Annotated in this window: 49 protein-coding genes (2 of these 49 only partly in view); 11 read left to right on the plus strand and 38 right to left on the minus strand. The window is 49.5% G+C overall.

Annotation, left to right across the window (positions count from 1 at the left end):
* Together actP and AC0IXI_RS21845 are read left to right on the plus strand one after the other, a co-directional pair.
* Window positions 1-107, plus strand: the 3' end of a protein-coding gene (actP, locus tag AC0IXI_RS21840; protein WP_064515422.1) for a cation/acetate symporter ActP. It extends 1,552 nt beyond the left edge of the window; 107 of the gene's 1,659 nt are visible here — the last part of the coding sequence; its start codon lies off the left edge, out of view; the stop codon is at window positions 105-107.
* 134 nt (window positions 108-241) lie between these two features.
* A complete protein-coding gene (locus tag AC0IXI_RS21845; protein ID WP_471683102.1) occupies window positions 242-1,537 on the plus strand; it encodes a Gfo/Idh/MocA family protein in 1,296 nt (431 codons plus the stop codon).
* Between the two features lie 30 nt (window positions 1,538-1,567).
* On the opposite strand, the gene AC0IXI_RS21850 is transcribed toward AC0IXI_RS21845, so the two are convergent.
* Window positions 1,568-2,257, minus strand: coding sequence for an LrgB family protein (locus tag AC0IXI_RS21850; RefSeq protein WP_064515418.1), 690 nt, complete (start codon window positions 2,255-2,257; stop codon window positions 1,568-1,570).
* Entirely contained in the window at window positions 2,250-2,675 is a 426-nt protein-coding gene (locus AC0IXI_RS21855; RefSeq protein ID WP_064515416.1) for a CidA/LrgA family protein, read from the minus strand. Before AC0IXI_RS21855 ends, AC0IXI_RS21850 begins: the two co-directional genes overlap by 8 nt.
* Before the next feature lie 102 nt (window positions 2,676-2,777).
* Between AC0IXI_RS21855 and AC0IXI_RS21860 the strand changes: the two genes are divergently transcribed.
* On the plus strand, window positions 2,778-3,668 hold the full coding sequence (locus AC0IXI_RS21860; protein WP_064515414.1) for a LysR family transcriptional regulator: 891 nt from the start codon (window positions 2,778-2,780) through the stop codon (window positions 3,666-3,668).
* A 36-nt stretch (window positions 3,669-3,704) separates the two neighbouring features.
* Here the strand turns inward: AC0IXI_RS21860 and AC0IXI_RS21865 are convergent, their stop codons facing one another.
* From AC0IXI_RS21865 to soxR, 4 genes are all read right to left on the minus strand, one after another.
* Complete coding sequence (locus AC0IXI_RS21865; protein WP_064515412.1) at window positions 3,705-5,351, minus strand: Na+/H+ antiporter; 1,647 nt, start codon at window positions 5,349-5,351, stop codon at window positions 3,705-3,707.
* Between the two features lie 259 nt (window positions 5,352-5,610).
* A complete protein-coding gene (locus tag AC0IXI_RS21870; RefSeq protein WP_064515410.1) occupies window positions 5,611-6,960 on the minus strand; it encodes an NCS2 family permease in 1,350 nt (449 codons plus the stop codon).
* Between the two features lie 411 nt (window positions 6,961-7,371).
* Window positions 7,372-8,034: a glutathione S-transferase family protein gene (locus AC0IXI_RS21875; RefSeq protein WP_134186120.1), complete on the minus strand. Its 663-nt coding sequence runs from the start codon at window positions 8,032-8,034 to the stop codon at window positions 7,372-7,374.
* A 283-nt stretch (window positions 8,035-8,317) separates the two neighbouring features.
* Window positions 8,318-8,776 carry a redox-sensitive transcriptional activator SoxR gene (soxR, locus tag AC0IXI_RS21880; RefSeq protein ID WP_064515406.1) on the minus strand — a complete coding sequence of 153 codons (459 nt, stop codon included), beginning with the start codon at window positions 8,774-8,776 and terminating at the stop codon, window positions 8,318-8,320.
* Between the two features lie 78 nt (window positions 8,777-8,854).
* Between soxR and soxS the strand changes: the two genes are divergently transcribed.
* Window positions 8,855-9,178, plus strand: a complete 324-nt coding sequence (gene soxS, locus AC0IXI_RS21885) for a superoxide response transcriptional regulator SoxS (protein WP_064515404.1) — start codon at window positions 8,855-8,857, stop codon at window positions 9,176-9,178.
* 236 nt (window positions 9,179-9,414) lie between these two features.
* Entirely contained in the window at window positions 9,415-9,696 is a 282-nt protein-coding gene (locus AC0IXI_RS21890) for a YjcB family protein (protein ID WP_064515401.1), read from the plus strand.
* 57 nt (window positions 9,697-9,753) lie between these two features.
* On the opposite strand, the gene AC0IXI_RS21895 is transcribed toward AC0IXI_RS21890, so the two are convergent.
* The 11 genes from AC0IXI_RS21895 to AC0IXI_RS21945 all read right to left on the minus strand — a co-directional run bounded on the left by AC0IXI_RS21895 (window position 9,754) and on the right by AC0IXI_RS21945 (window position 22,043).
* Window positions 9,754-10,779, minus strand: coding sequence for a LacI family DNA-binding transcriptional regulator (locus tag AC0IXI_RS21895; RefSeq protein WP_471683103.1), 1,026 nt, complete (start codon window positions 10,777-10,779; stop codon window positions 9,754-9,756).
* 12 nt (window positions 10,780-10,791) lie between these two features.
* Entirely contained in the window at window positions 10,792-12,306 is a 1,515-nt protein-coding gene (locus AC0IXI_RS21900) for a tripartite tricarboxylate transporter permease (protein ID WP_471683104.1), read from the minus strand.
* A gap of 12 nt (window positions 12,307-12,318) precedes the next feature.
* Window positions 12,319-12,780, minus strand: coding sequence for a tripartite tricarboxylate transporter TctB family protein (locus AC0IXI_RS21905; RefSeq protein WP_471683105.1), 462 nt, complete (start codon window positions 12,778-12,780; stop codon window positions 12,319-12,321).
* Window positions 12,781-12,831: 51 nt separating this feature from the next.
* Entirely contained in the window at window positions 12,832-13,800 is a 969-nt protein-coding gene (locus AC0IXI_RS21910) for a tripartite tricarboxylate transporter substrate binding protein (RefSeq protein WP_471683106.1), read from the minus strand.
* Between the two features lie 17 nt (window positions 13,801-13,817).
* A complete protein-coding gene (locus tag AC0IXI_RS21915) occupies window positions 13,818-14,867 on the minus strand; it encodes a sialidase family protein (RefSeq protein ID WP_471683107.1) in 1,050 nt (349 codons plus the stop codon).
* Window positions 14,868-14,878: 11 nt separating this feature from the next.
* Window positions 14,879-15,805 (minus strand): dihydrodipicolinate synthase family protein, encoded by a 927-nt coding sequence (locus AC0IXI_RS21920; RefSeq protein WP_424221032.1) that lies wholly within the window; start codon window positions 15,803-15,805, stop codon window positions 14,879-14,881.
* 12 nt (window positions 15,806-15,817) lie between these two features.
* Window positions 15,818-17,464, minus strand: a complete 1,647-nt coding sequence (locus tag AC0IXI_RS21925) for a signal transduction protein (protein ID WP_471683108.1) — start codon at window positions 17,462-17,464, stop codon at window positions 15,818-15,820.
* 21 nt (window positions 17,465-17,485) lie between these two features.
* On the minus strand, window positions 17,486-19,081 hold the full coding sequence (locus tag AC0IXI_RS21930; protein ID WP_471683109.1) for an FGGY-family carbohydrate kinase: 1,596 nt from the start codon (window positions 19,079-19,081) through the stop codon (window positions 17,486-17,488).
* Window positions 19,082-19,346: 265 nt separating this feature from the next.
* The gene (locus tag AC0IXI_RS21935) at window positions 19,347-20,123 is read right to left on the minus strand and encodes an ABC transporter substrate-binding protein (protein WP_413499436.1); all 777 of its coding nucleotides are present in this window, start codon (window positions 20,121-20,123) and stop codon (window positions 19,347-19,349) included.
* Between the two features lie 14 nt (window positions 20,124-20,137).
* Window positions 20,138-21,316, minus strand: coding sequence for a M20 aminoacylase family protein (locus AC0IXI_RS21940; RefSeq protein WP_471683110.1), 1,179 nt, complete (start codon window positions 21,314-21,316; stop codon window positions 20,138-20,140).
* A gap of 271 nt (window positions 21,317-21,587) precedes the next feature.
* Window positions 21,588-22,043: an SgcJ/EcaC family oxidoreductase gene (locus AC0IXI_RS21945; protein ID WP_410371574.1), complete on the minus strand. Its 456-nt coding sequence runs from the start codon at window positions 22,041-22,043 to the stop codon at window positions 21,588-21,590.
* A 553-nt stretch (window positions 22,044-22,596) separates the two neighbouring features.
* Between AC0IXI_RS21945 and AC0IXI_RS21950 the strand changes: the two genes are divergently transcribed.
* Both AC0IXI_RS21950 and AC0IXI_RS21955 read left to right on the plus strand, forming a co-directional pair.
* The gene (locus tag AC0IXI_RS21950; RefSeq protein ID WP_471683111.1) at window positions 22,597-28,584 is read left to right on the plus strand and encodes an Ig-like domain-containing protein; all 5,988 of its coding nucleotides are present in this window, start codon (window positions 22,597-22,599) and stop codon (window positions 28,582-28,584) included.
* A gap of 910 nt (window positions 28,585-29,494) precedes the next feature.
* The gene (locus AC0IXI_RS21955) at window positions 29,495-29,785 is read left to right on the plus strand and encodes a LuxR C-terminal-related transcriptional regulator (RefSeq protein WP_471683263.1); all 291 of its coding nucleotides are present in this window, start codon (window positions 29,495-29,497) and stop codon (window positions 29,783-29,785) included.
* A 71-nt stretch (window positions 29,786-29,856) separates the two neighbouring features.
* On the opposite strand, the gene AC0IXI_RS21960 is transcribed toward AC0IXI_RS21955, so the two are convergent.
* The 4 genes from AC0IXI_RS21960 to ssb1 all read right to left on the minus strand — a co-directional run bounded on the left by AC0IXI_RS21960 (window position 29,857) and on the right by ssb1 (window position 32,761).
* On the minus strand, window positions 29,857-30,510 hold the full coding sequence (locus AC0IXI_RS21960) for a helix-turn-helix transcriptional regulator (RefSeq protein WP_471683112.1): 654 nt from the start codon (window positions 30,508-30,510) through the stop codon (window positions 29,857-29,859).
* Window positions 30,511-30,724: 214 nt separating this feature from the next.
* Window positions 30,725-31,225: a hypothetical protein gene (locus AC0IXI_RS21965; RefSeq protein WP_424221837.1), complete on the minus strand. Its 501-nt coding sequence runs from the start codon at window positions 31,223-31,225 to the stop codon at window positions 30,725-30,727.
* A 7-nt stretch (window positions 31,226-31,232) separates the two neighbouring features.
* Entirely contained in the window at window positions 31,233-31,967 is a 735-nt protein-coding gene (locus tag AC0IXI_RS21970) for a winged helix-turn-helix domain-containing protein (protein ID WP_424221838.1), read from the minus strand.
* Window positions 31,968-32,221: 254 nt separating this feature from the next.
* Window positions 32,222-32,761, minus strand: a complete 540-nt coding sequence (gene ssb1 / locus AC0IXI_RS21975; RefSeq protein WP_064515395.1) for a single-stranded DNA-binding protein SSB1 — start codon at window positions 32,759-32,761, stop codon at window positions 32,222-32,224.
* Between the two features lie 228 nt (window positions 32,762-32,989).
* Between ssb1 and uvrA the strand changes: the two genes are divergently transcribed.
* Complete coding sequence (uvrA, locus tag AC0IXI_RS21980) at window positions 32,990-35,815, plus strand: excinuclease ABC subunit UvrA (protein ID WP_471683113.1); 2,826 nt, start codon at window positions 32,990-32,992, stop codon at window positions 35,813-35,815.
* 5 nt (window positions 35,816-35,820) lie between these two features.
* On the opposite strand, the gene AC0IXI_RS21985 is transcribed toward uvrA, so the two are convergent.
* From AC0IXI_RS21985 to dnaB, 5 genes are all read right to left on the minus strand, one after another.
* Window positions 35,821-36,174 (minus strand): MmcQ/YjbR family DNA-binding protein, encoded by a 354-nt coding sequence (locus tag AC0IXI_RS21985; RefSeq protein ID WP_064515391.1) that lies wholly within the window; start codon window positions 36,172-36,174, stop codon window positions 35,821-35,823.
* A gap of 354 nt (window positions 36,175-36,528) precedes the next feature.
* Window positions 36,529-37,242 (minus strand): acid phosphatase AphA, encoded by a 714-nt coding sequence (aphA, locus tag AC0IXI_RS21990; protein WP_064515388.1) that lies wholly within the window; start codon window positions 37,240-37,242, stop codon window positions 36,529-36,531.
* 170 nt (window positions 37,243-37,412) lie between these two features.
* Window positions 37,413-38,606: an aromatic amino acid transaminase gene (gene tyrB, locus AC0IXI_RS21995; RefSeq protein ID WP_471683114.1), complete on the minus strand. Its 1,194-nt coding sequence runs from the start codon at window positions 38,604-38,606 to the stop codon at window positions 37,413-37,415.
* Between the two features lie 774 nt (window positions 38,607-39,380).
* Entirely contained in the window at window positions 39,381-40,460 is a 1,080-nt protein-coding gene (gene alr / locus AC0IXI_RS22000) for an alanine racemase (protein ID WP_471683115.1), read from the minus strand.
* Window positions 40,461-40,625: 165 nt separating this feature from the next.
* A complete protein-coding gene (gene dnaB, locus AC0IXI_RS22005; protein WP_034492420.1) occupies window positions 40,626-42,032 on the minus strand; it encodes a replicative DNA helicase in 1,407 nt (468 codons plus the stop codon).
* A gap of 78 nt (window positions 42,033-42,110) precedes the next feature.
* On the opposite strand from dnaB, the gene AC0IXI_RS22010 reads away from it, so the two are divergent.
* Window positions 42,111-43,094, plus strand: a complete 984-nt coding sequence (locus AC0IXI_RS22010) for a quinone oxidoreductase (protein ID WP_134186087.1) — start codon at window positions 42,111-42,113, stop codon at window positions 43,092-43,094.
* Window positions 43,095-43,307: 213 nt separating this feature from the next.
* Here AC0IXI_RS22010 and dusA read toward each other — a convergent pair whose 3' ends face one another.
* The 3 genes from dusA to AC0IXI_RS22025 form a co-directional block, all read right to left on the minus strand.
* Window positions 43,308-44,306, minus strand: a complete 999-nt coding sequence (dusA, locus tag AC0IXI_RS22015; protein ID WP_471683116.1) for a tRNA dihydrouridine(20/20a) synthase DusA — start codon at window positions 44,304-44,306, stop codon at window positions 43,308-43,310.
* Window positions 44,307-44,401: 95 nt separating this feature from the next.
* Window positions 44,402-45,709 (minus strand): conjugal transfer protein TraF, encoded by a 1,308-nt coding sequence (locus AC0IXI_RS22020; RefSeq protein ID WP_064515378.1) that lies wholly within the window; start codon window positions 45,707-45,709, stop codon window positions 44,402-44,404.
* A 171-nt stretch (window positions 45,710-45,880) separates the two neighbouring features.
* Window positions 45,881-46,384: a cupin domain-containing protein gene (locus tag AC0IXI_RS22025; protein ID WP_064515376.1), complete on the minus strand. Its 504-nt coding sequence runs from the start codon at window positions 46,382-46,384 to the stop codon at window positions 45,881-45,883.
* Between the two features lie 105 nt (window positions 46,385-46,489).
* Here AC0IXI_RS22025 and zur point away from each other — a divergent pair, with 105 nt between their 5' ends.
* Complete coding sequence (gene zur / locus AC0IXI_RS22030; RefSeq protein ID WP_064515375.1) at window positions 46,490-47,005, plus strand: zinc uptake transcriptional repressor Zur; 516 nt, start codon at window positions 46,490-46,492, stop codon at window positions 47,003-47,005.
* Window positions 47,006-47,087: 82 nt separating this feature from the next.
* On the opposite strand, the gene AC0IXI_RS22035 is transcribed toward zur, so the two are convergent.
* From AC0IXI_RS22035 to AC0IXI_RS22050, 4 genes are all read right to left on the minus strand, one after another.
* On the minus strand, window positions 47,088-47,297 hold the full coding sequence (locus AC0IXI_RS22035; protein ID WP_034492637.1) for a CsbD family protein: 210 nt from the start codon (window positions 47,295-47,297) through the stop codon (window positions 47,088-47,090).
* 159 nt (window positions 47,298-47,456) lie between these two features.
* Entirely contained in the window at window positions 47,457-48,788 is a 1,332-nt protein-coding gene (gene dinF / locus AC0IXI_RS22040; protein WP_471683117.1) for an MATE family efflux transporter DinF, read from the minus strand.
* Between the two features lie 74 nt (window positions 48,789-48,862).
* Entirely contained in the window at window positions 48,863-49,471 is a 609-nt protein-coding gene (gene lexA, locus AC0IXI_RS22045) for a transcriptional repressor LexA (protein WP_064515371.1), read from the minus strand.
* A 108-nt stretch (window positions 49,472-49,579) separates the two neighbouring features.
* On the minus strand, window positions 49,580-49,948 hold the full coding sequence (locus tag AC0IXI_RS22050; RefSeq protein WP_064515369.1) for a diacylglycerol kinase: 369 nt from the start codon (window positions 49,946-49,948) through the stop codon (window positions 49,580-49,582).
* Between the two features lie 126 nt (window positions 49,949-50,074).
* Between AC0IXI_RS22050 and plsB the strand changes: the two genes are divergently transcribed.
* Window positions 50,075-52,504 carry a glycerol-3-phosphate 1-O-acyltransferase PlsB gene (gene plsB / locus AC0IXI_RS22055; RefSeq protein WP_424221842.1) on the plus strand — a complete coding sequence of 810 codons (2,430 nt, stop codon included), beginning with the start codon at window positions 50,075-50,077 and terminating at the stop codon, window positions 52,502-52,504.
* 31 nt (window positions 52,505-52,535) lie between these two features.
* Here the strand turns inward: plsB and ubiA are convergent, their stop codons facing one another.
* The 5 genes from ubiA to malK all read right to left on the minus strand — a co-directional run.
* The gene (gene ubiA / locus AC0IXI_RS22060) at window positions 52,536-53,408 is read right to left on the minus strand and encodes a 4-hydroxybenzoate octaprenyltransferase (RefSeq protein WP_064515365.1); all 873 of its coding nucleotides are present in this window, start codon (window positions 53,406-53,408) and stop codon (window positions 52,536-52,538) included.
* Window positions 53,408-53,917, minus strand: a complete 510-nt coding sequence (ubiC, locus tag AC0IXI_RS22065) for a chorismate lyase (RefSeq protein ID WP_471683118.1) — start codon at window positions 53,915-53,917, stop codon at window positions 53,408-53,410. Before ubiC ends, ubiA begins: the two co-directional genes overlap by 1 nt.
* Before the next feature lie 412 nt (window positions 53,918-54,329).
* On the minus strand, window positions 54,330-55,286 hold the full coding sequence (gene malM / locus AC0IXI_RS22070) for a maltose operon protein MalM (RefSeq protein WP_471683119.1): 957 nt from the start codon (window positions 55,284-55,286) through the stop codon (window positions 54,330-54,332).
* Between the two features lie 148 nt (window positions 55,287-55,434).
* Complete coding sequence (locus tag AC0IXI_RS22075) at window positions 55,435-56,748, minus strand: maltoporin (protein ID WP_134186421.1); 1,314 nt, start codon at window positions 56,746-56,748, stop codon at window positions 55,435-55,437.
* Between the two features lie 42 nt (window positions 56,749-56,790).
* A protein-coding gene (gene malK / locus AC0IXI_RS22080; protein ID WP_064515357.1) for a maltose/maltodextrin ABC transporter ATP-binding protein MalK crosses the window boundary here: on the minus strand, window positions 56,791-57,671 show its 3' portion. It continues 229 nt past the right edge of the window; the window shows 881 of its 1,110 coding nt (coding positions 230-1,110); its start codon lies off the right edge, out of view; the stop codon is at window positions 56,791-56,793.

The following is a 57,671-nucleotide window of genomic DNA, read 5'->3' on the forward strand; positions in this document are numbered from 1 at the left end:
CAGCCACTGATAACAGCCCGGAAGGTAATCTCGAACGTGAGAAATTCCGTGCTCAGTTCATCCGTTCCCAGACCGGGATTGGCATCGAACAAGGCCGTGCGCACTAATTAGTTTCAACTCTCCCCGGCTCGTTCGAGTCGGGGATCACATTTTCCCCCTTCTGGCATTTTATTCCCTACCCAGAGCGCTACAGTAGCTCATAAATGAAACATTGTTTTATTTCATAAAGGGTGAGGATGGAATGAAAAGATATGCATTAGTAGGAACGGGCGGACGCGCTGGTTTATATATCGAAGCCATCAGCGGTAAATGGAAAGAGAATTCGCAACTGGTGGCATTTTGCGACACCAACCAGACGCGCATGAATTACGCCAATAAACTGTTGAGTAACTCAGGTGCAGCGCAGGTATCAACCTGGAAAGCGGCGGATTTTGAAACCATGATCCGCGAGACGCGCCCGGATATTATTATCGTCACCACGATGGACCGCACGCATGACGATTACATAGTGCGTGCACTACATGCCGGTTGCGATGTGATAACCGAAAAACCGATGACTATCGATGAGCAACGCGCTTTGCGCATTCTCGATGCCATCGAAGAAACGGGCCATCAAGTACGCGTTGCCTTCAATTACCGTTACGCGCCGCATCACAGCAAAATCCGCGAATTGCTGATGGAAGAAACCATCGGCGAGGTGTTTTCAGTCCACTTCGAATGGCTGCTGAACACCGAGCACGGCGCGGATTATTTCCGTCGCTGGCACCGTGAAAAACGCAACAGCGGCGGCCTGCTGGTGCATAAATCCACTCACCATTTTGACCTGATGAACTTCTGGCTGGGCAGTTATCCGGAACGTGTTTATGCGGAAGGTGGGCTGCGTTTTTACGGTAAAGAGAATGCGCAGATGCGAGGCATCTCGCAGTTTTACCCACGCGCACACGGTTTCGACGCCGCAAAAAATGATCCGTTCGCGTTGCATATGGAAGAGAACGAGCAGCTCAAAGCGCTGTATCTGGACGCCGAACACGAAGATAGCTATTACCGCGACCAGAGTGTTTTCAGCGATGGCATCAACATTGAAGATACGTTATCGGTGCTGGTGAAATACCAAAACCAGGTGCAGATGACCTATTCCCTTAACACTTATTTGCCGTGGGAAGGGCTGAATGTAGTGTTCAACGGCAGCCGCGGGCGGCTTGAGATGAAACTGGTGGAAATGTCTTATGTGAATGCCGGTGGCGACCGTGAAAACGAAGGCAGCCTGGAAAGCTGCAATATTACGGTGTTCCCGATGTTCGCCGCTCCTTACAAAGCTGATTTCAGTATTGGCGCGGGCGGCCACGGTGGTGGTGATAATGCAATGTTGGCCGATTTGTTTGGTGAGCCGAGTAACGACCCATTAAAGCGCGCGGCTGATCACCGCGCTGGAGCTATGTCCATTTTGACCGGTATCGCCGGGAATATTTCAATGCAGCAACAGCGCCCGGTTTGGTTTAAAGAGTTTGAGTTGGTTTCACGGCTGAAAAGTAAGTAAGCACTTACCGGGTGGTGAATCCCTCCGGTATTAAAACATCAACCAGCTTACCAACGGCGCGATTAACACCATTACGACGCCGGAAAACATCATTACCAAACTGGCGACCACACCTTCCTGCGGGCCAAGTTCGTAGGAACGTGCGGTGCCAGCGCCGTGAGAAGCGGCACCAAAACCCGCGCCTTTTGCCATTCCTTCACGAATGGCGAGGCGCAAAAACAGCACATCACCCACAGCCATACCAAATACACCCGTCACTACCACAAATAATGCCACCAACTCCGGCTGCCCGCCGAGTGGTTTAGCAGCGGCTAAGGCAAAGGGTGTGGTAATCGAACGGACCGCCAGGCTGCGTTGAATTTCATCGGGCAAAGTAAACAAACGCGCCAGCCAAACCGAACTGGTAACCGCAACAACAGTGGCGGTGATAACCCCCGCCGAAAGTGACATCCAGTGGCGTTTGATAACATTCAGATTGTCATAAACCGGCACTGCAAAGGCGATCGTCGCCGGGCCAAGCAGCCACAGTAACCAGTGCGCTTCGCCCATATAATTTTGATAGGAGATATGACCCAAAACCAACATCACCACCAGCAATACCGGCGTTAAAATCAACGGCATCAGAGGCAATTTTCGAAAGCGGCGATAGAGTTTTTTATTGGCAAAATAGAGCCCAAGGGTAATAACCAGGCACAACAGACTCAACTGAAAGTTACTCACCGCGAGCCTGCCTGCGAGCAATTCGCGCCAGCTCATAACGATAAACTTTATCCACCACCAGCGCAGTAGCAGCCAGCACCAGTGAAGTGCTGATAGCAATCACGATGAATATACGCCAGCCATCTACCATCAGTAATTCTGCATAGTTCACCACCGCGACCACAGCGGGCACAAAGAACAGCAGCATTTCAGCTAATAACCAGCGGGAACCCGCACGAACCCAATTCAGCGGTACCACTCGGCAGACAATCAACGCCAGTAATAGCACCATTCCCACAAGGTTTGCAGGAAGCGGTAAATGCCACCAGTCAACTAACTGTTGGGCGAGAATGAACAATCCGGCGTATAGCGCAACTTGCACCGGCACCTGAATGCGGCGGAAAAGAACAGGCGTAAAACCACGTAACGCCAGGGCCATGAGAGTGGCACTCCAGAAAATGTGATGTGGAGATTATAGTTAGCCAACTTCATTGAAAAAAATGAATTAAAATCATCACAGGTATAGTCAACAGGAATAGTTATGGACATCAGGACGCTACGTTATTTTGTTGAAGTGGTTCGCCAGCAAAGTTTTACCCGCGCGGCCCAAAAGATGTTCGTCACCCAGCCGACCATAAGCAAGATGCTGCGCAACCTCGAAGATGAGTTGGGTTGCACTCTGCTGATTCGTGATGGTCGTAAACTATTACTGACTGATACCGGGGAGGTGGTTTATCAACGAGGATTAGCCATTTTGGCGGAATTTCGCCAACTTGAAGCCGAACTTGGTGATATCAACCATCTCAACAAAGGCGTGTTACGCCTCGGTATTCCACCGATGGTCGGCACCATGATGGCAGGGCCAATTAGCCTGTATCGCCAGCGCTATCCAGGTGTTGAATTAAAGATCTCTGAATTTGGTGGTTTAACGGTGCAGCAGGCTGTTCTTAATGGCGAGCTGGATTTAGCCATGACCGCGTTGCCTTTTGAAGATGAGCACCACACTTTCTGCTCGTTACCTTTGCTGCATAATCCGCTGTGTGTGCTGGTTCCGCGCTCCGGGCAGTGGACAACACGAGAAAGCATCGATCCCATCGAGCTTGCGGTCCATCCTCTGCTTATCTACAACGAAGATTTCGCGTTAAGCCGCCAGTTAATTCAGCTCTTCCAGGAGCATGGGTTTACTCCGCGTATTGCGGTACGTAGCGGTCAGTGGGATTTTCTGGCCGCGATGGTGCAGGCCGGTGTAGGGATTGCGATTCTACCGGAGACTATTTGCCAAAAACTGGATAAAAACACGTTGATGTGGCTGCCGTTAAACAGCGACTTAACGTGGCAACTGGCGATGATCTGGCGCGATGGGGTTTATATTTCGCAAAGTGCGCAGGCATGGATTGCCTGCTGTAAGGAGTTTTGGCCGGTCAGTTCATAGCGCCCTCTCCCCCTGCAGAGGGAGAGGAATAGTCGATTAATGCTGTTCGACCAACAACGCTTCCAGCAAATCCAAATCGTGCAGCAGCTTCATCAACGTCTCATTGCTGATTTTCTGCGTGGCACGTAAATGGTAAAGCTCAGCACGCTCGGAGCGTAGTGCGGCCAGGCGGAATCGGCGCTCAAGGTTCTCTTCAAGCTCACTACTTTCTACATCATTACGCCCGTCAGCCCGGCGGCGTAAGTTCCCGATTACCCGCGAACTGACCTCTTTTAACAGTTGGTCATCGATGTTCTCATTGACGTCAGATTGCAGGCGCTCTTCCATTTTCTGAATTGCGACAATCGCCACTTCAGCCGTTGCCGCACGCGCGGTACGCTCTTCCTGCCGCGCCACTGATTTGTCAGGGACTTCTACATTACGCAGCAAAATCGGCAGCATAATCACCCCGACTAACAGCGAGAATAGAATCACACCCGCCGACAGGAAGATAAGCTCGTATCGTGCCGGGAACGGTGAGCCATTACCCAGAAGCAGCGGAATGGAAAGTACACCCGCAAGCGTAATCGCCCCGCGCACACCGGCAAATGATGCAATACACAATTCGCGGGTTGTGTAGTTACCGAACTCCAACGGACGCTTTTTCATAAAACGCAGGCTGATGCGTTTCATGGTCCACAGCCATAAGAAACGCACACCGATCAGCGCGAAATAGATAAGCCCGACATCAACAAATAACATCCAAAGTTCGACGTTCGGATCGGCATTTGCCGCTGCAATAGAGGTTTTCATGATGCCCGGTAATTGCAGACCCAACAGCAAGAACACCATGCCGTTGAACACGAATTCAAGCATCGCCCAGACACTGTTTGCACGTAAACGCATCGCCAATGGCGCACTGCGCAACACGCCAGAACGGGTAATAGTCATACCCGCAGCAACCGCCGCCAAAATGCCGGAAACGCCGATATGTTCGGCGATCAGGTAAGAAGCAAACGGCAACAGCAGAAGCAGCAGGATTTGCGTTGCGGGTTCGTCACCGCTCCAGCGGCTCATCAGGCGCAGCGATTTACCGTACAGCCAGCTGACTGCAATCCCGGCCAACAGGCCGCCAATCGCTACTTTGAAGAACTCGAGGGTGGCACCACCGACGGAAAACACCATCGTTCCCACCGCCACGGCGACCGCCATTTTCAACGATACCAGGCCGGAGGCGTCGTTCATCAACGCTTCACCCTGCAAGATACCCATGATTTTCTTTGGAATACGCCCTTCTCCGACAATACCGGAAAGCGCCACGGCGTCGGTCGGCGAGAGGACTGCTGCCAGTGCAAAAGCCGGAAGCAGCGGAATGCCTGGCACGAGGAAGTAAATCAGGAAGCCAATACCGACCACGGTGACCAGCACCAGAACCAGCGCAAGGCCGATGATTTCCCGCCCGTGGTTGAGAAATTCGTGCGTCGGCGTTTTCCAGCCATCGGCAAACAGCAGCGGCGGAATAAACAGCACCAGGAAGAGTTCCGGGTTGAAGTCGACATGCAAACCAAAGTGCGGCCAGGCGAGCACAGCACCTATCGCGATTTGCATTAACGGAAGCGGGATCTGGAACGGCAGCATGCGTGTGGCCACCCCAGAAAGAGAAACCACAAGGGTCATGATGAGAATGGTAAAGAAGATTTCCATACTGTCCTTAGTCGAGGTGTTTTGTGAAACCCTTTTTGCAGGATGTTGTGTTACCCAATAGTAAAACAACTTTTTATACCGGAAGGAAACAGGAAATAACTTGAAGTGGTTTTGGGAGGAGTACTCAGAGTTTTTACTCTAAATAATTCAAGTTGCAGCCAGGCGGCAAAGCAGCGACCCCCAGGAGCTTACTAAAGTAAGTGACTGGGGGTCGCGAGTGCAGCCAACAACCCTGCAGCTTGAAGTATGACGAGTAAAATTAAATTGCCCAGCCGCCTGCGTAGAATGCGACCAATGCAATAGCAATCACGACTGTACCGATATTCAGCTTACGCCACTCACCAGAGACGATACGGCCAATCACCAGAGTTGCGAAACCAATCATGATGCCGGTAACGATGTTACAGGTCAGCACGATAAATACCGCAGTAATCAGGCCCGCCATGGCATCAACAAAATCTTCAAAATCGATTTTGCCCACGTTGCTCAGCATCAGCAAACCTACATACATCAGCGCCGGAGCGGTAGCGTATGCAGGAACCAGATAAGAGAGCGGTGAGAGGAACAGAATCAACAGGAACAGCACACCAACGGTGATTGCCGTCAGGCCGGTTTTACCACCTGCAGCAGTACCTGCCGCAGATTCGATGTAAACCGCAGCAGGAGCTGCACCCACCAGGCCTGAGAACACTGAGCTCAGGGAGTCGGTAGTCAGCGCTTTGCCGCCATCGATGATTTGACCGTCTTTATCCAGCAGATTTGCCTGGCCCGCAACGGCGCGGATAGTGCCGGTTGCATCGAATACCGCAGTCATTACCAGCGCCAGAACGCTTGGCAACACCACTGGGTTCAACGCGCCCATGATATCCAGGCTACCGATCAGCGAGTTGCCCGCTTCATCTTTCAGCGAAGGCATAGCGAAAATGCCAGAGAAATGAACGCTTGGGTCAAAAATCAGACCGAAAACAGAAATACCGATAATGGTCAGCAGAATGCCGCCAGGGACTTTCAGTTTTTCCAGACCGATGATCACCGCAAGGCCAATCAGCGACATAATAACCGGGAAGCTATCGAAATGACCGAGCGCAACTGGCAAGCCATCAAGTGGGTTTTTAATTACCAGGCCGACACCGTTTGCGGCAATCAGCAGCAGGAACAGGCCGATACCGATACCAGTACCATGCGCAACACCCATCGGTAAGTTACGCAAAATCCAGCTACGAATACCGGTTGCGGAGATGATGGTGAACAACACACCCATCAGGAACACGGCGCCTAAAGCAACCGGAACGCTGATGTGTTGGCCGAGCACCAGGCTGAAAGCGGTAAACGCAGTCAGTGAAATGGCACAACCGATTGCCAGCGGCAGGTTCGCCCAAAGGCCCATGACAAGAGAGCCAACACCGGCTACCAGGCAAGTTGCCACAAAGACCGCCGCAGGAGGGAAACCTGCTTTACCGAGCATGCCCGGTACAACGATCACGGAGTACACCATCGCGAGGAAGGTGGTTAAACCCGCTACAACTTCCTGACGAACGGTGCTGCCACGTGCAGATATTTTGAACCAGGCGTCAATGCCGCTGGTTGCACGCGGAGAATGATTAGACATAGTGAAAAATCCCCTGAGATTTTTATGATTACATTGGTATGCGTGGTGGACAATCCACTGCTAATTAAACGTTCATACTCTTCATTTTTCGGGTTACGTACTTTCCCGGTAACTCGAATAAGTTGAGTAGATCCCTATACTGCGTTTGTGACAAAAAGGGGCGCCACAAAAAAAGCAAACGTTTAACTCCGCGCATACAAACTAGGCGTCAAAATTAAGGCAAACGATTATCCGGCCTTCTTACATGGATTTTCAACCGAACTTTGCCGCTTTTTGTCGAAAAAGGTATTAGCCGGTCAAAATATCGTCACCTCGTGCGCAAACGTTATCGTCGATGCGCAATTTAGCAACAATGATGCAAGATACTGGTTATAGTTTTTCCTGACTCATAGGATTTTTAAATAGATAAGATCACGGGATCTCAAAGGGCCCACCTTGCTGAATCGCCCGCTGCCAGGCAGGGCGCATTTGCACTTTGCTGTACCAATTCTGCAGATTCGGTAAGTCGTTAATGCCACCTCGCGAGAGCAACGCGATCACCGGGAAACTCATCTGAATATCTGCCGCGCTAAACGCCTGCCCGGCAAACCACGGATTTTGTTGCAGCGAATCTTCGAGATAGCGCGCATGGGTCATAATCTGTTTATTCAAATAAGCCTTTTGCACTCCCTGCCCTAACACCTTCCCCACCGGGCGCAATAACCACGGAACTGGTGCTTTCCCAAGACTGCCGAACACCAGCTTCATCATTAATAAAGGCATTAACGATCCTTCGGCGTAATGCAGCCAAAAGCGGTAACGGAGTTTGTCTTCATTGGTAATAGGTTTGAGGCGGCTTTCGGCGTCATACGTTTCTTGCAGGTATTCAATGATTGCCCCCGACTCCGCGAGGATATTGCCATTATCTTCCACTATCGGTGACTTCCCTAATGGGTGCACGGCTTTTAACGACGCGGGTGCCAGCATGGTTGGTTCGCGCTCGTAGCGAACAATCTGGTACGGCACCTGTAGCTCTTCGAGCATCCATAAAATGCGCTGCGAGCGGGAGTTATTGAGATGATGGACGATAAGCATAAGGTAACCTTTTGTTTAGCAAGATGAGTTAACTATAGGTAAATGTGCAAAGAGTGGAGCATTAAAATCGTTCAAAAAACATTCAAAACCACCTTGAAACCTGGCTGAGCAGAACTACAATTAAGTTGTCAGTGCAATCCGGAACCTCCTGAGAATGTGTAATTGAGGGACGCTGATGTCGGGGGAAACCCTCCTTGCGAAAAGCGGGATAGATCGAAAGACAAAGACCGGGAATAAACTAAAGCGCCGAAGTTGGGCGCTTTAGTTTTGCCTGCTATTGAGGTTAATCATCTTCCAGTAAACGAGCACCCGTCCCCTCTTCACCGAGTTTATCGCCTGGGTTTCGCAGCGGGCAGTCAGCACCCGATAAACAACCACAGCCAATGCAGCCATCAAGTTCATCGCGCAGTGCGGTCAGCATATTGATGCGCCGGTCCAGTTCTTCGCGCCATTGCGACGACATCTTTTTCCAGTCGTTCTTATTAATTTTGTGCCCGTCTGGCAGCACCCCAAACTCTTCACCGATGGTCGCTAACGGAATGCCGATTCGCTGGGCGATTTTAATAATGGCAACGTTTCGCAGCACATCACGCGTGTAACGACGCTGGTTTCCACTGTTTCGTCTGCTTTTGATAAGCCCTTTGCTCTCGTAGAAGTGCAAAGCCGAAACGGCCACGCCGCTACGCTTCGCCACCTCGCCAGGACTGAGTAAGGGTTTAAAGCGCGGTAATTTCTTTTCCATAATGCTCTTTACCTCAAGTTAACTTGAGGAATTATACTCGCTGCCAACAAAACCGGCTAATCGTAATCAGGATGGCTTATGGCACACCAGGACATTATTCAAACTTTGACTGAATGGATTGACGATCACATTGATCAGCCGCTGAACATTGATGTTGTGGCAAAAAAATCAGGCTATTCAAAATGGTATCTTCAGCGGATGTTCCGCACCGTGAAGCGCCAGACGTTAGGTGAATACATTCGCCAGCGCCGTTTGTTGATGGCGGCCAGAGAGCTTCGAAATACCCAGCGACCGATTTTTGATATTGCGATGGACTACGGTTATGTCTCTCAGCAGACATTTTCGCGTGTTTTCCGCCGTGAGTTTGACCGTACACCAACCGATTATCGCCACCACGCCTGATAAAGTTCGTGGAAGAGTTGTTGCCTGACAGCCCGATAAGATGGGTCAGAAAATGCGCCGCAGAACTGGCGATTAAAAGAACAAATGTGATATAGTTCACAAATCCTGTGAGACAGGATTCTTCTTACATTTTCTGTACCCACTCATTCCCCCTGACGGTCCCTGAGCTGTATTTGCCGCGCCTTGTGTCGCGCTAACCGTTGAGCGTAATGAGTTATGCTTAAGGAACAGTTTTCATGGCGGCAATTACCACCAGCGTTTTACTGATGCGCTGGCCTTTAGTCAGTGCGGTTTTGATGTTTTTAGCCAGCACGTTGAACATCCAGTTTCGCAAATCCGACTATACGTTTTTGGCAATCGTCAGCAGCTTGCTGGGAATCGCTTCTGCTTTGTGGTTTGCGACCGGTTTATTGGGTTTAAATCTGGCCGACTTCCCGGTGATTTGGGCATCGTTTAAAGACATAATGATCGAGATCTCAAGCCATGCACCGCCAGAATGGCCAATGGTGTTGACCTGATTGCCAGGATTAGAATTGATAACGGCCTCATTGTGAGGCCGTTTTTGTTTTTACGGGTTAGCTTTTGCCATCGCGGGCATTCACCGTACTTTGCCTGAATATAAGCTCAGCTTTGGCTCTACTACCTGGCGGTTCATCGTGGTTGGCGATTTTTTCCAGCATGAGTTGGCAGGCTTCTTGCGCAAGCCGTTTCTCATTTTGCCTCATCGACCAGATGTTGTTGGCGAGGAAACTCAGCATAATATTGTCATCAAAAGTGCCAATATTAATTTCATGAGGAATATAGCCATACCGCTCACGCAACACCCCCAGCGCTCCTTGCAAAATCGGCAATGATGAAGCAATGAAATGTTGCGGCCAGGAATGATGGGTGTCGATGTAGTCCGTCATCATTTTTTCCCCATCGCTCAACTGGTTGTGCCCAGCGCTGCTGATATGCGCAGGTGTCCACTCTATGCCATGCTGTTCCATTGCTAAATGATATCCGGTCAAACGGTCAATTATCGAAGGAGAATCTGGATCACCTACAAAGAATTGAATCGGTGCATGAATATGGTTCAACATTGCGTCAGTCAGCCTAAAACCGCTATCAACGTTATCCGTCACCACGCAGCATGTACCTTCTACCCCAAAATCCCGGTCAAGAAATACCATCGGCTTCAGGCAATTTTTCAGGTAATGCGCCTGACTTGTCGCATTCGTCGATACAACAAAAATCCCATCAACATTGCGATTTTCCAACGATTTCACTAACAGATTTTCATACGCAGCATCGTTGTTGGTACTACTTATCATCAACTGATAACCCTGTTCGCGACAGCGAGCCTCCAGTAATTCAGCCAGTACGGAAAAGAAGGGGTTCGACAAGCGCGGTATCACCAGTCCAAAGGTGTCAGTCTTATTCAGTTTCAAACTACGCGCCGCAAGATTGATGGTATAGCTATGTTTTTTAACGTAGCTATTGACCCTTTCCTGGGTCTTTTCGCTAATGCGATATTTCTGCGCATTACCGTTCAACACCGCACGTACCGTTGTGATGGAGACACCAAGATCCACGGCGATTTGCTCAATTGTCTTTGCCAATCTAATCCTTCCTTAGCTGGAGCTGGTTTGTTTACGCCAGAATGCTTTCAAACGCGGACCAAAAATCGGTAGCAACAGTGTCAGTATCGCGATACCTAAGAACACTGCACAGACCGGGCGCGTCAGAAATATCATCGGGTCACCTTCGGAGATAACTAACGTGCGGCGGAAATTCGATTCTGCCATTGGCCCAAGAATAATACCGATGACGATCGGAGACATCGAAAAGTCCAGTTTGATGAGAATGTAAGCGGCAAGACCTGCCCCCATCATCACAAACACATCGGTCATATCATGGTTTACGGAATATGCTCCAACCGAACACAGCACAAAGATAATCGGCACCAACACGCGGCGCGGCACACTCATCACTTTGGCAAACAGGCGCATACCCATAAAGCCCATAATACCCATGAAGATATTCGCGGCGAATAACCCAATAAAAATGGAGTTTACTTCAACTGGATGCTCCGTAAATAACTGTGGCCCAAGTGCCAGGCCCTGTACCATAAATGCACCCATGATAATTGCAGTTGCGCCATCTCCTGGGATTCCAAGTGTCATCAATGGCACCATTGCACCACCTGCTACAGAGTTTGCACCTGCTTCAGGGGCTGAAACACCTTCAGGTGAACCGTGGCCAAATTCTTCTGGATGTTTTGACCAACGTTTGGCTTCGTTGTAGGCAATAAACGAGGCAATATCGCCACCAGTTCCTGGAATTGCTCCGATACCAGTGCCAATGACAGATGAACGAATATAAGTTGGCATCACACGTTTAATGTCAGACCAGGTCGGCAAAATACGGTCAATTTTGCTTTTGGTCTGGCGCACAATACCCGCAATGCGCTCACGGTGATCTTCCTCAAGGCTTAATAATCCTTGAGAGAATGCAAACAAACCGACCAACACAGGAATAAATGAAATCCCGCCCATTAAATAGATTGAGTCAAAAGTGAATCGCATTCCGCTGGTCATTGGGTCAAGCCCAATGGTGGCAATAAATAAGCCCAGAACACCGCCAATAAGCCCCTTAATAACGGACTGCGAAGAAACACTAGTAATAATGCTGATACCAAATATCGCTAATGCAAAATACTCAGCAGAAGAAAAACCGGTCGCAACTTTCGCCAACAATGGCGCGATTAAAACCAGCGCAATGGTGCTGAACACACCACCAAACATTGAAGCAAGGGTCGATAAACCCAGTGCACGTCCTGCTTCACCCTTCTTCGCCATCGGGTAGCCATCAAGTACAGTGGCTGCCGAAGCAGGTGTGCCTGGCGTGCTGATTAAAATGGCCGTAATCGAACCACCGTAAACTGCACCGCAATACACACCCAGTAGCATCAGGATGCCGGTCATCCCCTGGAATGAATAGGTTAGCGGCAGCAACAGCGCAATTCCCATATTCACCGTTAATCCGGGCAGCGCACCAATAATAATCCCCGCCAGAACACCCAGCAAAATCATGCCGGTAGTCTCTAAGCTGAAGACTATCATCAGGGCATCAAGAATTTCGTTCATCATGACCTCTTATTACTCGGAGAAGATGGATTCCGGCAGCGGTGAATTAAAGACAATCTCAAATGAAACATAAATACACAGGACAATTAACGCAGTCGTAATTGCAATAAACAATGGGCGTCGCTCACCCATCACCCACATGATGGCGGGAATCAAAACCAGCGACGAAGCAATAAATCCGGCGTAACAAAGTGCAATCGCATAAATCACCATAAGGATGGTGACACCATAGGCTTTACGAACCGGAAAAGATGAGAGATCGGCCTTCTGGCTATTGTCTCCAGCACCTTGAAAATAAGTACTGATGCACAGGATAATTCCCAAGCCAATAAATAGCCAGGCCAGACAATAAGGCCAGAAGCGCTCACCTAGTATTCCGTTTTCATCAAACATCGGCATATTGCGCGAAAGGAAGATAATTGCTATCCCCAGTACCAGTGAGAACATCCCAACAAAAATATTCTGCGTACGCATTGTTGTTTCTCCCTCCTGCCGTAAAATGGCAGGAGTCTCTATGTTGGTTGATTACTTTTTCTTAGTCTCAGCAATCAATTCGCCGTACATCTGGTCATCTTCCTTCATCATGTTATAGGCGTCGTCACCAGTAATAACGACTGGCATGATGCCTTGTTTTTTCAATGCTTCCTGATAAGCCGGTGTTTTCACAACTTCAGTGAAGGCATCAACCAGCTGTTTCTTAATGTTGTCGTCAACTTTTGCGGTAGTCGCCAGAACCGCCCAGGCACGCATTTTGACGTTAACATCCAGATTCAGAGCTTCTTTAAAGGTCGGGACGTCTGGGAATAATGGGAAACGTTTTTCATCCATGACGCCTAGCACTTTTAAAATACCGGCATCGACCTGAGATTTAACTGAACCAGGTGTCGTTAATACCGCATCAATATGTTCGCCAACCAAAGCGGCGATTGAAGGGCCAGTACCTTCGTTATAAGGAACACGATTAAATTTAGTGCCAGTGATTTTCTCGATATTTATCGTTGCCAGGTCATAAATAGCCCCCATGCCAGAGTTACCCACTTTAATTTTTCCAGGGTTTGCTTTAGCGGCATTAATAAACTCTTGCAGCGTGTTATACGGTGATTTGGCATTAACGACGACGGCAACCGGATCGGCAATCGTGGTAGCTATCGGCGTGAAATCTTTATAAGTCACTGGAGATTTCCCCTGGTGCGGGAACATGGCTAATTCAACGGTAGTCATCACCAGCTTATATCCATCCGGGCGGGCTTTTGCCACTTCAAGCAAACCGGTAATACCATTACCCGCAGGTTTATTTACCGGAACCATCATGGTGCCAGATGGCATTTTGTCGCGAGCAAATTCAATTACAGTACGTGCAGAAGTATCAGTGCCACCACCAGGATTCTTTGGAATAACAACATCAATATTCTTTTTTGGATAGGTAAGAGTTTGTTCAGCATGTACCGCCCCAAAAGGCAGCAGCATCAATAAGGCACATAACAGGTTCTTCATAGGGTACTCCGCTGTTTTTATTTATTGTGGGTAATGACTTGGTAAACGATGTTTGTTCGATTAAATGTCCACGTCAGATGTAAAACGTCCCCTTCGGCAATAATGGCTGGGTAGGAAAATTCACCTTTGCTGTGTTCCAAAGCCCAGGGCTGCGACCACGTAGCACCATTATCTTGTGATCCCAACAAGGCAATCGGATAACGGCGCCCCCAGTTTCCTTCAACAGGATTACACGCCAGGACCAGAGTGCCGCAGTCCAGACGAACCACATCAATTCCACTGTTATTATTGGGAAGCGACGTGGCATAAGCAGCGCACCAGCTTCGGCCATAATCAAAAGAATCAGTACGATAGATCTTTCCACGCGTACTGCGTAGCAACGCGTGAATATTTCCCGGTTGCGATTCCCACAACGTGGGCTGAATCATACCATCCCAGGCGAACACTTGCTGCAAGTCGCATTCCCACAGTGCATCGTCTTTAAGACCTTGCCAGATATTTTCCTCTTGGCCATGAACAGGTTGCTGATGTTCAAAAGGAATGTCGACTTTGAACCAGGATTCTCCACAGTCAGAAGAAATATCGACAAAGGCATCCCAGTGCCGCTCGTTTTCTGTAGAACCCGGAGCTAACCACTCACCGTTGCTCATCACCAGAAGTTTGTTTTTTACGGGACCACGCGGCATTGGATCGCCATTAATTAAGGCACGTGGATCGCTCCAGCTAAGGCCTCCATCGTGAGAAACCGCAACACGCGTGGCCCAAGTGTGCACATCCGGCCCGACTTTATAAAACAGCCACACCGTCCCTTGCTGGTAATGCAGCACGGGATTCCAGTGCGCCATCCCCTCTTCAGCCATGATGCGCTGCGCGGGTTGCCATTCATTATTTTGCGCACGTGCGAGCCAAATTGCGGTATTACCACAGCCCTCTTTACTCCCTGCAAAAAATGCCACCAGAACACTTTGCTGTTCGGGCAATATCACCAGCGTCGAAGCATGACATTGGGCAAAATCCGTTTGCGATTCAGGCAACAAGAACTGGCGACTTTTTTGGGTGAAGGACATCCACTCTCTCCTTAAATCGCCAGTGTTTTCTGAATATCTCGCCCCAATTGCACCATGCTCTCGATCGCCTGCGGGAAGAAGGTTTCACTGTAGCCTTGGCTGGTGCGAACCCGACAAATATGGGTCGAGAAATTACCAATTTGTTGCTGGAAAGATTTGGCACACACCGGGTAATCCAGGTTTTCAGCCAGCGCCGCAGTAGAAAGGTAATCTGCCAGTCGACGCGCTTTGTCCGGCTGGCTTTGCCAGTTTTCATATAGCCAGACATACAACTCAGGATGGAAGTTAGCCATCACGCCGCTGTATGCCTGGCATCCTGCCTGCAGTGAAGCCAGTAACGTTTGGCTATTCGCATTGGCCAAATGCAGACGACTGCCTTTGGTCAACTCCAGACGTCGCGTAATTATCGGCAGGCTACAACAGGTGTCTTTGATGAAGGTATAACGGCCACTTTGCGCACACCATGCGACTGTTTCTTCACTTAACAGTCGTTTGTACGGGAAGGGACATTCGTAAATACCCAGATCCACATGTTTAGGCACATCTGCGGTCAGGCGCTGTAAATTTTCCAATGCCAGCGCATCGCTTTCTCCAGCCAGAGCCAGCCGGTTACTGATGAGGATTACCGCATCTACACCGGTATCAGCCATTTTAATAAGCTGTTCACGCTGGTGGTTGAACGCATTCGCGGTATGCCCGGATGCCACAACCGGCACTCTCCCATCCACACATTTCACGACAAATCGCACCAGTTCAAGGGACTCTTCATCGCTGAGGAAAAACATTTCACTCGACTGACAGTCTGCAAATAAACCATGCACACCTGCCGACAGATACCACTCGATTAAGCGTTCAAGCGACGACCAGTCGATCTCTTTTTGTTCGGTAAATGGCGTTAACATCACCGGCCAAATACCACGGTATTTTTGTTCGTTCATCAACTCGCCCTCTTACAACATCCGAATCGCGTCACCGGCAATCTGCACCCTAATTCCTTGGGTCAGCGACTGGGCAACAAAGGCCTGCAATACCGTTTGCAGTTCATTTTCTGGCACATAGGCCACTGTCAGGTGATTACTTTGGTGGCCCGCCATCAGGTCATCACGTCCAACACCATCAAGTACCGCATTGAGCAGTGGCCATTCGTAGCAAGTAGCGCGACGGCGGCGTTCAAACTCATCAGTTGGTAATTCCACGGCATGCCCGGTACCGATATGCATGATGACATCACACCCTTCGTAATGCGCTCGCGCCCAAATGAAGCGCCCGGCCTTGCCCTGCCCGCTGATGGTTGATCCGCCATAAGGGAAGTACATCGCTGGCTGACGGTAACCCGTAGCTCCGGCAATACCGCCTTTCAGATGCTCAAACGGTACGGCACCCGAGATTTCAAGATCCCAATAGAAAGTGCCCTGATATTCACTGCCCCAGCGGATGTCATGCAACGTGGTTTCGGCAGGCAGAGAGAATGAAGTTAATAAGCGCCATAACATGGTTTGCGGAATAGCGGTGCCCATGTCCACTTCGTTGATACATGGAATAGGTTGCCCGGCACAGATGATGTTGCCCTGCTCGTCCGGGATCGGGAATCGTTCAGTAGAGCCAATTGCGCCTTCTGCAAAATCAGAGGCAGCACAGCTATCTTTCAGTCCTTGCTGATACTGGACACCCACCGCAGACAGACCAAAACGCTGCACAAATCGCGCCATGGCAATCATCATTGCGCACTGTTCTTTAACCTGCTCGCGGGTCAGCTCTTCACGGTCATTTTCGCCAAACTGGAATTTCATGCCGCGTTCCTGATACCAGTTGAGGCACTCTTCACGCAGTTCATCAGGCACTTTTGCCATCTCAACCAATAATGCCGACTGAGATAACGATTCGATTGGCATACCGACATTCACCATCGCTTGCTGCGGGAATACGCCGTTAATCATCCCCATGCAGAAAGTGTCAAAGAGGCCAAGAATCTCTTTGTTTTTCAGAATGTATTCACCGGCTTTACGCCCCATATCCCCCGCTGATGTCGCCATTACCGAATGTGTTGGTGCGACATCTTTCAGGTAACGGGTCGAATGCTGCAATGAACCGTAGCGCAGCCAGGTTTTCAGGCCGTTAAGGAACAAATCGTCATCAAAATTTTCTGACCACAGACGCGAGTAGGATTTGCCAAGACTGGTTAGAGAGCCCGCCAGGCACAACATGCCAACTAATCCAGGCCAGGTACCATCGAAATTTGCCAGTAGTAAAACCGGGCCTTTGTGATGCACCAGCGAAGGGGCGACGTGATGCGAATATTGCCAGGCAGTCAATAAAACAATCACTGGTGCATTTTCATCAATCTGAGCAAATAAATCGCTGCCCTGGCGTTGGCTGCTGATAAATCCATGACCACGTTCTTCATCAATCGGATGAGCACGTATCATGCTATAGCCCAGGGAACTCAAAGCATCCTGCAATTTCGCTTCGTATTTTTGCTGCACCGGCCAGCAGGCAAGATTCGCTGATTCGCGTAAATCAGCATTGGTCACCATCAGGATTTCATTTTTACCCGCGGTTATTTTTTGAGGCACAGAAGGTAGAGTTTGCGTAATCACGTTCTTATTCCTTTTATGTAATTAATTAGCCCCGAGGTATTGCTGCATAACAGCCTGATAGCGCTGCTGGTCCTGATACATTTGCAGATACACCTGATATTTCGCGTCGTGGAATGCACGGTGTGCATGGTCCGGTTTAATAGTCTTATCGAGTCTGACCATTGCCCTGGCCGCACTTGAAAAACTGTCAAATACCTTGCAGGCAACAGCACCGTTGAGTGCAGCTCCCAGCGTGACGGCATCTTCTTCTTCAACCAGATAGATAGAGCGCCCGGTGGCGTTAGCATATTCACGTAACCAGAGCGTATTTTTGCTCGCCCCACCGCATAACGTTATGGAGTCAATTCGCTGCCCGTGTTGTTCCATGGTTTCGATAATATGACGAGTGCCATAAGCGATAGCTTGCAACGTGGCGAGATACAGCCGGGCCAGAGCTTGCTGACCCTTTTCAAGCGTTATCCCGGCGACCATTCCTTTAGCGCTGGCATCTGATCGCGGTGAACGGTTGCCATGGTGATCCGCCAGAATATGCAGTTGGCGTGTAGGGTATTGTTCGGTTTTTTCTAGTTCAGCAACCCAGTGGTTGAGGATTTGATATACGCTACAACCCAGTGCAGCAGCTTCATTTTTCAACCCAGGCCACGCATCGCTTTGCATCAACGTCCAGTCAACCAGTGCACCAGCAGCACTTTGCCCACCCTCGTTCAGCCACCAGCCTGGGTACATTGCCGCAAAGTAAGGCCCCCAGATGCCAGGGACAGATTTGGCTTCCTGGCTCACAATCATGTGGCAATTCGACGTCCCGCTAATTAGTGCAAGATTTGCTTCAGGCGCGGCAGCTACCAATGCCAGGCCGCCAGCATGAGCATCGATTAAACCGCTAGCGACAATCACATCGCTGGTTAGGCCCAACTGGACTGCTGAGTCTGAGCACAATGCACCAACGGGTTGCCCAATTTGAATAATCTGTGGTGGAATTTTGTTAACTAAATCAGTTAATTCAATAGATTCCAGCAAACTTTGGCTAAATCGTTCTTCATGCGCGAGATAATTCCATTTACAGGTCAGCGTGCAGACACCTGCAGCATCTACACCTGTTGCACGCCAAACGAGGTAATCGGCCAAATCAAAAAAACGCCAGGTAGATGCGTAACGCTCTGGATAGTGCTGTTTCAGCCAGAGGATTTTAGGTAATTCCATCTCAATGCTGACTTGCCCGCCAACGTATTGCAGCGCTGAATCATTCGTCTCATTGATACACTGAGTTTCAACGCCTGCCCGGTGATCCATCCACATCACAATGTCATGATCGGCATCCCCTTCCTCGCCAACCGCCACTGGCTGGCCGCGATCGCCTACCGCCACAAGAGAACAAGTCGCATCGAATCCAATAGATGCCACTTGCTGGGGTTGCACGCCCGCAAGACCTATCGCTTCACGCACCGTTGTGCAGACTTGTTGCCAGATATCACTGGAGGATTGTTCGACCCGATTGGGCGGATAATGAAACTGCTGAATAGGGCGTACTGAAAATGCCAAGCGGGTTCCATCCATAGTGAAAATACCTGCTCTGACACTTGCAGAACCAACATCAACGCCAACAAATAATTTAGTCATTTTTCTGCTCTCATCGGCTACTGCGTCGAGAAAGCATATTGGTTTAGTGAATAAGTAAACACAACTCGCCGCTGTCTATTTTGTGATCAGCCCGACAAGGCGTGGTTTGCTTCAAATGAAGATCAAAGGTTAACTATTTGTTTTTGAAAAGTTTAATTGAGAGTGATTTTTGTACTATTTTTTAGGGCGGGCGCTGAAAAAATCCAGAGAGTAAAACGGGCCGGAATGATTTCATTCTGACCCGTTTTACGTCTAACAACAGGAATTACGTCCCGGAATAAATGTCGAAACTAAAGTATTTCGAGGCGAGTTTTTTATACGTTCCATCCGCAATAATCTGGCTTATCGCTCCATTGAGCGCTTCACGTAATTCGGTATCATCCTTTCGCAAACCAATTGCTGCACCGGCACCGAATAGTTCAGGGTCCTGCAACGCTCCGCCTATCATGGCAAAATCTTTACCCTGGGGTTTATTCAGGAAACTGTATTCCGCCATTACACCAGACAGCACAGCACCATCAATACGCCCGGACTCTAAATCCTGAACGACCAAATCAGCCCCTTGGTAAGCAACGACATTTACGCCAGAATTACGCCAGTTTTTATTGGCATAGGCTTCCTGAGCAGATCCCTGCTCAACACCAATCGTTTTACCTTTTAACAGTTCAAGCTCAGGTTTAATGTTGGTATTTTTATGTGCGACCAGAAATACTGGGCCGTTATAAATTTTATCGGTAAAGGCGACCTGCTCTTTTCGTTTTTCAGTCATATACATCCCGGAAAGAATGGCATCAAACTTTCTGGCTTGCAGCGCAGGAATAATCGCATCGAAATTATTCTCTACCCAAACGCATTTCGCCTGGAGTTTCTCGCAAATAGCATTTCCTAAATCAATATCAAAGCCGACCACCTTGCCATTAGCGTCTTTTGATTCAAAAGGGGCAAATGTCGGGTCCACACCAAAACGGATTTCTTTAATATTATTTGCCAATGCCGAAGTCGTCGCCAGCAGAGCAATTAATGGCAGTATATATTTTTTCATATTAGTTCCGGCAGTTAACGACAATAAGTTTGGACTAAGCGGGAAAAGAATGAGGCGCCGGTAGAAATAATGTCATCATTAAAATCATACCCCGGGTTATGCACCATACAGCCACCCTTATCGCCCTTCTCTCCATTCCCTAACAGGAAATAACTGCCCGGACGCTCTTGCAGCATAAAAGCAAAATCTTCGCTGCCGGTCGAAGGGAGAACCTTATTGAGCACCGCATCTTTACCAAAGAACTCAACGGCTAGTTCCCGGGCAAACGCCGTTTGCTCATCATCGTTTATCAGTACCGGATAGGAGTCGTAGACTTCCACTTCACAACTTGCACCAAAACTTTTAGCGGTAAAATCCGCTAACTCTTCAATTCGTTTAATCAGCAGATCGCGGATCTCCGGCTTCATCGCACGCACGGTCAATTCCATCACCGCAGTGTCTGGAATAACGTTGGAAGCAATGCCCGACTGGAATGTTCCCACGGTAACAATCGCGGTTTCACCCGGCGTGACATTACGGGAGACAATAGTCTGCAGCGCGGTAATTAACGCAGCTCCAGTGACGATTGGGTCGACAGTACGATGTGGATAAGCACCGTGGCCGCCGTAACCCTTGATGGTAATTTTTACCGTATCCGCCGAGGCCATAAAATTGCCTGAATAGAACCCGAGCTTCCCAGTCGGCAAGCCAGGCATATTGTGCAGAGCAAAAACTCGGTCGCAGGGGAAGCGGTCGAATAATCCGTCTTTAATCATTAAATCTGCACCGCCAATCGCTTCTTCGGCAGGCTGGAAAATGAGGTGGACGGTGCCATTAAACTCGCAGGCATTTGAGGCAATATATTTCGCTGCAGCTAATAAGATGGTGGTGTGGCCATCATGCCCGCAGGCATGCATTTTGCCAGGAACTGAACTGGCCCAGGGTAAATTGGTTTCTTCAAAAATAGGTAGCGCATCCATATCAGCACGCAGGCCAATAGATTTATTCGAATCCCCTTTTTCCAAAGAGCCCACAACACCAGTAGTGCCAATTCCTCGTGTGACTTTATATCCCCAGGATTCAAGTTGCTTTGCTACTAAATCACTGGTTTTAAACTCTTCCAGACTTAATTCTGGGTTTGCATGCAGATAATGACGTATTGCAATCATCTCATCTTCTGATGCTTTTATTTCTGGAATAACGAAATCCGTCATGCTGCGCTCCGGTGGAGTTATAAGTGTGTGTGTTTGCATAAACAACTTAGCTGGATAACGTTTTAATGCAAGCAGGAATACTTATGACAGAACACCTTATATTGGAATTACTTATAGTGAATCGAATCAGCGTGCAAAATTAGGCATGGTTTAATCTAGGTGAAGAACATGAGATTTTATTTACAACGAGGGATGAGCGGAAATTTAAAAAGGAGAAAACCTGGTGAATATCGCTGTATTCACCAGGAGAGTTATTAATATGCGATAATATTTATACTTTTTCAGGCATTGCAGATGAGTGGTGGCTTGAAATCAACCACTCTTTCCCATTCCAGCGGTAGGTAAACGAGTATCGAGCAGAGACTTGAGTTTTGTCTGCGAAGGTAAATGTATAGGTCCCGTTATCCATCGCTGTATTGCAATCAATATGGATAGTACGGCTGTCGATTTTACCCTGTGGTTTTTTCTCAAGGAAATGCTCGAAATAATCAACGCGCTCAGCTTCTGTTAGCCTGACTTTGTTAGAAACTGTAGGCAACAGGACACTGTCAGAAAGATAGTTAGCGGCTACTTTATGGGCATCGCCAGTCTGCAATGAACTGTTCCAACGGTCAAAAAGACTTTCGATATCTTGCTTCTGCACTTTTTGGCACGTTGTAGGTGCAGCAATAGCCACAGCGCTCAAACACAATAAAGATGCAGCCAGGAGTGTACGTTTGTAATTCACTGATAATTCCCTATATTAAATTAACTCTCTAAAACCATTAAATCCTGCCAGATATATTTATCGCAATTTTATTTACCCGAAATTACATTAATTAGCTTACAATTGTTTTTCCGAGCAATTGCATTTGTTTTACCTGATGACTTCCCTAAGTAAATCTGAAAAAAAACCACTGCGGCACACGACAGTGGTGAACAAGAAAATGTTGCTATTTTTAATCTTGGGCTACAGCCTCATTACGTGTGAAGTATTCACAATAATGACTATATCTTTATAAATAAACAAAGTACAAGAGTGAAATAACATTCACTCATCTATCGGAAGTATCCTTGCTATTATCACCAACCACACCCGACTTATAACAACCTATGACTTAGGATTTATCCCGGCTCACATAAGCAATATCTTTATAATATGAAGTTATCAATATATAGCTAATAAAAGCAACGCGCCACTCTGGAATATTACCTTACGAGGCCATTAATAAGATCTTTCCCATTAATTTATATTAAGCTACGAACGTTTATTTATTGCATTGAACTCAGGGAATGAATATATGTTCTTACTTAAAAAAACAAGGCGAAATGATCCTCCAGTACGTTTGTTTACTGATAGGTGTTATATGCGCCCGGTGGCTTATATTCTTGCCGGGTTACAGGCATTCACACCATTAGCATTGTCCGCAGCATCGGTTTCCCGGATGAATAGCGCGCCGCAACCCCTTTCAACTAAAACCTCCATTCCCCAGGAACGCTCAATTTATGTTCTTAAACCTGGGGAAACTATCTGGGATGTGGCCGCCAGCTACGGGCTGAAACCAGACGGTTTGCAAAGTCTGAACCCTGGTCGAATACTGGATCAGTTAAATGCAGGGGACACCATTTTTGTACCCGGCGGCTCAATTAAAACATCCCGGTCAGAGTCGGGTACACAGCCCACTGATACAAAAGACAATCAATTAGCCTTACACCTGACCAGAGCTGCTGGATTAGCGACCGCTGACAGCAGCCAGGCAACGAAATCCCTCGCAGCTGGCATGGCAACTGATGCCGTGTCCAGCGCGGCTAACGAATGGCTCAGCCAGTTCGGAACTGCGCGGTTGGGGATTTCTGTAGATCAGGATATGAAGCTCAATGGTTCCTCATTCGACATGTTGCTGCCTCTGTACGACAGTAAGCAGGCCATGCTGTTTACGCAGTTTGGCCTTCGCAATAAGGATGAGCGTAACACCGTCAACCTCGGTGCCGGAGTGCGTACATTCCACAATAACTGGATGTTCGGTGGCAACGTCTTCCTGGATAATGACTTAACCGGCAATAACCGCCGCCTGGGACTAGGCGCAGAAGCCTGGGGCGATTACCTGAAGCTTTCAGGTAACTATTACTTCGGCCTAACCAGCTGGCATCAGTCCCGTGACTTCGCGGATTACGACGAGCGCCCGGCAAATGGCTATGACCTGCGCGCAGAAGCGTACCTGCCACACTACCCACAACTGGGCGGCAAGCTGATGTACGAGAAGTATTTCGGCAACGAAGTCGCTCTCACCAGTAATAATGATCGCCAGAAGAACCCAAATGCCGTGACGACAGGGGTGAATTACACACCATTCCCTCTGCTAAAAGTCGGTGCAGAACACCGAATAGTGAGTGGGGGTAAAAACGACAGCCAGGTGAATATGGCCCTGACTATTCGCCCATCAGACAGCCTTGCAAAACACCTGGACCCGGATGCGGTGGGGTTATCCCGCACACTGGCAGGCTCACGCACCGATCTCGTTGAGCGTAATAACAATATTGTTCTTGATTACCGCAAGCAGGAATTGCTGAAGCTGTCCTTACCGGCACAACTCGCAGGACAGGCCACTTCCGTGCTGACAGTACAGGCCAGCGTGCAATCAAAATACGGTCTGCAGAATATCGACTGGCAGGCACCGCAACTGGTTGCAGACGGCGGAACGCTGAATGTGACCAGCCCGGACACACTCTCCATTACCCTGCCGCCTAAAGCCACGGCTTTGCCATATGTGCTCAGTGGTGTCGCCCGTGACAGCCGGAACAATGTATCAAACCGGGAGGTAACCCATATTACGGTGAATGACGCGCCGGTTAGCGCAACACACAGCGAAAAAACGATCACTCCTGAGATTTTGCCCGCTGATGGCCGTTCCACCGCAGTTGTGATGCTCAAATTACGCAACGCGGCCAATCAGCCTGTAACCGGTCAGTCAGAAAAACTCACGGTAACGCTCGCAGTGCAGAGTAATATTGTGGTTAAAACCTTCCGGGCAATGACGGCTAAATTGAAAGAAGCCTCTCCGGTTTCACCTTCAATTTCCGCTTACAAGGAAACCGCTCCGGGCATCTATGAAGCCCTGCTGACCGCTGGCAAACAGCCCGCCGAACTGAATGTGGTCACGCACTGGAATGACACCATTCTGAAAACAACCCTCATGAGACTGGTTAACCCGGACAGTGATGGCGATGGCCTAACGGACGAAGAAGAACTCGAGCACGGAACCGATCCAAATAACCCGGATACCGACGGTGACGGCATCTCCGATAAGGATGAAATCACTAATGGTACTGACCCGCTCGACCCGAATGACCCGGGCGCTGCAACGATTACAGACGGTGGTCTGGTTCCGGTGGATAACAATGCTAACGCCAACGGCACAACCACCAACAGCGTCAAAGCGACGGTCACGGATGCGAAGGGGCGTCCGGTGTCCGGAGTGAGCGTTAGTTTCAGTGCGGGTAACAGTGCCACGATAGCGGCCACCGGCATCTCGGACGCGAACGGCGAAATTGTGCAGACGCTGACCAGCACTAAAGCAGGTATCAGTACCGTTACGGCATCCATCAACGGCACAAGCCGGACTGTGGATGTCACCTTTGTGGCGGTACCGGGCATGCCGGGCACCGGTAGTGTGACCGGCAACGGCGCGGCGGCGAACGGGACCGACACGGTAATCGTGACCTTCCCGGTGACGGACGCGAACGGCAACCCGTCCCCGGGTCAGACGGTGGATATCACCATCACCTATCCGGATGGCAGCACCGACACCCAGCAGGTGGTGACGGACAGCAACGGTAATGCGACCGTGAATGTCGACAGCACCCAGGCAGGTACCGTGACGGTGGAAGCCTCCACCGGCGGCAGTACCAGCAGTGCGGATGCGGACTTCATCGCCGACAGTGCGACCGCCACTCTGGCTGCAGGCAGTCTGGTTCCGGTGGATAACAATGCTAACGCCAACGGCACAGCCACCAACAGCGTCAAAGCGACGGTCACGGATGCGAACGGCAACCCGGTTTCCGGAGTAAGCGTTAGTTTCAGTGCGGGTAACAGTGCCGCGATAGCGGCCACCGGCATCTCGGACGCGAACGGCGAAATTGTGCAGACGCTGACCAGCACTAAAGCAGGTATCAGTACCGTTACGGCATCCATCAACGGCACAAGCCGGACTGTGGATGTCACCTTTGTGGCGGTACCGGGCATGCCGGGCACCGGTAGCGTGACCGGCAACGGCGCGGCGGCGAACGGGACCGACACGGTAACCGTGACCTTCCCGGTGACGGACGCGAACGGTAACCCGTCCCCGGGTCAGACAGTGGATATCACCATCACCTATCCGGATGGCAGCACCGACACCCAGCAGGTGGTGACGGACAGCAACGGTAATGCGATCGTGAATGTCGACAGCACCCAGGCAGGTACCGTGACGGTGGAAGCCTCCACCGGCGGCAGTACCAGCAGTGCGGATGCGGACTTCATCGCCGACAGTGCGACCGCCACTCTGGCTGCAGGCAGTCTGGTTCCGGTGGATAACAATGCTAACGCCAACGGCACAGCCACCAACAGCGTCAAAGCGACGGTCACGGATGCGAACGGCAACCCGGTTTCCGGAGTAAGCGTTAGTTTCAGTGCGGGTAACAGTGCCGCGATAGCGGCCACCGGCATCTCGGACGCGAACGGCGAAATTGTGCAGACGCTGACCAGCACTAAAGCAGGTATCAGTACCGTTACGGCAGCCATCAACGGCACAAGCCGGACTGTGGATGTCACCTTTATAGCCGACAGCTCAACAGCCACCATTGCCACTGGCAATCTGACGGTAGTGACCAATGATGCCGTCGCCAACGGCACGACCACCAACAGCGTGAAGGTAAAAGTCACTGACGCAAACGGCCATCTACTGGAAAACCAACAGGTGACCGTGACGGCAGATAACAGCGCCGTTGTGGGGAACGTGGACCTGACCGATGCAAACGGTGAAGTCACTGTGACCCTGACCAGCACTAAAGCAGGTATCAGTACCGTTACAGCATCCATCAACGGCACAAGCCAGACTGTGGATGTGACCTTTATGGCAGATACCACCACGGCAACTATCCCGGCAGGTGACCTGACAGTGGTCAGCGATGACGCCGTTGCAGATGGCACTGACACCAACAAAGTGAAGGCAGTGGTGAAGGATGCACAGGGTAACGTGCTGGCGAACCAGACTGTGAGCTTCAGCGCCGGCAACGGAGCAGTAATAGCGGCGACAGGCTCCACGGATGTGAGCGGTGAAGTGGAGATGACGCTCACCAGCACTAAAGCAGGTATCAGTACCGTCACAGCATCCATCAACGGCACAAGCCGGACTGTGGATGTCACCTTTATAGCCGACAGCTCAACAGCCACCGTCGCCACAGGTAACCTGACGGTAGTGACCAACGATGCAGTTGCCAACGGCACCGCCACCAACAGTGTGAAGGTCAAAGTCACCGATGCGAACAGTCATCCGCTGGAAAACCAGTTGGTGACAATGACAGCAGGTAACAGTGCTGTTGTCGGGACCGTGGGCCTGACCGATGCAAACGGTGAAGTCACTGTGACCCTGACCAGCACTAAAGCAGGTATCAGTACCGTTACAGCATCCATCAACGGCACAAGCCAGACTGTGGATGTGACCTTTATGGCAGATACCACCACGGCAACTATCCCGGCAGGTGACCTGACAGTGGTCAGCGATGACGCCGTTGCAGATGGCACTGACACCAACAAAGTGAAGGCAGTGGTGAAGGATGCACAGGGTAACGTGCTGGCGAACCAGACTGTGAGCTTCAGCGCCGGCAACGGAGCAGTAATAGCGGCGACAGGCTCCACGGATGTGAGCGGTGAAGTGGAGATGACGCTCACCAGCACTAAAGCAGGTATCAGTACCGTCACAGCATCCATCAACGGCACAAGCCGGACTGTGGATGTCACCTTTATAGCCGACAGCTCAACAGCCACCATCGCCACTGGTAATCTGACGGTAGTGACCAATGATGCCGTCGCCAACGGCACGACCACCAACAGCGTGAAGGTAAAAGTCACTGACGCAAACGGCCATCTACTGGAAAACCAACAGGTGACCGTGACGGCAGATAACAGCGCCGTTGTGGGGAACGTGGACCTGACCGATGCAAACGGTGAAGTCACTGTGACCCTGACCAGCACCAAAGCAGGTGTCAGCACTATCACGGCGACAATCGGTAGCACAAGCCGGACGGTGGATGTGACCTTTGTGGCTGACAGCTCTACGGCCACCATTGCCACAAGTAACCTGACGGTGGTGGATAACAATGCCATAGCAACCGGCACGGCCACCAACAGTGTTAAGGTGAAGGTGACGGATGCGAACGGCAACACGTTGGAAAACCAGCAGGTGGCAGTCACCGCAGGTAACAGTGCTGTTGTGGGGACCGTGGACCTGACAGATACCAACGGTGAAGTGACTGTAACCCTTACCAGCACAACAGTGGGCGTTTCCACAGTGACCGCCGTATTGGGCAGTACCAGCGTGACCGCGAACGTTACGTTCGTCACGCCTACAATTACGATAGTGAAATTGCTCGATACTCAGTTGGCGAATGGCCTGGAAGCGAACACATTCAAAGTGACAGTAAAAGGGTTCCAGGGAGCGGCGGTACCTAACCAAGCCGTCACGTTGTCCACCCGAGAAACTACGTCAGTTATCGACGAGGGAAATACTGTAGACACCGACGCCAACGGCGAGGCGTTGGTGGGGGTAAGAAATCCAGGTAACCCGGGCACGACCGACATTCTGTACGCCACTGTCGCGGGCACTAACGTGCGAGCGCAGGCCAGCCACACATGGATGGAAAAGCATAACTTCACCAACAAGACGGACATAACGACGATCGGGCAAGCCGGAGTGACGAGCTACAGTGTTCGACGTACGTGTACATGGACCGTGACTGCTATGACGACAGGAAATGCATCCAACGTCACTTTTGGATTAGGTTTACGACAGGCGGCAGCAATATTGGGCACAGCGCCGAATTTCCCTTCGAACGGGACAAGTCTCGCGGTCTCGGGAGGCACCTACACGGTGACATCCGATATCGGTTGGGGCGGGCCAGGTGTAGCGAACACGCAAAACTTCCAGTTGCGTGTAGGTTCATTGGCAAGTGGTGCTGGTGGTGCCAATATGTATATCGTAGCGAACGACGGAAAAATCAATTGCAGTGCAGTTGATGCATATAACGATTAACCATAATCCGCGCTCGCCATCGTCGATGAGTGGGATCTCCAGCACTGATAAAAAAGGAATCATGACGATAGCAGTATGATCGTCTCTGGCTCCTAAAACTCAGTTACAGAAAAGGAGAAAATGCCGGTCACAATGTGGCCGGCATTTTTTTAAACTATTACCGCTGTCTGATTGACAAAAAAGAGATAAAAAATGGATATCACTCAATACCCGTAACCACTTTAACAGTAAGCATCCAGTGAACTCTTCTTAAAATATTTTTTCAGTTAATTAGCATTACCGGCATACATTAAATGTACCTGCCGTAGTCAATCTATGCCAAAAAACGCTGGTTATTGAAGAGAAAAAACACTTAGATGGCTGAACTGGACATAGCGGAAATAATAGGACTCCCCCTAAAGTCATAAGATTAAATATTGATAACGAAATAAGAACCAAACAAACTTATAACAATGGTACTAGCATCCGTAAAGTAAATGTAACCCAATGCAATTAGTTGTTAATAATAGTCACTAAAGAGATAATAGAGACATTCACTTAATTAGGTGTTTTATGTGTGATATTCGTATTCTTAGCGACAATGAACTGTTCAGATTGGCTATTGAAACTTTACTGAAAGAGTGTGTTTATATTCGAGTGAGGAACTGCGCTGCAACGTTGTTGATTAGCGATGGATCTACTTTATTATCTGCAGGTTACCAGTATAACCACCCAATATGTGGGATAATAGTGTTTATAGAAAACCCCGGACATGAGAACCTCATGAAGTACGTAAACTCACCATTTAGACTACATTTCATCAATAACAAATCCAGTTTAGACTATATCAAAGCTGTCTTGATGGATGCATACTTCTCCATCTCGAAAATGAAGCATTGCCTGGCACATATAAACTCCCCCTGATAAATGGCTGACTCCTAAAGAGTTTGCCATTATATCGGATGTATTTAAAGGAATGAACGACCAGGATGTATCTGTTAAATACAACATCACCTATAAAACAACGCAGAACTACCGTAAAAGTGCGCTTAACAAATTAAAATTAAAATCAAATTTCAACACCAATAATCAAATAAATTATTTCTTCGATTTCATTGAAGTGATGACTACATATCAAACTTATCTTGCAAAAAAGGTCATCAAAGGTGAATGTCCGGCATCACTGCATTATCGCCAGCAACCAGTCATCTTCTATAGTTGATTCAATATACAGAGTAAAACAACCAGCTCTGCAAAAAATGCATGAGCATTACTATCTGAATATTAGGTGAGTTAATATTGTAAGGCTACGACTGAGGTTTTGTGCAATCGATTAATAGACCTAATGAACGTCACTAGCGAAGTGCTAAAATTTACGCCCATCTTTTTTAGTGCCGCAGCCCTATAATTCAATACAGATTTTTGCGATATTTTAATTTTGCTGGCAATGCTATCTATATCACCCTCCGTACAACTGAGCATTAAAACATCTAATTCTCTTGCGGTCAGCCAGACCTGGCAAGCTGAAAATGATGAAGTATTGAATATATGAAGTCTTCTGCGAATTCTGCAAAAAGTATCCATAAGGTAAGCTTTAAGATCCTCTATTGCGTCCTCCATAGTCAGTATGGTAAATGGTTGTTGAAAACTAAAGTGATTCATAATAGATAAATGCTGGGAATTCTCCACGAACAAAATAATAGTAACAGACTGAAGCATCGTTCTATTGAGTTCATTCAGGTAATCAATTGAATCAGTTATAACAACATCGTTTAAAAAAGTTGAATGTCGATCTACCGATAGTTTATGCAGAACGTTTTCTATCCCTAAGATAAAGAAAATGTTTTCAGAGTGGATAATAACTTTGCCCATATCTATTGCCATCCATTGCAAAACAACTGTGAATTTTAAATATTCAAAATTGATTGAGATGGCGACAAACTCCATTACATCACCACCTCTCTGGATGCATAAACTAGCGGGTAGATTTTCGTTCTAAAACAACTTTTCTCTTACTTAAAACTTGATCATGTCAATTGTTAAAATTTAGCTTTAACACTTCAAAGGTTTAACTTTATCCTGCTGTTATACATGACTTTATGTAAACTTATTAAGTAGGATATAGATCTAAATAATTTACATTTCAGAAACAACAATCAGTTCAGAACCCTGAACAGTAAAGATAGGGGAGGTGCGATTTCGTAATGAGCAATGTACCATCCTTGAGAGTCTCCATATCAATATTAGTAACCGTGGTAGGTTTTATATAGAATGCAGGCAGTAAATGAACAGTAATATCATCGGGTATATCATCAAGGTGCGTTGTGATGATTTCCTTGCTTTTCCATGTAGGGTTGCTATTTTCTTTATCTGCATTGAATATAATTGTACGCTGAATTGTATAATATTTTCCATTATCAACATCAGAGACACCATCTATTCTAAGACTACCCTTCCCTCGCACCACGTTGATATTAATAACCCCTGTAAACCTCATAGTATCTCTTTCTATTTTAAGTTTGGCTTTACAGGTAAAATCATCCATGAAATTTATATCTGGCTCTTTATTATATTTATATATGCAGACAGCAATAATGCAAAGAGTCATAACAGCAATAATGGAAAGAACAATGTTCTTTTTAATATATGAAATGATTGTCATTTAAAACTCACGGTAAATAAAGAGACGTGCATTTTTTATTTCGGCTTTCACCAGGAATACCATCACAGACAAGCACAGACTTACTTTTCATTTCACTATATGCAGTAACAAATAATAGCTTATTATCTTTACAGAGATTATTGTATTGCATTAATAGCTCATATTTTTTCTCATCAAAACCATTATCATTGTTGATGAAATATTTACAATCTCTATTATCAATTTTCACTTCAGTGTAAAGATTACGAAAATCGGTGCTATTATTTTTTTCACCTCGAAAAAAAATAGTACTCATTATGGCCAACCCCAGGCACATAAGTATTAATATAAAAGAGAGTTTTTTATGTGTTAAAGGAGACACTTTCGGGATAACAACTTTACCATCAGATACACCTGACCTGGTTATCATTATTTCCTCAGAAATCATTAACCCCTTACGAGGAACTGTCGTAATGATATTTTTAGTACACCCTAGCTGCACGAAATTTTTACGCAAATTTAGAATGCATTGATAAAGTGCATTGTGTGTCACCGTATTAGACTTCTCACCCCATGCATAGTGAATTAATTGCTTTTGGGTAACAATCGCAGTGTGTTTTTCTATCAAAAGTAAAAGACATCTTGCTGATGTGTTATGTATCTTAACGAGCTCGTTTGTCTCATTATTAATAATAGTAAGGCTTGAAGGATTAAAATCATAAATGCCATCAAGTATATATCGGGTCTCTATATTAGAAGGCATAACACTGCTCTTAGAAACATTAACTTTTCTTATTATATTATGAATGTAAACTTATAAAAATGGATATCTTTACTACATTTGTTATATAAAATAGCGGATTGTAGATAAAATTTAAACTAATAGTGTATTTTACACGCAATTTATAAGAAATATGTTCCTATTATTGTTGAAATAGTAATTTTTACTTTTCAATAGTCATAAAAAAAGCCTGCTATATTTAATAAAAATATTAGCAGGCTTTTTTTAATTACTTATCAGAATGGGATATCGTCATCGAAATCCATTGGTGGTTCATTGTTAGATGGTGCTGGAGCGCTCTGCTGCGGGCGAGATTGTTGCGCGCCGCCGCTGAACTGGTTACCACCCTGCTGCGGTTGCTGAGGCTGACCCCAACCACCTTGCTGCTGGCCTGGAGCACCGCCACCGGCAGGAGCACCACCCGCTGCACGTCCACCCAGCATTTGCATGGTGCCGCCAACGTTAACCACGATTTCGGTAGTGTACTTTTCAACACCAGCCTGGTCAGTCCATTTACGAGTTTGCAATGCACCTTCGATATAAACCTGGGAGCCTTTACGCAGGTATTCACCTGCTACTTCTGCCAGTTTGCCAAACAGCACTACACGGTGCCATTCAGTTTTTTCTTTGGTTTCGCCGGTTTGCTTATCGCGCCAGGACTCTGACGTGGCCAGAGTAATGTTGGCAACTGCGCCACCATTTGGCATGTAGCGTACTTCCGGGTCTTGACCCAGATTCCCGACGAGAATCACCTTGTTTACGCCTCTGCTGGCCATGATCGTGTCTCCTGAAACGTTTAATAAGTAGTGTAAACCCTCGATTCTACCACGCCACCCCTAATCTTTATAGCTGCGGGATGCATTCCAGAATCTCGGTAGGATATACATTATTGCATTAAAGCACTGGATATCCATTCAGGTTTTATTGTGTCATAATTAGCCGTTTGTGATCGTCGGCGGCCTCCAGTGCGGCCTGGCAAAAAGCGTTTAAACCGGGAAAGGTGAATGGATAAGATCGAAGTTCGGGGCGCCCGCACCCACAATCTCAAAAATATTAACCTCGATATTCCACGCGACAAGCTGATTGTCGTGACTGGGCTTTCGGGTTCTGGCAAATCCTCACTGGCTTTCGACACCTTATACGCCGAGGGGCAACGTCGTTACGTTGAGTCCCTCTCCGCTTATGCGCGTCAGTTCCTGTCATTGATGGAAAAGCCTGATGTCGACCACATTGAAGGCTTGTCGCCTGCGATTTCTATCGAGCAGAAATCTACCTCGCACAACCCGCGTTCAACCGTCGGCACTATCACTGAAATTCATGACTACCTGCGCCTGCTATATGCCCGCGTAGGCGAGCCGCGTTGCCCTGATCACAATGTTACTCTTGCGGCGCAAACCGTGAGTCAGATGGTCGATAATGTTTTAGCTCAGCCGGAAGGCAGGCGCCTGATGCTGCTTGCGCCAATTATTAAAGATAGAAAAGGCGAGCACAGCAAAACGCTGGAAAACCTGGCAAGCCAGGGTTATATCCGCGCAAGGATCGACGGCGAAGTGTGCGATCTATCCGATCCGCCGAAACTTGAGCTGCAAAAGAAACACACCATCGAAGTGGTGGTTGACCGTTTTAAAGTCCGTGAGGATTTAGCGCAACGTCTGGCCGAATCATTTGAGACAGCGCTGGATTTATCTGGCGGTTCTGCTGTTGTCGCCGATATGGATGACGAAAAAGCCGAAGAATTACTGTTCTCGGCAAACTTTGCCTGCCCAATTTGTGGCTATAGCATGCGTGAGCTGGAACCTCGTCTGTTCTCGTTCAACAACCCGGCCGGTGCCTGCCCAACCTGTGACGGGCTTGGCGTGCAGCAATATTTCGACCCGGATCGTGTTGTGCAAAACGGCGAGCTTTCCCTTGCTGGCGGCGCAATTCGTGGCTGGGATCGCCGTAACTTCTATTACTTCACGATGATGCGTTCGCTCGCGGAGCATTATAAATTTGATATCGAAACGCCGTGGAACGAACTGACAGCCAGCGTGAAAAACGTGGTGCTTAACGGCTCCGGTAAAGAAAGTATTGAATTCAAATATATAAACGACCGTGGCGATACCTCGGTACGCCGCCATCCGTTTGAAGGCGTTCTGCATAATATGGAACGTCGCTATAAAGAAACCGAATCTTCTGCAGTCCGCGAAGAGTTGGCGAAATTTATCAGCAACCGTTCATGTGCAAGCTGTGAAGGTACACGCCTGCGTCGTGAAGCACGCCATGTGTTTGTCGAAAACACACCGCTGCCTACTATCTCTGATATGAGCATCGGCCATGCGATGGAATTCTTCCAGAACATGAAACTCAGCGGCCAGCGTGCTCAAATCGCTGAGAAAGTGCTGAAAGAGATTGGCGACCGCCTGAAATTCCTGGTGAACGTCGGCCTGAATTATCTGTCGCTATCACGTTCAGCTGAAACGCTGTCCGGTGGTGAAGCGCAACGTATTCGTCTGGCAAGCCAGATTGGTGCGGGTCTTGTCGGCGTGATGTACGTGCTCGATGAACCCTCTATCGGCCTGCATCAACGTGATAACGAGCGCCTGCTGGAAACGCTGATTCACCTGCGCGATCTCGGTAACACCGTGATTGTGGTTGAGCACGATGAAGATGCTATCCGCGCCGCAGACCATATTATCGATATCGGCCCAGGTGCCGGTGTGCACGGTGGCCAGGTGGTTGCTGAAGGCTCCATGCAGGACATTATGGACGTGCCTGAATCCCTGACCGGGCAGTTCCTTAGCGGGAAACGTGGAATTGCGGTGCCGAAAAACCGCGTGCCTGCCGATCCCGAGAAAGTGCTTAAACTGGTTGGAGCGAAAGGCAACAACCTGAAAGATGTGACACTGACGCTGCCGGTAGGTTTGTTTACCTGTGTGACCGGGGTTTCCGGTTCCGGGAAATCGACGCTGATTAACGATACGCTTTTCCCGATTGCTCAAACCCAATTGAACGGTGCAACGCTTGCAGAACCTGCGCCTTATCGTGAAGTTCATGGTCTGGAGCATTTCGACAAAGTTATTGATATCGACCAAAGCCCAATTGGTCGTACGCCTCGTTCAAACCCTGCTACTTACACTGGCGTGTTTACGCCTGTGCGCGAACTGTTTGCAGGTGTGCCGGAATCACGTGCGCGAGGTTATACGCCGGGTCGTTTCAGCTTTAACGTGCGTGGTGGGCGTTGTGAAGCCTGTCAGGGCGATGGCGTGATCAAAGTCGAAATGCACTTCTTGCCGGACATTTACGTGCCGTGCGACCAGTGCAAAGGCAAACGCTATAACCGCGAAACGCTGGAAGTTAAATACAAAGGCAAGAGCATCCACGAAGTACTGGATATGACCATTGAAGATGCTCGTGAGTTCTTTGATGCCGTACCTGCGCTGGCGCGTAAGCTGCAAACGTTAATCGACGTGGGTCTGTCTTACATTCGCTTGGGTCAGTCTGCGACCACGCTGTCGGGCGGTGAAGCACAACGTGTGAAACTGGCGCGTGAGCTTTCTAAGCGTGGCACCGGGCAAACACTGTATATCCTCGATGAGCCAACGACTGGTCTGCACTTTGCGGACATCCAGCAGTTACTGGAAGTTCTGCATCAGTTGCGCGACCAGGGCAACACCATCGTGGTTATCGAACATAATCTGGACGTGATTAAAACCGCAGACTGGATTGTTGACCTTGGCCCAGAAGGCGGTAGCGGCGGCGGCGAAATTCTCGTTTCCGGTACACCAGAAACTGTCGCGCAGTGCGAAGCGTCACATACCGCTCGTTTCCTTAAACCTTTGCTGAAATAGTCGAATCAGTCAGAAAGCTGCTGCCTGGTTTGCTGAGGCAGCAGCGATAATGCCTGCTGATAAGAGGCATCAACCAGATAGTAAATCTGCGAATCCGGAAGTGTGCCGTCCAGGTAAAGCGTGCTCCAGTGCGCTTTGTTCAAATGCGCGCTAGGATGCACATCACTATGTTGTTCACGTAACAAGTCGGCAAGTGCCGGGCTTGCCTTTAACGACACTGCCGGGCGTGCTTCCACGTCATGCACCATCGCATACATCACATCCGCCACTTTTATTTGTGTGGCCTTCCAGTCGCTATGAACCGTTTGTTCCGCTCCGGGTTTGTTCATGCAGTACTGCAATAGCTCCGAATTGGTCATTTTATTCCCCTTGAGAGACTCCCGTGAAAACGATGTGCTGGCCAGTTTAAGGCGCAGGCATCTCTAAGTGTGCGAGCAACTCGCCAAAAGGTAAAACTCAACGGGGAAATTTTGATGAAAAAAACGGCAGCGGGATTGGTATAGCGTCATTAAAACCGATTCAACCCTAAATAATTCGAGCTGAAGGACAAAAGGCTTTAGCCTTTTGAGCAGCGCTTGCGCTGACCTCGACAGAGGCGAGGCTTTGCCGAGTAACGCGGCAAGTGAACTCATCCCCAGGAGCTTACTAAAGTAAGTGACTGGGGTGAGTGAGTGTACCCAACGCACCTGCGGCTTGAAGTATGACGGGTAAAATTAGTATTCGGAGTTAACGATAACCTCTTCGCCAAATGTCCCTGCTTTTGGCAATGGCTGATAGCTGGAGTTTGAAGCACGTAGCAGGCGAATACCCCTCGCACCTACGTCCTGCGCAGCAGTAATATCGCCGTCTGAGTCACCGTAGAACACTTTGATTTTCTTATCTTTCAGCCATTGTGTCTTGGTATTTTGGCCTGGCTGGTCGCCCGCGAAAATAACCGGATTCACGCTTGCCTGTGGGATTAGAAAATCTTTCTGCAGCGTCTGAGTCACAGTTTCTGTTTTAGTCGGACTGCGGCCGGTGACGAAGTAAATGCTGTCGCCACGCTTGAGGTGCATCGCGATCAGATTCCGGGCAACCTCTTTCGGCATGCTGAAATCATCCCAGCCATTGTTCATTTTTTCCCAGAACTCAGGATTTTTCAGGTAATCCTGTTTGCCTGGAGAAAACTCTTTTTGCCCGCGATAGAAGCCAGGGCTTGAGAACAGAACCGTGTCGTCGATATCGAAACCCACCGCCATCGGCGCGCGGCCCAGCAGGCTGTTTTCGATTTGTGCGACAGAAACCCAGTGAATCGGAACTTGCTGCGCCAGTTGCGCGACGGTTACGCCAGGGTTGAGTGGTACGGGTGCAGATTCCTTAGCAACAACAGACTGGTTCAATCCCAATAACAAACAAACGGCACTTAATGCCATAGTTAGCTTACGCATCATTTTCCCTTTAATTATGATTAGTGAGGATGATAAAGCAGAACAGATGGTCAAAAATCAATTCGACCATACCGATGCGAAAGCGCCAGAGGAAGGAATTTTTCAAGATTTATCATAGAAAAAGGCGATGATCACACATCGCCTTTTTAAGATGAAAAGTAAGTGAGTACTTACATTACAGCTGCAAAAGCCTGTGCTACACGCTGTACGTTATTGCTATTAAGTCCTGCGACACACATGCGCCCGCTGGCGATCAGATACACGCCAAACTCATCACGCAAGCGGTCAACCTGTTCTGAGCTCAGACCTGTATAGCTGAACATGCCACGTTGTTGCAGCAGATAGTCAAAGTTACGCTCCGGCATTTCGGCTTTCAGCACAGAAACCAATGCCTGGCGCATATCAAGAATACGGCGACGCATGGTTTCAACTTCTTCCAGCCAGTTGGCTTTCAGCTGCTCGTCATTCAATACGGCCGATACCACTTGCGCACCAAAGTTTGGCGGGCTGGAGTAGTTACGGCGCACGGTTGCTTTCAACTGGCCTAATACGCGGCCTGCGGCATCGGCATCTTCACAAACGACAGACAGGCCACCCACGCGCTCGCCATACATAGAGAAAATCTTCGAGAATGAGTTACTGACCAACGCTGGCAGCCCGGCGCGGGCAATCGCGCGAATCGCGTAAGCATCTTCTTCCATGCCCGCACCAAAGCCCTGGTAGGCAATATCAAGGAATGGAATCAACTCGCGCGCCTTGAGAATTTCAACCACCACATCCCATTGCGCATCCGTCAGATCAGAACCTGTCGGGTTATGACAGCACGGATGCAGCAGTACGATACTTTGCGCAGGCAGCGTTTGCAGGGTTTCCAGCAGCGCTTCGAAGCGCACGCCGTTGGTTTCGGTATCGAACCACGGGTAGGTATTCACTTCAAAACCCGCGCCGCCAAAGATAGCGACATGATTTTCCCAGGTAGGATCGCTGACCCACACCTGCGAATTCGGGAAATAGGTTTTCAGGAAGTCTGCGCCAACTTTTAACGCGCCGGAGCCGCCAAGTGTTTGAATAGTGGCGATACGCCCTTCCAGCAACGCCGGATGGTTTGCGCCAAACAGCAGCGGAGCAATCGCGCTACGGTAGCTGTTCAGACCTTCCATTGGCAGGTATATAGATGCGCCATGCGGCGTGGCATTCAGTCGTTCTTCAGCTTGAGCAACGGCCTGTAACTGCGGGATAACCCCATTTTCGTCGTAATAGAGACCAATGCTGAGGTTTACCTTGTCACTGCGCGGATCAACTTTGAAACGTTCCATCAAGGAAAGGATTGGGTCGCCAGCATAGGCGTCAACTTTTTGAAACACGGTGAGGTTCTCCTGGTTTACAGTGTTGCGAACAACCAATGTAAACCGGAAGTTGGGGCGAGATCGAGAGGTTTATGCTTAGAAACACCCCTCTCCCTGAGGGCTGTCTCTTAGTCACATATATGTGAGTCGGGAGATTGTTCCGTTCACCCGGAGTTCAGTGTTTTATATAGCCACTGTACCGGTGAACGTCTTAGGGTGACCACCGTCGTCACCCTAAGAACCCGGACTCCCGGCAAATCAATCGCCGCAAGCGGTAAACACCGTTTTTCACCCAACATTCGGGGTCGTTCGCGATTCGTTCCCGACGATCGCTCACTCACGTGGCTCCCGGCCACGTCACCCCGACTGAAGGGTAAAAACGGCGCGATTGAAGCCGGAACACAAGGTCAACATCAAAAGCTAAAGACGGCACGGAGCCGGTTTTGACCTTGTTCCCGGTATAAATTGCCCCAGTGTTCCCCATAAGTCAGGGTTGAGCTGTCGGGAGCAGCGAAAGAGAGCGATCGTCGGGAACGAGTCGCGAACGACCCTGATGTTGGGGATAAGCCGGGGTTTACCGCGCAGCGGCAATTTAATGACCGGGCGCCTGGATTATCAAGGAGATGGCGTAATCTCCTTGATACGTTCACCGTGTCCAGGAATGAAAGAGATAACTGAATGCACGGGTGAACGGAAAATCAACGAGGCTTAAAGATCTCACCCTGACAAAATTGCCGGGGCGAGTTATGTATAAGAGATCTCTCCCCGAGGGTGAGGAGGAAGACAAGAAAATTAATCCAGATATTCCATCACAACCCTTGAAGTCAGGCGAGTGATAAGTTCGTAAGCACTCACTTTTGTGATTTCAGCAATACGTTCAACCGGCAGACTATCGCCCCACATCACCACGCCATCACCCACTTTGTCTGCTGACTGCGGGCCAAGATCGACACAAATCATGTCCATAGCAACGCGTCCGACAATTGGTACTTCACGGCCATTCACCAGCACAGGGGTACCTGAAGGCGCAGCACGTGGGTAGCCATCACCATAACCAATAGCAACTACCCCCAGGCGAGTATCACGTTCGGCAATCCAGGTGCCGCCGTAACCGACCGCTTCACCCGCTTTATGCGCACGCACTGCAATCAGGCTGGAAGTCAGTGACATCACCGGCTGACAACCAAAATCTGTGCCGCACGAGTGTTGCTCTAACGGAGAAACGCCATACAAGATAATGCCTGGGCGAACCCAATCCATGTGCGAGTCCGGCCATAGCAAGATGCCGCCGGATGCACCAATAGAGCGCTGACCAGGCTTGCCCGCAGTAAACGAATTGAAAGTATCGAGCTGGCGCAGCGTGGCATCAGATTCCGGGTCGTCAGCGCGAGCAAAATGGCTGACGATATTCACCGGCTGGCTGACATTTTTACAGCGGCAAAGACGCTGATAAAACGCCTCCGCCTCTTCAGGCAAGATACCTAAACGGTGCATGCCGGTATCCAGTTTCATCCAAACCGTTACCGGATGGCTTAACTCGGCTTGTTCCAGCGCTTCAAGCTGTTCGATGCAGTGGACGGCTGTCTGGAAATTCTGTTCGGCAATAGTCGGGAGGTCGCAAGCGTTAAAAAAGCCTTCCAGCAGTAAAATGGGCTGAGTGATGCCCCCGGCACGTAAGCGAACACCTTCCTCAAGACGGGCAACACCGAAGGCATCGGCATCAGTCAGTGTTTGGGCCGTCTCGAGCAGACCATGCCCATATGCGTTTGCTTTCACAACCGCCACCATACGGCTGGCTGGAGCCAGTTCGCGCAGGCGTTGCAGGTTGTGTCGCAGAGCGCGGCGGTTAATTTTTACGGTTGCCGCTTGCATGTTCGATCCTTGCTAAAAATTAAATATGGGGACACCACAAATCCTCTAAATCATTCGGGCTGCAAGAAGGCGGCAAACTCGTGAATCCCCATGAGCTTACACAAGTAAGCGATTGGGGTAAGCGAGTGCAGCCAACGCACTTGCAGCGTGAAGGATAACGAGGATTTAGTCTTCGTCGTATTGCGGGCCAGCGTAATTATCGAAACGTGAGAATTGCCCGTTAAACGTCAGGCGCACGGTGCCGATTGGGCCGTTACGCTGCTTACCGAGGATGATTTGCGCGATGCCTTTCTCGTCACTGTTGTCGTTATAAACTTCGTCACGATAGATGAACATGATTAAGTCGGCATCCTGCTCGATGGAGCCTGATTCACGCAAATCCGAGTTAACCGGGCGTTTATCTGCACGTTGTTCCAGGGAGCGATTAAGCTGCGAAAGCGCAACTACCGGCACTTGCAGCTCTTTTGCCAGCGCTTTTAGCGAGCGCGAAATCTCGGCGATTTCCAGGGTACGGTTGTCCGATAGTGACGGTACGCGCATTAATTGCAGGTAGTCGATCATTATCAGGCTGAGGCCGCCATGCTCACGGTAGATACGGCGCGCACGCGAACGCACTTCCGTTGGTGTAAGGCCGGATGAGTCATCAATGTACATGTTGCGTTTTTCAAGCAAGATGCCCATGGTGCTGGAAATGCGCGCCCAGTCTTCGTCATCAAGCTGGCCGGTACGGATTTTAGTCTGGTCGACGCGTGACAGCGACGCCAGCATACGCATCATGATCTGCTCGCCTGGCATCTCGAGGCTGAAAATCAGCACCGGTTTTTCCTGCAACATCGCGGCGTTTTCGCACAAGTTCATCGCAAAGGTGGTTTTACCCATCGACGGACGCGCCGCCACGATGATCAGATCCGATTTTTGCAGACCAGCCGTTTTCTTGTTCAAGTCCTGGTAGCCGGTGTCGACGCCCGTTACGCCATCGTGTGGCGTCTGGTAAAGCGTTTCGATACGCGAGACTGTCGCTTCAAGGATTTGGTCGATACTTTTCGGGCCTTCGTCTTTATTCGCACGGCTCTCAGCAATCTGGAATACGCGGGACTCGGCGAGATCGAGCAAGTCTTCGCTGGTGCGCCCTTGAGGATCGTAACCAGCATCCGCGATTTCATTCGCGACGGAAATCATTTCACGCACTACGGCACGTTCGCGCACGATATCAGCATAGGCACTGATGTTCGCAGCACTTGGCGTATTTTTTGATAATTCGGCCAGATAGGCGAAACCACCGACACTTTCCAGATTGCCCTGAAGTTCCAGAGATTCAGAAAGCGTGATCAGGTCGATTGGCTTGCTCATTTCGAGCAAACGCTGCATTTCGGTGAAGATCATGCGGTGTGGACGGCTGAAAAAATCGTTAGCCACGACGCGCTCGGAAACGTTATCCCAGCGTTCGTTGTCCAGCATTAAACCGCCCAACACCGACTGCTCCGCTTCCAGAGAATGTGGCGGCATTTTCAGCCCTTCCATCTGACGATCGCGGGGTTCTTTCGGTTTGTTGAAGGGTTTATTTCCTGCCATAGTGAGGGAGTTACCAAAATCAGATAAGAGAGACGAGAGTTTACTCTATCTCCCTCCGAGGAAACAGAAGGAGTTCTCATGGCAACACGCATTGAATTTAGTCAGCACGGCGGACCAGAAGTCTTAAAAGTTGTTGAATTCACCCCAACCGCTCCCGCAGAAAACGAAGTCCAGGTTGAGAACAAAGCGATTGGTATCAACTACATCGACACCTATATTCGCAGCGGTTTATACCCACCTCCGATGCTACCAAGCGGCCTCGGTACTGAGGCTGCGGGAGTAGTCAGTAAAATTGGCAGCGCGGTAACACATATTAAAGTTGGCGATCGAGTGGTCTACGCACAGTCCGGACTCGGCGCATACAGCAGTGTTCACAATGTGCCTGCCGATAAAGCCGCAAAACTTCCTGACGCTATCTCTTTTGAGCAAGCTGCCGCGTCGTTCCTCAAAGGGCTGACGGTTTATTATCTGCTGCGTAAAACCTACGATATCAAAGCTAATGAAGTTTTCTTATTCCATGCTGCTGCCGGTGGCGTGGGGCTAATTGCCTGCCAGTGGGCCAAAGCACTAGGCGCAAAACTGATTGGTACCGTTGGGTCAGCACAAAAGGCGGATCGCGCCAAAAAGGCTGGAGCCTGGCAGACCATTAATTACCGCGAAGAAAACCTTGTCGACCGAGTGAAAGAGATTACTGGCGGCAAAAAAGTGGCCGTAGTTTATGACTCTGTAGGGAAAGATACCTGGGAGGCTTCGCTCGACTGCTTACAGCGCCAGGGGCTGATGGTGAGTTTTGGTAACTCTTCAGGCCCGGTGACGGGTGTGAATCTGGGGATTTTGAACCAGAAAGGCTCACTGTATGTTACTCGTCCGTCACTAAATGGTTACGTGACCACGCGTGAGGAGCTGGAGGAAGCGAGCAACGAGCTGTTCTCGTTGATTGCCAGCGGTGTGATTAAAGTGGATGTGGCTGAAAACCAGAAGTTTGCTTTGAGCGATGCCGCGCTGGCTCATACAACGCTGGAGAGCCGCAGTACACAAGGCTCTAGTTTACTGATTCCATAAAAGAATTTGGGCCTCCCAAGGGAAGCCCATTCTTTTTTTGTTCGCTCTGTATGTAGGGTACAGCGCGATGAATTCGTTTTTTGCAACCCGGTAATATTGTCAGATTTGGTAAATAATTGATATCCCGCGACCCGCAAACTTAGCCAGAAAGATGCGAGGTTGTGATCAACTCCGCAATACCTGAGCAATTAGATGGGTTATTACAAACAAAACCTAGCGTTTGTCGGCAACCAATGACAACGCATGTTCCACAACGTCGATTCCTGCACCGGCTTTATGGGCGTTTTCACTCAGGTAACGACGCCACTGGCGCGCACCTGGGATCCCCTGGAACAGGCCTAACATATGGCGTGTAACGTGGCCTAAATAAGTGCCATTCGCCAGTTCGCGTTCAATGTACGGATACATCGCACGCACCGCTGCAACGGTGTCGACTTCCTGCGTATCAAGGCCAAAAATCTCCCGATCAACTGCCGTCAGTAAACCTGGGTTCTGGTAGGCTTCGCGCCCGACCATGACGCCATCCATATGTTCCAGATGCGTTTTAGCTTCTTCCAGCGTTTTAATCCCACCGTTAATCGCCATTGTCAGATGCGGGAAATCACGCTTTAACTGATAAACGCGCGGGTAATCCAGCGGTGGAATTTCGCGGTTTTCTTTTGGGCTTAAACCAGAAAGCCAGGCTTTACGGGCATGGATGATAAACATCTCGCATTCACCCTTCCCGGCTACCGTGCCAATAAAATCACACAGGAATTCGTAGCTATCCTGGTCATCAATGCCGATACGGGTTTTGACGGTAACCGGAATAGAAACCACATCACGCATCGCTTTAATACAATCCGCAACGCGCTGCGCATCAGCCATAAGACACGCGCCAAACATGCCGTTTTGTACACGGTCAGATGGACAGCCGACATTCAGGTTAATTTCGTCGTAGCCACGCTCTTGCGCCAGTTTCGCGCAAATAGCCAATGCAGCCGGATCGCTACCGCCTAATTGCAGCGCGATAGGATGCTCGTCTTCGCTGTACGCCAGATAGTCCCCTTTGCCATGAATAATCGCACCGGTTGTCACCATTTCGGTGTACAGCAGTGTCTGGCTTGATAACTGACGCAATAAGTAGCGGCAGTGGCGATCGGTCCAGTCAAGCATCGGCGCAATGGAAAAACGATGTGGCTGGAAAGGAGTCTGGTTGGTTTGTGAGGACATAGGCTGTGGGCGTTTACGGGCTACGGTTAAAAAAGGGTCGCCACTATAGCATAAAGCAGCGTCGGGACACCTGCTCGTCCCGACGGCTATTTTTATCAGAAGGTCACACTAAGCTGCGCTCCGGCCCCCCATGTCTGGTCTTCGCCGTATAGCCCCATTAAATCAACATGAACACGATTAAATGGTGCAAAACCAATACCGCCGGTAAAGACGTTGCTGTCGTTTGATTTGACGTCAGCACGATAACCCGCTCGCACGGCAAGCCATGGCAACGGCGTAATTTCAGCACCGACGCCAACGTACTGCGAGTCTTCTTCGCTTTTGAAGCCTTTGGTTTCGGTGAGGTCGCCATCGGCGCTGAGGGTGATGAGATCGTTATGCCAGGCTACACCAGCCGTCACCAATGGACGAATCTGGTACGTGTCTTTGTAGTTAGTTGTCTCACCGGTTCTGCCATTGGTGATCAGAATATCTTTGGTATCAATGTCACGCGAAATCAGGTTCTGACCGCTCAGACCAACCGTCCAGTTTTCGCCGAAATCGGCCGCCAGGCCGGCATCCACGTTGAAACCAGTGTCATCATTACGATAGCGGCTGCTATTCCAGTCACTGCTGTCGTAGTTATAAATTGAGGTGGTGTAGTTATAGAGCCAGGTTTTTTGCAACTTCGGTGTGACGCCAAAAGAAACCGGCACTCCACCGAGATCAAACTCCTTCGCAAGCGCCACGCCATAGTCAGAGACAATAGCTGCACGGCCAGAAGCCGTAGAGTTCAGATTGCTGGTAATAACATCGGAGCCATTAATAGCGGCATCTAACGCAACGCCCCCGGCCACTGCCCGAGAACCTGCGATGCTATTGAGGTAATCGATATCTTGCTGATCAATGGAAGAACTAACATGCGCTCGTGCATAGGCTTTTGCGACAAAAGCCACTGAAAGCACGTCGTTTGGAATACTGACTGCGATACTGGCCCCCGCCTTCGCGTTTGCCGTTTTACCTTTCAGATCATTCAGCTCTCCAGCCAGATCGCCCGCAGCACCCTGAAACTGGTTGAGCGAACCATTTGGATTTAAAAGGATATCCTGCAGGGTGAGATCGTCGATAACGTTTTTGTATTGATCAACCTTATCGCTAATGTCATCAATCTGATCCTGCAGATTATCTTTATCCGTAATTTGCGCACTCACAGACGGCAGAATAACCGTCACTGTGTCGTCCTGCTTAGCCTTAGCCAGCAAAGCGGGGTTCGTAAGCACCCCACTTCCGTAGCTCGCGGAAGCGACACCAGTACCACCCATAGCATCACTTCGTGCTTCAGACCATGTGCCTGCCGCATAAGCGTGATTTGCCATAAATAAAGATGCGGCGCTAAACGCCGCCAAAGTTTTCATTTTTTTCATTCACCACACGTCCGTCTGTTGATCAGATGTAATAACTGCCCCTGCCAGTTATGACTGAACAGAGGCGGACTATTGCTGTGAATAAAAGGCTGAAAAGTGGGCTGTTTCGCCCATCGGAATCCCGTTTCTATCCTTCAGGATTATGAGTTCAAAATTTCCATGCAAACTTATTTATAGTTTACCGTTCGGTTTTCGTGAAGGCTGGCCGTCGTGCGGGCCGAAAAATTGCGGGGGATGGTCAATCCAGCGATCCTGACGCTGTGCGGCATAGCCTGGGTTTAGCGGGTAATAAATTCGGTTCTCAGCTTTGTTTGCCTCCCCCACAATCAGCAGCCGGACTTCATGCTCTGTGTTGTTGATAAAGGTATGGCAGATACCTGTTCCAGCAGGGAAACCAACGCTATCGCCAGGTTCAAGTGGGTAAAGGTGCCCATTAATCCACACCTGTGGATGCCCTTCGAGCACATAAGCAAACTCTTCTTCGCTGCTTTCGGCATGAGGATAAGATGTGCGGCGACCTGGTAGCAGGCGCTCATGATGAATTCCAAGGCGATTAAGACCCAGTTTGCGGGCCAGTGGCGCGCCAATAGAAAACCGTTCTGCGCTGTCTGGATAAGTCGAATCATCGTCACCTTCTATTTCCTTCCAGTGGCGAATGCAATCAGGTTTATTCATAACAAACTCCGGGATAGTCATCTCAAAAGGTTGTGGCTAAGCGCACCACTCGGCGTTTTTTGCGCGTTGTGATAAAGTGTAGGGCTAATCTACAGGGGAATACTGATGGACATCACGACTTCACAAAACGTGTTAGCGCAGGCTGAAAAACTATGCGAGCAGCGTAATGTGCGCCTGACACCACAACGTCTTGAAGTATTGCGTTTGCTGACTCAGCAAGCGGGCGCTATCAGTGCTTATGATTTGCTGGATTTACTGCGTGCCAGCGAACCGCAAGCTAAACCCCCGACAGTGTATCGTGCGCTCGATTTTCTGCTCGAACAAGGTTTTGTACACCGTGTAGAGTCCACTAACAGCTATGTGTTGTGCAATCTTATCGATCAGCCAACTCACTCATCTGCGATGTTTATTTGTGATCGATGTGGTGCGGTGAAGGAGCGTAGTGCGGAAGGTGTGGAAGATATCATGCACCAACTGGCGGCCCAGTTAGGGTTTGCTTTGCATCATAACGTTATTGAGGCGCATGGCTTATGCAGCGCATGTGCAGAAGTTGAAGCTTGTAGCCACCCGGATGCTTGCGGGCATGACCACTCAGTTCAGTCGAAGAAGAAATCTCGTTAGATTGGTTGGATTTGAGTTGAATGGAACGGTACATCCATGTACCAGGGCAGGGCTGAGAGTTAACACATCTGAGGGAAGCTAATTACCAACGGTATTTGTTGCGAGTTTCCCAATCAACGACTTCTTCCTCTGCCTTATCCTTTTCGTACCCATAACGCTCTTGAATTTTACCGACAAGCTGATCGCGTTTGCCTTCGATGACAGTCATATCATCGTCAGTCAGTTTGCCCCATTTCTCTTTTACTGTGCCTTTAAACTGTTTCCAGTTACCGCCGATTTCGTCTTTATTCATAATAATATCCTCATCGTTCGGGGGGAAGAACTGCTAAAAAATTACCAACGTCCAATGTGCTGCCATTTGGCCAACACCACTCTATCTGCTGGACGTGATAATAATTGTAGTCAAGGATATGGTGGTGGGGAGAAAACTAAGAATCTTTAACCATACGGCTTAACTTTGTACATTGTTAAACCAGCTATTTTGCTGCCAGTGACGACGCCAAATCCAACCTAACGCCAGCCCCCGCAGAGCAAGGAATACCGCTACAGACAGCCATAACCCGTGGTTGCCTAAATACGGAACAGTGAAGAGCGTTAGGCCGAAACCAACAGCGGCAACCGCCATGCTATTACGCATCTCAGCGCCTCTTGTCGCGCCAATAAACATCCCATCCAGCAAGTAGCACCAGACACCAACCACGGGTAACACAATCTGCCAGTGGAGATAACGATCGGCCTGTAGCTGTAATTGGGAAATGGACGTCAGAAGAGAAACAATTTGCTCGCCAAATAGGGCATACACCACGGCAAACATGAGCGCGACTAAACCCGCCTGCCGACAAGCTGCCCCCCAAACCTCGAGCAATTGACCACGATTCTTTGCACCATAAGCTTGCCCGGAGTGAGCTTCAACAGCATAGGCAAAACCATCAAGCGCATAAGCGGTAAACGTCAGGAGAGTCATTAACACCGCATTGACGGCGACAATTTCGCTGCCTAAGCGCGCACCAAAGATGGTGACTGAAGCAAAGCACACTTGCAGTAATAACGAGCGCAACATGATGTCCCGATTAAGCGCCAGTAAGCGCCGAACATTGCCACGCCAGGACTGTTTGAGCATCTCAAAGCTGATACCTCGCAAGCCCATAGCCTTCTTCACCATCAGCAATCCGATGAAAAATGTCGCGTATTCAGCAGTAACAGTCGCAAGTGCCGCCCCTTGAACATCAAGGTGCACCCCCATCACCAGCCACACATCCAGTACGATATTCAGAAGATTGCCGACTACCAGCAAGATAACCGGAGCTCGTGCGTATTGAACCCCTAGCAACCATCCCAGTAAAACGAGGTTGGCAAGCGAGGCTGGCGCACTCAGCCAGCGGATTTCAAGAAAGCGTTGCGCTTGTACGAGCACATCCTGATTGCCGCCGACAATTTGTAAAGCGAGTGAAATGAGGGGATCGCGCAGTAAGACAATTGCCACCCCTGCCCCTAGTGCCAGTAATAATGGTTGCACCAGTGCACGAGCTAACGCTGAGGGATTATTGGCACCAAAAGCCTGAGCAGTTAAACCTGTGGTACTCATTCGCAAAAACAGCAGCAACATAAACAGGAAGCTGGTTGCTGTCGCACCAATGGCAACACCGCCCAGATAAACAGGACTATCCAGATGACCAATAACAGCCGTATCGACAAGGCCAAGCAGCGGAACAGTAATGTTGGAGAAAATCATGGGTAAAGCGAGGCGCCAGAGCGCACGATCCGCTGTGGAGAATAATTGCATGACATCTCCTGAAGGAGATCAAAGATAATTAAGGCAGTGATGCGCACTTTAAATGCGCATCACCTAAAGAGATTTTACAGCCAGTCGCCGTTGCGGATAACCCCAACAGCCAGCCCTTCAATAGAGAAGTTATGCTCGCGTAGGTCAACCACGATCGGTTCAAACTCACTGTTTTCTGGCAACAGATGAACGGTGTTGCCCTGTTGTTTTAAGCGCTTAACGGTAACTTCATCATCGATACGCGCGACAACAACCTGGCCATTACGCACATCCTGGGTTTTATGAACCGCAAGCAGATCGCCATCCATAATGCCGATGTCTTTCATCGACATACCGCTGACGCGCAGCAAGAAGTCGGCATTTGGTTTAAACAGTGATGGGTCGACCTGATAATGGCCTTCGATGTGTTGCTGTGCAAGGAGTGGCTCACCTGCAGCAACACGCCCAACCAGTGGAATACCGGTCACTTCTTCCACCAACAGGCGGATACCACGGGATGCGCCAGAAACAATTTCAAGCACACCTTTACGGGCAAGTGCTTTTAAATGCTCTTCAGCGGCGTTCGGAGAACGGAACCCCAGACGTTGAGCAATCTCGGCACGAGTCGGTGGCATGCCGGTCTGGCTGATATGATCCCGAATAAGATCAAACACCTCTTGCTGCCTGGTAGTTAACGCTTTCATTCCGCCCCCTGGGTGTTTATACAGTTATGCTGTGAGTATATACAGTCAAAGGTCAATTTGGAACCACAAATTAAGCAAAAAACCAGGCACTTAACTATTCTGGAAAGATCACCGCAAATGCGACCAAAGCAGCGTGACCCAGGTAATTACCGCGAGGATAATTGAAATTAATACTGCGGCCGAGCCCATGTCTTTGGCTCGCCCGGAAAGTTCGTGATAATCAGTGCCAACACGGTCGACAAGAGCCTCGATAGCGCTGTTGAGGATCTCGACAATCATGACCAACACGACTGAGCCGATAAGTAGAATGCGGGTAATGGGGTCGACATCTAACCAACATGCGATGGCAATGGCGATAACGGCAGAAACGCCTTCCTGGCGGAAAGCTGCTTCATTGATCCAGGCTGCTTTGAGCCCTTTCCATGAGTAGCCTGCGGCTTTGATGATACGGGTAAGTCCAGTGGTACTGCTCGCCATTTTAGGAAACCTTTTCAAATTATTTGCATCAATGCTTGTCAAAATTATAACGCCACAGAAATCTGGGTGAGATTCTGATATTCTTGCGGCGAATTTGCATCATTAACCTGAGGCTTTACATCGTTTATGTCAGGCTGGCCAAGAATCTACTACAAATTACTTAATTTACCATTAGGCGTTCTGGTAAAGAGCAAGTCCATTCCGGCAGATCCACAGGCCGAACTGGGCTTAGATCCCACACGCCCAATAATGTACGTTCTGCCGTATAACTCAAAGGCGGACTTATTAACCCTGCGCGCGCAATGCCTCGCGCACAACTTGCCCGACCCTCTCGAGCCATTAGAGATCGACGGTGCGGTATTGCCGCGCTATGTCTTTATCCATGGCGGCCCGCGCGTGTTCACTTATTACACGCCAAAAGAAGAGTCGATCAAGCTATTCCATGATTATCTCGACTTGCACCGCAGCAATCCAAATCTGGATGTGCAGATGGTGCCGGTATCGGTGATGTTTGGCCGCTCTCCGGGTCGCGAAAAAGGCGAAGTTAACCCGCCACTGAAGATGCTTAACGGCATTCAGAAATTCTTCGCGGTATCCTGGCTTGGGCGCGACAGTTTTGTGCGGTTCTCGGCACCTGTTTCGCTGCGCCAGATGGCAACCGATCACGGTACAGATAAAAAAATCGCCCAAAAACTGGCACGCGTGGCGCGTATGCACTTTGCTCGCCAGCGTTTAGCGACTGTAGGCCCGCGTCTGCCGGTACGTCAGGATCTGTTTAACAAACTTCTGGCCTCAAAAGCTATTGCCCGTGCAGTAGAAGATGAAGCGCGCAGCAAGAAAATCTCCCATGAAAAAGCACAGCAAAATGCTGTTGCCTTGATGGAAGAGATTGCGGCGAACTTCTCCTATGAAGCCGTGCGTTTGACCGACCGCGTATTAGGTCTGACGTGGAACCGCCTGTACCAGGGCATTAACGTTCATAATGCAGAACGTGTACGCCAACTGGCTCACGACGGCCACGAGATTGTCTATGTTCCCTGCCACCGCAGCCACATGGACTACATGCTTTTGTCTTACGTGCTTTACCACCAGGGGCTGGTTCCTCCGCACATTGCGGCGGGTATCAACCTGAACTTCTGGCCAGCAGGCCCGATTTTCCGCCGCCTGGGCGCGTTCTTTATTCGCCGTACCTTTAAGGGCAGCAAACTCTACTCCACCGTGTTCCGTGAATATCTTGGCGAGCTGTTTAGCCGTGGCTATTCCGTTGAATACTTTGTGGAAGGTGGCCGTTCTCGTACCGGCCGTTTGCTTGACCCGAAAACCGGCACGCTGTCGATGACCATTCAGGCCATGCTGCGTGGCGGTACTCGTCCAATTACATTGGTGCCAATTTACATTGGCTACGAGCATGTAATGGAAGTGGGGACTTACGCAAAAGAACTGCGCGGTGCGACCAAAGAAAAAGAAAGCTTCATGCAGATGGTTCGTGGGCTGAGCAAGCTGCGTAACCTCGGCCAGGGCTATGTTAACTTCGGCGAACCTATGCCGTTGATGACATTCCTCAACCAGCGAGTGCCTGAGTGGCGTGATTCAATCGACCCGATTGAATCCATTCGCCCGGCATGGTTAACGCCAACGGTTAATGAAATTGCTGCCGAACTGATGGTGCGTATTAACAATGCAGGCGCGGCAAACGCCATGAACCTGTGTTGTACCGCGCTCCTGGCATCGCGCCAGCGTTCACTGACGCGCGAACAACTGACCGAACAGCTCAACTGTTACCTGAGCCTGTTGCGTAATGTGCCGTATTCACCGGATGCGACCGCACCAGATCAGCCAGCAGAAGCGCTTATCGAACATGCGTTGCAGATGAACAAGTTTGAATTAGAGAAAGATACGATTGGTGACATCATCATTCTGCCGCGTGAGCAGGCAGTACTGATGACTTACTACCGTAACAACATCCTGCATATGCTGGTGTTGCCTTCTCTGCTGGCTGCAATTATCACGCAGCATCGCCACATTTCCCGTAGCGAGCTTCTGCGTCAGGTTGAGCTACTCTACCCAATGCTGAAGTCTGAGCTGTTCCTGCGTTGGGAAAAAGCTGAACTTGCCAGTGAAATGGATGCGCTGCTTAATGAACTGGTTCGCCAGGATCTGATTACCCTTACGGGTGAAGAAGTGGTGATTAACCCGGCACGCTCACGCACTATGCAGCTTCTCGCGGCAGGTGTTCGTGAAACGCTGCAACGTTACGCCATTACTTTCTGGCTGCTGAGCGCTAATCCGTCAATAAACCGTGGGACACTGGAGCGCGAAAGCCGCACCGTTGCCCAACGTTTGTCGGTGTTGCATGGCATTAATGCACCTGAGTTCTTCGATAAAGCTGTGTTCACCTCGCTGGTATTAACCTTGCGTGATGAAGGCTATATCAGCGACACCGGAGATGCAGAACCCGCCGAAACGATGAAGGTCTACCAGATGCTGGCAGAACTGATCATGCCGGATGTGCGTTTGACGATTGAAAGCGCGACGTCGCAGGCTGCGACTGAGTAAAACAATACAGGCGGGGAAACCCGCCTGTTTTTTAGAAATGTAGGTAACTCAACACCAGCCCAATAAACAGCACCAGACCAACGTAATTGTTATTCAGGAAAGCTTTAAAACAAGCATCACGGTCACGATTCGCCGTCAGCCGTTGCTGATGAACAAAGAGCATCCCCGCTAGCGCAATAGACCAGTAGAACGCCCCACCTAATCCGTTTAACCAGCCAATCACCGCCAACAACACCATCACAGTAAACTGCAAAATACCGATAATCAGATTGTCATAGCGGCCAAATAAGATCGCTGTGGATTTAATACCGATTTTCAGATCATCATCGCGGTCAACCATTGCGTACTGCGTGTCATAAGCTACAGCCCAGCAAATATTGGTTAAAAACATCAGCCAACAGCTAAGTGGAACAGACTCGCTCACTGCGGCAAATGCCATAGGGATTGACCAGCCAAATGCGGCCCCTAGCACTACTTGCGGCAGATGAGTGTAGCGCTTCATAAACGGATAAACCCATGCCAGCGCTAACCCCGCCACCGATAATAAAATCGTCATGGTATTTAACGTCAGCACCAGTAAAAACGAGAGCACTACCAGTACCGCAAATAAGATACGCGCTTCTTTCTCGCTTACAGCCCCGCTCGGCAATGGCCTGTGCGCCGTACGTTTCACGTGACCATCAAATTTACGGTCAGCGTAGTCATTTACCACGCAACCCGCAGCGCGCATCATCCACACTCCGGCTATAAACACGCATAAAATGGTTAGCGGAGGCACTCCTGGTGTCGCAAGCCACAGCGCCCAGAGGGTGGGCCATAACAACAAAAGCGAGCCAATTGGCTTATCAAGTCGCATCAGACGTTGATACGCCTGCCATTTACCCTGTTTCAGACTCCACTCCATTATTTTTCCTCTCGATACAACGGAGAAGCAGGAAGGAATAACTCGGTAAGCACCAGCGGCTTTCCAGCTAATCTCAGGCGGGAACGACGCCCCCACAGCTCCGAACTACGGCCAATCTCAATAAAATCCCGTGTCAGGGAAGATGAACTAAACAGGTAGCGTCCAAGCGGCGTGGTTCCGAGCCTTTGTAAAGCAAGCTCTGGTCCTTCAAGGGTTGATTCAGGCACCACGGTACGCCCCAAAAGCCAGGGCTCATCGTCACCGCAAAGCACAACTTCACGCAACCAATAACGGCTGGACTCAGGCAACATATCAGCTTCAGGAAGAACGACATACGATTCGAAAAAACCTTCACGCACAATGCGGGCAGTAACCCTGGAACAATACTGCTCAAAGCGTTTGGTCATTGAGTCTTCAAGCAACAACCAGTCAAGAAGCGATGCACTCAGCTCCTCGGGAATCGTAGCTTCAAAACGTAAGGCGCGCAGTGGCGAAAGCGCGTCAGACATGGGAATTTCTCCGAAACAAAACCGGCAGTCATTGTAACGCAGAATAGGTATAGCGGGGCAGGGAAAAGCTCACAACAATTTAACAGGTTGGAGGCCTTCTAAATCATTCGAGTTGAATCAAGGCGGCAAATGCACAGTCAACTTGAAGGGGAGCAAAGTTGCCCTAAATAGTTCGAGTGGCATCAAGGCGGCAAACGAACGACAAATTCGTCGGGAACGAATTTGACCAGCCAGAGGCTGGCCTCCGGTGAGAGACAGGATGTCTCTCATTAATCCCTATGAGCTTACCAGGGTAAGCTCATAGGGTGAGTGAGAGCAGTCAATGCCGAGGCCGCTTGAAATATGACGGGCAAAAAAAGGTGCGCATATATATGCGCACCAAACTTCAAACATCAGCACTGCGGGGAAACCATCACCCCTTGCCTTTTACACTGCTGATAAAGGTTTTACGGGCGCTAGTCGATCCCAGACGTTCAGCTTCATCCAGCAGTTTCAGGGCTTTATCAACATCGCCTTTCGCTACTGCATCTTTGATAGCCTGATTGAAGTAGGTTTCGGTATCGCTTAACACTGGCTCAGATTTTTTGGCGGGCGCGGCGGTAGCTGGTGCCGCCGCTGTGGCAGCAACACCTGCCGGGGCAACATAAGTTGCGGCTGGTGCTGCAGTATTACCAACCGTGACCGGGCCTGGGCCTGATGAACCGAATAGTGGACCGACTAACACGCTCGAAGCAGAAGAGGTTTTCACTTTAATCTTCAGCGTGCCGTCAGTGCCGTGGCGGGCAATCGGGTCTGGAATATCAGGAACAGCGTTGCCCGTGCCTTTCGCATAAGCCTTGGCAGGGTCAATCATCGTGGTGGTCTGTTGCGTGTCTTTATTGGTGGTGAACACCAATAAATAGAGTTTTTGCTGCCCCAGTGCTGGCGTTAATTTCAGTGTGCCTTCCAGACGATCGGCAGACATTACGCCGGGCTCCTGATAGGCAAAGTAGCTTGCCGGGAAGTAAGCCGCAGGCGTCATATTCTGATCAAGCACTAACACATTCGGCGCAAATACTGAGTTTTTGTTCACTTCACTGGTCAGCGTGATATTCAGCTCACCAATGTTGGCAGGGACGCTATAGGCTGCAACCGGGCCAGTAATATCTCCGGCTTTCAGGCTTTGACCACTAGTAGCCAGCGTCGTCGTCAATGTCTTTGATTGATCGACTGGCGTCCATTGCAATTGTTGTAATGCAGAAGGCGGCACGGCGGGTGCCATTGAAATATCCTGTGGAACGATATTCACATCAGCCAGGCTTACGGCAGGCACGCTGGCGAGCAACCCTGCGGAAAGGCAGAGTGCGAGGAGACTTTTTTTCATTTTCATTTTTATAAACCTCGAATGGGAAATCAGTGGAAAGTTAGCCAGGCAATAGCGCTTTCCATCGAAGCAGGCATTGGCATACAAGGGTAATCATGATGGAGAGTTCAGTGGCGAACTCCCCATCATTTCTTCACTTCAGGTTAATGCTGTATTACCACCAGATTTCCATCTGGGCACCGAAGCTAAACTCATCGTTGTCGCCACGGCTGGTAGAGAAGGTGCTGTTGCCAGAAGAGTCGCTGATCTGGAAGCGAGTTGAATCGCCGTTACCGTCTTTAGCGTAACCCCATTTCTCATCCCACTTGGCGTAGGTTGCGAAGACACGCAGTGCCGGACGGGACCAGATGCTGTCGCCTGCCTGCCATTGTTGCGCCAGGGTAATTTTGTACTGACCGTTACGATCGCCAGTTTCCTGGGATTTCACGTTGTCGTAGCCAACTTCCAACAGGGTGCTCATGATTGGCGTCCATTTGTACATTGGACGAACACCGATGGTGTACCACTCAGTCCCCTGGTTATCATCCAGGTTCAAGTTCTGGTACATACCGACGTACATCAGGTCCCATTGGTCTGCCAGGGTAATCGCACCATGGTCGATAACACGGAACAGATAACCGTCGTTATTGAGGCTGCCGCCCTGTGCCTGACCTTTACCTTGCGAGGTCATGGAGTCTGTTGCGTACTGCAGAACAAACTTGTTGTAGCCTTTCATCATGCTCTGGGTATGTTCAAGCGTACCCATCCAGCCATCTTTAGAAGCGCCTGGTTGCAGATAATAGTCGTCAGGAATGTTGGTGTGACCGTAGTCAACGCCCAGCTCCAGGGTACCGCCTGGGTTGGTTTCAATACCTGCCCAACGCACGTCGAATACGTCATTTGGTACTTTGTTGCTGTAGTTACGGGTACCGTCAGCATTGAAATCGTTGAATGCCGCAGAACCGCCTGATTCAGAAGAACGCGTTGCTGCGAAGGAAAGTTTACCTACGCCAACATCGATGTTTTCCAGACCTGCACCAGGACCAGAAATATCCCAGTAGTAGAAGTCGATCATGTGAACGTCATGACGTTGATAGAAACGCTTACCTGCCCACATATTGGCACCTGGCAGCGCATCAATCAGGTTTTTACCCTGCACGTTTGCTTCACGGAATGCCGGGCTGGTTGCTTCCCAGTCATTGTCCTGTGCTACGGAGTACGCCACGTTAGTATCGAAGTAGAAGCTCTTATCGCCTTCTTTCCATACTTCCTGACCCAGTTTCAATTCCGCATAGGTTTCACATTCGTTACCAAGACGGTATTTAGATTGAGCACCAGTTGCCTGGAAACACTGCTGTTCGCCACCGCTACCAGTCCAGCCGATACCAGAACGAGCATAACCGTGAAAGTCCACAGCCAGTGCCTGAACAGACATAACGCCTGCTGCTACGGCGACCGCCAGTGGAAGTTTGCGCAGAGTAATCATTATTCTATCTCCTGAGATCATTGCTTTTCTTTTTTATGGGAATGCTTAAACACCTGGCTCTTGATGCAACCGACGACATGCGGTGCCATCTTCTCGGAACAGATGGCACCGCTCTGGCGGCAAGCCAATAGCGAATGTGGCACCCTCTTTTACCAACACCACGTCATTCTGGCGGTACACCAGGTTCTGACGGATGGCGGGGATTTGGATATGAATCTGAGTTTCATGACCAAGCTGTTCAACAACCTGTACTTCGCCTTCGAGAGTGACGTCGGCGATGTCGCTTGGCAGTAGGTGTTCTGGGCGAATACCGAGAGACATGTTGGCACCGACCTGCACTTCCTTACTTTCTACCGGCAGCCAGACTTGCTGACGGTTCGGTAATTCAACCTGCACTTGATCAATGGCAGTAGCGGTGACTTTTACTGGCAGGAAGTTCATTTTTGGCGAGCCAATAAAGCCCGCAACAAAACGATCCGCCGGGTAGTGATATAACTCGAGTGGTTTACCCACCTGCGCAACGCGGCCTGCGTCCAGCACCACAATTTTGTCGGCAAGCGTCATCGCTTCGACCTGGTCGTGGGTAACGTAAATCATGGTGCGACCAAGGCGCTTATGCAGTCGGGAAATCTCAATACGCATCTGCACACGCAGTGCCGCATCAAGGTTTGAAAGAGGTTCATCAAGCAGGAATACACGTGGTTCAGCCACCAGCGTACGGCCAATAGCTACGCGCTGACGCTGGCCACCAGAAAGTGCTTTCGGGCGACGTTCTAATAAATGCCCCAGTTGCAAAGTTTCTGAAACCTGGGTGACACGTTGATTGATATCGCTTTTCTTGGCACCTGCCAGCTTCAGCCCGAAGGACATGTTTTCAGCAACGGAAAGATGGGGATAAAGAGCATAAGACTGGAATACCATGCCGA

The sequence above is a fragment of the Buttiauxella sp. AC038 genome (assembly GCF_979253565.1).

Excerpts from the sequence above, each read along its gene's own strand:
- AC0IXI_RS22020 (WP_064515378.1), bottom strand. The coding sequence starts at position 45,709 with ATGAAAAAAATGAAAACTTTGGCGGCGTTTAGCGCCGCATCTTTATTT.
- zur (WP_064515375.1), top strand. The coding sequence starts at position 46,490 with ATGGACATCACGACTTCACAAAACGTGTTAGCGCAGGCTGAAAAACTA.
- AC0IXI_RS21910 (WP_471683106.1), bottom strand. The coding sequence starts at position 13,800 with ATGAAGAACCTGTTATGTGCCTTATTGATGCTGCTGCCTTTTGGGGCG.
- AC0IXI_RS21870 (WP_064515410.1), bottom strand. The coding sequence starts at position 6,960 with ATGTCTAATCATTCTCCGCGTGCAACCAGCGGCATTGACGCCTGGTTC.
- AC0IXI_RS21950 (WP_471683111.1), top strand. The coding sequence starts at position 22,597 with ATGTTCTTACTTAAAAAAACAAGGCGAAATGATCCTCCAGTACGTTTG.
- AC0IXI_RS22025 (WP_064515376.1), bottom strand. The coding sequence starts at position 46,384 with ATGAATAAACCTGATTGCATTCGCCACTGGAAGGAAATAGAAGGTGAC.
- AC0IXI_RS22035 (WP_034492637.1), bottom strand. The coding sequence starts at position 47,297 with ATGAATAAAGACGAAATCGGCGGTAACTGGAAACAGTTTAAAGGCACA.
- aphA (WP_064515388.1), bottom strand. The coding sequence starts at position 37,242 with ATGCGTAAGCTAACTATGGCATTAAGTGCCGTTTGTTTGTTATTGGGA.
- AC0IXI_RS21930 (WP_471683109.1), bottom strand. The coding sequence starts at position 19,081 with ATGACTAAATTATTTGTTGGCGTTGATGTTGGTTCTGCAAGTGTCAGA.
- malM (WP_471683119.1), bottom strand. The coding sequence starts at position 55,286 with ATGAAAATGAAAAAAAGTCTCCTCGCACTCTGCCTTTCCGCAGGGTTG.
- AC0IXI_RS22010 (WP_134186087.1), top strand. The coding sequence starts at position 42,111 with ATGGCAACACGCATTGAATTTAGTCAGCACGGCGGACCAGAAGTCTTA.
- AC0IXI_RS21985 (WP_064515391.1), bottom strand. The coding sequence starts at position 36,174 with ATGACCAATTCGGAGCTATTGCAGTACTGCATGAACAAACCCGGAGCG.
- lexA (WP_064515371.1), bottom strand. The coding sequence starts at position 49,471 with ATGAAAGCGTTAACTACCAGGCAGCAAGAGGTGTTTGATCTTATTCGG.
- AC0IXI_RS21900 (WP_471683104.1), bottom strand. The coding sequence starts at position 12,306 with ATGAACGAAATTCTTGATGCCCTGATGATAGTCTTCAGCTTAGAGACT.
- AC0IXI_RS21935 (WP_413499436.1), bottom strand. The coding sequence starts at position 20,123 with ATGAAAAAATATATACTGCCATTAATTGCTCTGCTGGCGACGACTTCG.
- AC0IXI_RS21915 (WP_471683107.1), bottom strand. The coding sequence starts at position 14,867 with ATGTCCTTCACCCAAAAAAGTCGCCAGTTCTTGTTGCCTGAATCGCAA.
- AC0IXI_RS21965 (WP_424221837.1), bottom strand. The coding sequence starts at position 31,225 with ATGACAATCATTTCATATATTAAAAAGAACATTGTTCTTTCCATTATT.
- AC0IXI_RS21905 (WP_471683105.1), bottom strand. The coding sequence starts at position 12,780 with ATGCGTACGCAGAATATTTTTGTTGGGATGTTCTCACTGGTACTGGGG.
- dinF (WP_471683117.1), bottom strand. The coding sequence starts at position 48,788 with ATGCAATTATTCTCCACAGCGGATCGTGCGCTCTGGCGCCTCGCTTTA.
- AC0IXI_RS21970 (WP_424221838.1), bottom strand. The coding sequence starts at position 31,967 with ATGCCTTCTAATATAGAGACCCGATATATACTTGATGGCATTTATGAT.
- AC0IXI_RS21960 (WP_471683112.1), bottom strand. The coding sequence starts at position 30,510 with ATGGAGTTTGTCGCCATCTCAATCAATTTTGAATATTTAAAATTCACA.
- plsB (WP_424221842.1), top strand. The coding sequence starts at position 50,075 with ATGTCAGGCTGGCCAAGAATCTACTACAAATTACTTAATTTACCATTA.
- uvrA (WP_471683113.1), top strand. The coding sequence starts at position 32,990 with ATGGATAAGATCGAAGTTCGGGGCGCCCGCACCCACAATCTCAAAAAT.
- soxS (WP_064515404.1), top strand. The coding sequence starts at position 8,855 with ATGGCACACCAGGACATTATTCAAACTTTGACTGAATGGATTGACGAT.
- AC0IXI_RS21890 (WP_064515401.1), top strand. The coding sequence starts at position 9,415 with ATGGCGGCAATTACCACCAGCGTTTTACTGATGCGCTGGCCTTTAGTC.
- alr (WP_471683115.1), bottom strand. The coding sequence starts at position 40,460 with ATGCAAGCGGCAACCGTAAAAATTAACCGCCGCGCTCTGCGACACAAC.
- soxR (WP_064515406.1), bottom strand. The coding sequence starts at position 8,776 with ATGGAAAAGAAATTACCGCGCTTTAAACCCTTACTCAGTCCTGGCGAG.
- AC0IXI_RS21940 (WP_471683110.1), bottom strand. The coding sequence starts at position 21,316 with ATGACGGATTTCGTTATTCCAGAAATAAAAGCATCAGAAGATGAGATG.
- dusA (WP_471683116.1), bottom strand. The coding sequence starts at position 44,306 with ATGTCCTCACAAACCAACCAGACTCCTTTCCAGCCACATCGTTTTTCC.
- AC0IXI_RS21875 (WP_134186120.1), bottom strand. The coding sequence starts at position 8,034 with ATGCTTATCGTCCATCATCTCAATAACTCCCGCTCGCAGCGCATTTTA.
- AC0IXI_RS21860 (WP_064515414.1), top strand. The coding sequence starts at position 2,778 with ATGGACATCAGGACGCTACGTTATTTTGTTGAAGTGGTTCGCCAGCAA.
- AC0IXI_RS21865 (WP_064515412.1), bottom strand. The coding sequence starts at position 5,351 with ATGGAAATCTTCTTTACCATTCTCATCATGACCCTTGTGGTTTCTCTT.
- ubiC (WP_471683118.1), bottom strand. The coding sequence starts at position 53,917 with ATGTCTGACGCGCTTTCGCCACTGCGCGCCTTACGTTTTGAAGCTACG.
- AC0IXI_RS21920 (WP_424221032.1), bottom strand. The coding sequence starts at position 15,805 with ATGAACGAACAAAAATACCGTGGTATTTGGCCGGTGATGTTAACGCCA.
- dnaB (WP_034492420.1), bottom strand. The coding sequence starts at position 42,032 with ATGGCAGGAAATAAACCCTTCAACAAACCGAAAGAACCCCGCGATCGT.
- AC0IXI_RS21855 (WP_064515416.1), bottom strand. The coding sequence starts at position 2,675 with ATGGCCCTGGCGTTACGTGGTTTTACGCCTGTTCTTTTCCGCCGCATT.
- AC0IXI_RS22050 (WP_064515369.1), bottom strand. The coding sequence starts at position 49,948 with ATGGCGAGCAGTACCACTGGACTTACCCGTATCATCAAAGCCGCAGGC.
- ubiA (WP_064515365.1), bottom strand. The coding sequence starts at position 53,408 with ATGGAGTGGAGTCTGAAACAGGGTAAATGGCAGGCGTATCAACGTCTG.
- AC0IXI_RS21845 (WP_471683102.1), top strand. The coding sequence starts at position 242 with ATGAAAAGATATGCATTAGTAGGAACGGGCGGACGCGCTGGTTTATAT.
- ssb1 (WP_064515395.1), bottom strand. The coding sequence starts at position 32,761 with ATGGCCAGCAGAGGCGTAAACAAGGTGATTCTCGTCGGGAATCTGGGT.